Raw genomic sequence first — 55,568 nt, 5'->3', positions numbered from 1 at the left:
ATTTAAAAAATATTGCCCACGTGATAAAAAATCTACGTTACACCGTGAAACAAAATAAGCTGTTTAAAACAGCGGAAAAAGCTGGAGCTTTCAATAAAGTTCTGGCTTTTTTGTCTTTCAGGGAGGTTTGAGAAACGTGAAAGCACAAATCAGAACCGCTATAAAAGCAAAGCTTTCTGACATGACAGAAAGTGAATGGGAGAAAAAATGCCGCAGCATGCGTGAAACGCTGTTTTCTTTAAAAGAATGGAAACAGGCCCGCGTGATCGCCGTTACCATCTCGACACGCCTGGAAATTCCGACACGGCCGATTATTGAACAGGCCTGGAAAGAGAAAAAACAAGTCTGTATCCCAAAATGTTTTCCGCAGACGGGAGCGATGGAGTTCCGTACATTTTCTGCGTATGATCAGCTGGAAACCGTATATGCGGGCCTCAGTGAACCGATCGAGAGCCAGACGGAAAAAGCCGCCCCAAATGACATTGACCTTGTGATTGTGCCCGGCGTGGCTTTTGACCGGGAAGGCTTCAGAATCGGATACGGCGGAGGATATTATGATCGGTACCTCTCCGGTTATAAAGGCAGTACCGTGTCGCTTCTCTTTGACTGCCAGCTGACAGACCGTATTCCCCGCATGCCCCACGATATTCCGGTCGATATGATCGTGACTGAATCTGAAACCATCGCTTAATCGCATAAAAAACTTCTTGCACCGGAATAATTCTCGCTGTTTGACAAACGATAGGGGCAGGAGGGATAAGATGAAAAAATTGTTGATCTACTCATTATGCGCCGTATCTGTTTTAGCCGTTTACCAAAACCGCTACCGTCTGATGAACAGCGTGCTCAGCCAGCCGGGGATCAGACGGTCATTCATTCATTTCTTTTTAAAAATACCGTTTATCAGAAACAAATTCATTCAGCAGGCATTTTAAACAAATCCCGTTTTTCAGCGGGATTTTTTGCATAAGAAAACCTGCCGGTAAAAAACGGCAGGTTTTCTCGTATTGTCAGCTTTTTTTCAGGAAACCGAGCAGAATTGAGATCATAGGAGAAATGTACAGGAAAAAGGTAAACGGCAGGTAGTCGATGACAGAAACCCCTAATGCGCTTGCCATAAAAGCGCCGCTTACTCCCCAGGGAATCAGCGGGTTGATCAATGTTCCGCCGTCCTCAAGCGACCGCGCAAGGTGAATCCGCTTAATGCTGAGCTTGTCATATAATGGTTTATAAGATTGACCCGGAATTAAGATCGACAAATACTGCTCACCTGTCGCAAGGTTTACGCCTATACTTGAGAAGACGGTCGCCATGACAAGACGCCCTTTCGTACGCACGCCTTTTATCAATCCTTGAAGCAGCGCCGCGATCAGGCCCGTTTTTTCCATCAGACCGCCGAGCGCAAAGGCGATCATGATCAGAGAGACTGATCCCATCATCGATTGGAGGCCGCCTCTGTTGATAATGCTGGCCACAGCCTGGTCGCCGGTTTTAAACGCCGTCCCGCTTTGCAGGGCGGATATAAATCCTTGAATGCTGCTGTCAGGAATAAAAACAGCAGTCAGAAGCCCTGCGGAAATAATACCGGCGGTAAGCACCGGAATCACGGAAACCCGTCTCACAGCTAAAATGATCACCAGCAGAGGTGAAAGAAGCGACCAAGGCGTAACGTGCACGGCCTCTTTTATTCCGGAAATGACCGCATCAATATTTTGCGTTGAAGCGGCATTTATTGAAACCGATGAACCGAGAATATAAAAAAGAACAATCGTGATCAGCAGTGCCGGAACGGTAGTGCCCATCATATGGCGAATATGCTTAAAAATCGGAATTTCGCCGATTCCGGCGGCAAAATTCGTCGTGTCGGACATCGGTGACATTTTATCACCGAAACAAGCCCCGCAAATGACTGCTCCCGCCGTCCATTCGAGCGGAACTCCCGCCGCGCTTGCTACCCCTAACAGCGCGACGCCGATTGTACTGACAGTTGTCAGACTTGAGCCGACAAGCGTGCTGATAATCATGCAGGAAAATAATGCGGTCAAAAGCAGCTGACTCGGCTGTATAATTGACAAAGCGTAAACGGTGACGGTGGGAATGGCGCCGCTGTACATCCAGGCGCCGATCAGCACACCGATCAAAGCCAGCACAATAATCGGCTGCACACCGTTTTTCAATCCGCTGACAATTCCTTTTTCAAGACTGTCCCACGAGAAACCGAGCCACAAACCTGCCAGAGACAGAATAATGACGCAAAAGAACAGCGGCATATGCGGCTCTGTATGAAAGAAAAACAGGCAGGAAATAATGACTGCTAACATCAAGACAAATAAACTGATGGCTGAGATGAACGTCAGCCTTTTTTCTTGTTTCAAAACAACACCCCATCAAACTTTAATCCTTTTGTGCTTTTGGGCACGAAAGTATTGTAACAGAAAAACGCATAAATGAGTGTTTTTTTACAATTGTGAATATACAATTTATGAAAATAATACAAGGATATTTTCTCCAATCGTTTTTTGCTTGACGCCCGGATCAGTGATGAAATACGCTTATACTAAGAAGAATAGAAATGGTGAAGAAGATGAATTCATTTTATGACGTGCAGCAGCTGTTTAAGTCATTCGGACATATCGTTTATTTCGGTGACAGACAAGCCGAAATTGACTTTATGAAAGATGAATTAAAGGAAATGTACTTGTCAAACGTGATTGAAAGAGAATTATGGCAAAAAGCCGCCGGAGTTCTTCAGAGAGAATCGGAGCGGATCAAAGGCAGATAACACAGCAGGATTTTAATAAGAAAAGGAGATTATTATGGAAGATACATGGTTTGCGGGGATTGATCTTGGCGGAACAACCATCAAGCTGGCCTTTATCAACATGTACGGTGAAATTCAGCATAAATGGGAAGTTCCGACTGATAAATCAGGAAACACAATTACGGTCACGATCGCCAAAGCGCTTGACCAGAAGCTGGAAGAACTGAACAAGCCGAAACGGATCGTAAAATGGATCGGAATGGGAGCGCCCGGACCCGTGGAAATGACGACGGGGATGGTCTATGAGACGACAAATATGGGGTGGAAAAACTATCCGCTGAAAGACCATCTCGAGGCGGAAACAGGTATTCCGGCCGTCATTGAAAACGATGCCAATATCGCGGCGCTCGGAGAAATGTGGAAGGGTGCAGGTGACGGGGCTAAAGATGTCATTTTAGTGACGCTCGGAACCGGAGTCGGCGGAGGCATCATCGTCAACGGAGAAATCGTTCACGGTAAAAACGGGGCCGGCGGAGAAATCGGTCATATTTGCAGTATTCCTGAAGGAGGAGCTCCGTGCAACTGCGGAAAATCCGGCTGCATCGAAACGATTGCGTCCGCAACCGGCATCGTCCGCATCGCGAAAGAAAAGCTTGCGGCGGTTTCCGACTCTTCGCTCTTACAAGTGCGCGATCTGACAGCACGTGACGTGTTCGAAGCGGCTAAACAGCAGGATAAGACAGCACTTGAAGTCGTCGATTATGTCGCAAAACATTTAGGCCTCGTGCTCGGAAATCTGGCAAGCGCCATGAATCCGACGAAAATCGTGCTCGGCGGAGGCGTGTCTAAAGCGGGTGAAATCCTGCGGTCAAAAGTGGAAGAGACTTTCAAAATCACCGCATTCCCGCGTTCTGCGGAAGCGGCGGATATTTCGATTGCGGCACTTGGAAATGATGCCGGAGTCATCGGTGGGGCGTGGATTGCCAAAAATGAATGGCTCAAACATCAAAACTGCTGAAGAAAGTCTGCCTGCCCATATCGCGGGCGGCTTTCTTTTTTTATCTCCCCAGTCATATAGTTTTAAAAAAGGGGGATGAACATGGCGGGAATTCGTGTCAAACCTGAATTGAAACAGCATATGAAAGATATTGCAAAGGTGCTTTCAATTGATGAAAAACTGTTGAAAGCCGCTGATAAAACGGCGGAAAACGATGAATTATTTTGTCCCGGCTTTGCCGTGAGCGGGCAGTCAGAGGGTCCGCCGCTTGAGACGCTGAGCGGGCTTTCGCGATACATCCGGCGCTGTGAAAGGATTCTTTCCGCTGATCAATGGGTGAAGGAAGAAAAGGTCTACGGCTCCCAATCGGTTTATGAAGAAATTGAGAAAATAACGGATGTCTTTCCGTTTGTCACGTGCCGTAAAATCGGCAGTTCCGTATTGGGAAAGCCGCTTTATGAGCTGAAAATAGGTGCGGATACGGCTGAAAGAAAAGTCCATGTAAACGCCTCATTTCATGCCAATGAATGGATCACCACCTCGGTCGTGCTTAAATGGTGTAAAGAATATTGCGCGGCATTATGCGAAAATAAAGCCGTTTTCGGGCACTCTGCGCTTGATATATTCAGCCGGACATCATTGTCATTCGTTCCGCTCGTAAATCCCGACGGTGTTGATCTCGTACTTTACGGATGTGAAGATTTATCAGAAAAAAATGAATTTCTTAATCAATTAAATGAGCACCGCCCGGATTTCCGCGAATGGAAGGCGAATATAAACGGTGTGGATTTAAATAAACATTTCCCAGCCAATTGGGATATTGAACAGAGGCGCAAACCGAAAGCCCCTTCATACCGTGATTTTCCGGGGACGGCGCCGCTCACTGAACCGGAGGCGCAGGCGATGCACCGGCTGATAACGGAGCAGCCGCCTGACCGGCTGATCGCTCTTCATACGCAGGGAGAAGAGATTTATTGGGGATACGAAGAATGTGAACCGGAGCAATCATCCCGGATGATTCGGGAGTTTGAAGCGATAAGCGGAAACCGCTATCAAGGCGTTAAAACCATTGACAGCCATGCCGGTTTTAGGGATTGGTTTATACAGCAGTATGGAAAAGAGGGCTATACCATTGAGCTCGGAAAGGGAAAAAACCCTTTGCCTTTTCATCAGTTTGCTGATATTTATCAAGCGACGGAAGGTATTTTGTGGAGGTCGCTTGTTTTTTGAGACATCTGTGAAATTTCTCATTTGTTTACATAAACAAATATGGGACAATAGAAAAGAATGGAGGGAAGGCTGGTGAGATACTTGGTTTGTGTTCTGCTGTCCGCATTCGTTCTGTGTTTAGCGGCCTGTGAACCATCTCATCAGCAGCAAGACACAGGCGTTTCGGCAAAATCGGCAGAACAGAAAATCGTTCCGCTCAGTAAAAAGGAAGCGGAGAAAACGGAAGGATGGCTGGATAACAGAACGATTCTGTATACATCACATCATCAGCTGATGAAATATGATCTTTTCAGCGGAAAATCCGAACGGCTATATGAAACAAAGGGCAATATTGTCAATGTAAAGATCAGCCGGAAAAAACAGCTGATTCTCGTACAGGTGACAAGCAGCGGTCAGACTGAGCTTGTGCTTATGAACAAGCAGGGGAAAAGACTTTATCACAAAGCCTTTAACTCTTATGAGCTGGAGACGGCTTGGAATCCGTATGACCCGTATCAAATGATGATTACCGTTTTTACTGAAACATGGGACTTCACAGCCTATACGGCCGATATGAACAACGGCATTTTAAAAAAGAGTCCCGTTCAGGCCCCTTTTGTCCATTGGACCTCCACTGATGAATTCCAATATATCAAGCAAGGAAAAACGGAGGAAGAGGGTCCTTTATATTCTTATGACTTGCAGACAAAAAAAGAAAAAAGAGTGCTTCATCACGTCATCTGGGCCGATTCCCGCCCGGGCATGACGATTGCCGTCAGACAAACGGATCAATCGGACGGAGACGGCGAGTTCCTTTTCCAAAAGCCGGCATCCGTGACGCACCGCTTTCCTCTCCAAGAAAAGTATCAGAGCTTTGCGCCGATGGAATATGATTACGATCAGACACACAAGCGGTTTTACATATTCAAGCCTGAAGGCCGCTCTTACAATCTGATCAGCTTTGACTTAGGAGACGAACGGGAGCGGACGGTGCTCAAAAACACGGAAATGGAGCCGATTCAGATCTCTCCGAACGGGGAATACGCTTTATACGGCTTTACGTATGACCGTCTGATTTCACTGAAAACAGGCATGACAGAACCAATCATAACAAATGAAAAAGGAGTTTGAACCAAATGGCAATTGCAGATGTGACAATCATTCCGATCGGAACAAAAACACCGAGCGTCAGTGAGTATGTAGCGGATGTGCAAAACTTTTTGGAGGGTTACAAAGCTGCCGGCAAGATCAAATTTCAGCTCACGCCGATGAACACTTTGATTGAAGGTGAGCTGAGCGACTTATTCGCAGTCATTCAGGACATTCACGAAGCCCCGTTCCAAAAAGGGCTGCACAGAGTGGCGACAAATATCCGCATTGATGACAGACGTGATAAAGAAACGACACTGGAGAGCAAAATCAAAAGTGTCAGCAAACATTTGCAGCAATAAAAAATAAGCCTGTATCCATTGGATACAGGCTTTTAATGTGCAGTCGGATAGCCGCTGGTTACAACGGTCATTACGGTAAACCAGCCAAACACGCCCAGCGTGGCGGCGGCTAACAAAAATCCCAGGATATTTCTCTGTCTGACAGCCCGCAGGACTCCTAATACAGCTAATAATGCGACAAGGCCGAAGATTACAACAAGTAACATCATGCTCCTCCTTTGTCATTGGAACCTGAAAATCTTTCCATTTCATTTTAACCGTTTTCATTTTGTTTGTCGATAGCGTTTTCCCGCCGCATTCATTGAATCTTCCGCAGAAAACCTTCATAATAAGGGCATATACATAAAGAGGTGATGAAAGTGAAATGGAGACGAATGCCGGCCGGTCCGATTCAGGCAAACGCGTATTTTCTTGTCAGTGAGGATCAGTCCTGTGTTATTTTTGATCCGGGCGGAGAAGCGGACAAAATCAACAATTACATAAAAGAAAACAATCTGAAGCCGCTGGCCATCTTACTGACGCACGCCCATTTTGACCATATCGGCGCGCTTGACGAAGTAAGAGACAGATGGGATGTTCCCGTATATCTTCACAAAAATGAAGAAAAGTGGCTGGAGGACTCTTCCTTAAACGGATCGGGCATATTGCGGGGCATCGCCGTAACGGCACGGCCCGCCGAACGGCTCATCGAAGGCGACGGCATTTTGGACATCGGGCCTTTCCATTTGGAGACATTGTTTACGCCGGGACATTCACCGGGAAGCGTTTCTTATTATGTGAAGGACGCGGATCTGGTGATTTCAGGTGATGTGCTCTTTCAGGGAGGCATCGGCCGAACTGATTTACAGGGCGGAAGTCAGGACGTATTGCTTGATTCCATCCATCAAAAACTGCTCACGCTTCCCGGACATACACTTGTGTTAAGCGGGCACGGGCCGGAAACGGATATTCAGACAGAGCAGGAGCGAAACCCGTTTATCAATGGTTTTTCACTGTAAATGAAAAAAGACAGACCATAATCGGTCTGTCTTTTTCTGTCAGTGGGTTCCGCCGCCCGGTGTCATAATAAAAATAGAGTAATATGTAAATCCGGCGAAAAATACGGTTAAGTAAGCTCCGAAAATATAAATATACATCCGCTCAGTCAGATTCAAATAAGAAAGAAATACGAAAAAGATCGTCTGTCCAAAAAACAAAAGTGAAGCGTCTTTCATGCCCCCTAAAAAAAACATGACTGCAAATATCCCCGTCCAAAATCCTAACACCCGGAACATGCGATTCATTCCTTATCCCCTCCCGAGAGTCTATCTGAAGTTTATTATAATAGATCGGCACTCGAAATGTAAACATTTTCATGATTATATTTATTGTGGAATTTATGTCTTTCCCTGTGTTTTATATCTTATGCCGCTCTCTGAAAAAGATCCGAAAAATCTTTTTGAAATATGTTTAATGAAAAAAAGTTCAGGGTACTTATGTTAACAAAGAGACGGATTATCCGAGGGAGGAATTTTTAAAAATGAAAGAACTTATTTTTTATTCATACCCGAGCTGCACATCATGCCGAAAAACGAAACATTGGTTAAAAGCCCACAATGTTGACTTTCAAGAGCGCCATCTATTCAGGGAGACACCGACAATTGATGAATTGAAGCAGATCTTATCATTAACGACTGAAGGAATTGATGAAATATTGGCGACGAGAAGTCAAACATTTAAAAATCTCAACCTGAACATTGAAGAAATGACTGTAAATGAAGTGCTGAAGCTTTTGACTGAGAAGCCGAAACTGCTGCGGCGGCCGATTCTGATCGATCGAAATAAGCTCGTTATCGGATACAATCCAGGAGAACTGATGAAGCTGACGAAGAAAAAAACGGTACATCAATCTGTATCATAAGAGAAAAACGAAGATCCGCTGATCAAAATTTATCAGCTAATCTTCGTTTTTTGCGGTTGCGGGACTGGGCTAGCTGGATTCGAACCAACGATCACGGAGTCAAAGTCCATTGCCTTACCGCTTGGCTATAGCCCATCGGATGTAATTACAGTATGTGCGTCCGGCGCCGATTTATACATACAAAGGAATTTGAATGGAGGAGACCCGTGAAACATTTGAGTGAAACATTATCTCGAACCTTAATTGAAGAATCAGGTGAAATCACACGCCAGTGGCTGCTCATACCAAAATCGGGGCGGCCTACAGATGATCAGAAAGCGGAAATGCAGCACCGTCTGTTAATTGAAATCGTTGCCGGCATTTTATCGGAAAAAGACGGCGGGGAAGAGGAGCTGACAAAATGGGCGCTTCAGTTCGCAAGGGACCGGGCCGTCCATGAAGTACCGGTCTATGAAAGCGTCACGAGCTTTAAAGAATTCCGGAGATTGGTCTGGAACCGCATACAGACGTGCTGTGAAACAATGTCTGAGAAGCCTGGGGCGAATGCGGTATTCCATTGGGGAGAGAAGCTGAACAAAGCAATTGACCATATGATTGAAGTATTTACAGAGGAATATTATAAAGTGACGGTTACACAATTAAACGCCCAAAAAGAAATGATTAACGAACTAAGCGCGCCGATTATGCCGATTGCCGACGGTATTGGAATTTTGCCGCTCGTCGGCGAAATTGACACCTACCGGGCAAAAATGATTTTGGAATCGGTGCTTGACCAATGTTCTTCACTCCGTCTTTCTTATTTATTTTTAGATATATCAGGTGTGCCGATTGTGGATACGATGGTCGCTTATCAGATTTTTAAAGTGATTGACAGCACAAAACTTCTTGGCATAGAAACGACAATCTCAGGCATCAGGCCGGAAATCGCGCAGACCGTCGTGAAGCTCGGCATCGATTTTTCTCAGGTGAAAACGGAGCAGAGTCTGGCGAAAGCGCTGGCAAAAAACGGATTTATCGTAAAAGAATCATTAAGATGATGAAAAGCTGAATGGCCGGGAGGGATGTCTCCCTCAGCTATTCAGCTTTTTCAGCTTCAATCGTAATGATATGATGGCTGTCGATTTCTTTTACCGTAAATGTGTAGCCTTCAAAATCAATGGTGCTCCCGGGCTTCGCGTCAATATGCTGAGTAAGAAACCAGCCCCCGAGTGTATCGACTTGATCAGCCGTAATCTCTGTTCCGAGTACATCATTGACGTCACTGATCAGCAATTTGGCGTTCAGGAGATAGCGGTTCTTCCCAAGCTTTTGAACGGAAGGTGTTTCATCCGTATCAAATTCGTCGCGGATTTCGCCGACGATCTCTTCAATGATGTCTTCCGCCGTTACTAATCCCGCGGTTCCGCCGTACTCATCAATGAGAATGGCCATATGGGCGTGTTCCCGCTGCATTTTAACGAATAATTGATAAATCGGAATCGTCTCAATCACATGGATCGCCGGCTGGATGTAAGGGCTGAGTTCGTGTTTTGTAAACGCCGCTCCTTCTGACAGGAATCTGAATAAAACTTCTTTTATATTGATGATGCCGACTACATGATCTTTATCTCCTTTTACTACGGGATACCGGGTATATTTATTTGTTTTGATAATGTCCCGGAGCATATGTCCCGATCCGCTGTCTAACGGCAGACTCACCATTTCATTCCGGGGCACCATAATTTCTTTGGCAGTGCGCTTATCAAATGTAAAAATGTTATTTACGTAATGCAGCTCGCTTTTTTTAATCATGCCGCTTCGATAGCTTTCGGCAAGGAGCACCCGCAATTCCTCTTCCGTATAAGCCATTTCATGTTCGGAAGCAGGCTTCAAGCCGAACATGGCTGTAATCAGGCGGGCGGAATGATTGAGCAGCCAGATGAACGGAAACATTAACTTATAAAACAAAATCATCGGTCTGGCAGACAAAAGTGTAATCCGCTCGGCTTTTTGGATAGCAAAACTTTTCGGGGCGAGTTCGCCGATAACGACATTCACATATGTAACCAGCAGAAAGGCGATGATCAATGACAGGACTTGGGCAACCGCTTCGTGAACTCCGGTTTTTAAAAATAACGGCTGAAGCATTGCTTTGACTGTCGGTTCACCCAGCCAGCCGATTCCCAAAGCGGTGACGGTGATGCCCAATTGGCATGCCGATAAATATTCATCGAGGTGGGTAATGACATGCTTGGCTGCTTTTGCTCCTTTTACATCTTCCTCAATGAGCTGATTAATGCGGGAGCGCCTTGCTTTAACGATTGAAAACTCTATGGCGACAAAACATGCCGTTAATAAAATAAATAGTACGATGGCAGATAGTTTGATGATATACAATGTAACGCCTTCCGCGAAGGAAGGCTTGCACCTCCCTTTTTTCGGAATAATACCACTGTAGAAAGCTGCTCAAACATCGAACCTGGTTTAGCCTGCTTCATTTACGGTAATAAAACAAGAAAGCGATACTGGAGGATGACAAGAGATGAAGGTACATTCGGGAGCGGACTGGCTGTGGTACCAGCTCGGTCCGCATGAAAAAACAGAAGCGAAAAAAATGATTCATCACAATCACTGGCCGCAATGCGAAAAGTGGTTTGAACATGAAAATCATATAAACTTTCTGCGCTCAGATACAAATGATCAGAATAATGAAGCGGTTTTCGGTTCTTTAATCTATCATCAAGGATTAGATGATGAAAAAAACCATACCGTATTTCACTTTTATATTACGAGAGACTTCTTTTTTACAATTAATTTTGATTTTTCGCTGCTGCGCGGTGTAAAAGAAAAGCATGCCACACAGCAGATTCAAACCTGTGAAAATCCGATTGAAGGCTTTTTTGTTCTGCTGGGAGAGCTGATGAATTCCTATCTGATCGGACTGGATGAATTTGAAGTCAAGCAGCGGACGCTGAAATGGCAGATTCATGATGACAACAGCAAAGGAATTTTGGAAAATGTGCATAAACTGCGCCATGAGCTGTTCATTTGGAAAGGCCTTACACTGGGGGCTAAAAAAGTGGAAATGGCTTTAAAAGAAGCTTTTCTCCCCAAAAATGACAGGCAGAAAGATTACCTCAGAGCTCATCAAAAGATGGAAAGAGGAATTACATATATCAATGAGTTTGATCAGGAATTGAGCAATCTGCTGCACGCCGAGGAAGTCATTACCTCCCAAAGAGGAAATGAAATTGTGAAAGCCTTGACGATCTTTACAACTCTCTTTACACCGATGACGGCGCTTGGAGCTCTCTGGGGGATGAACTTTGATAACATGCCGGAGCTTCATTGGAAATATGCGTATATTTGTTCCATCGTGCTCATTATTGTATCAACCCTGCTGATTTATATTTATCTGCGGCAGAAAGGCTGGACAGGGGACATTTTGAGGGAGCATCAAAAAAAATATTTGCGGAAAGAAAAGAAACGCTAAGAAGAGCAGGCATACGCCTGCTTTTTTTGATGGCTGAAAATGGCCGAATGGTTCCCGATTTCATCGGTAAATCAATGTCAGGGGGCTTATTTTTTATTTTTTTACGTTTTACACACTGTAAAACGCATAATCTCTCCTTTGCCGGCTTTTGTGTATCTGATTTACAATACGTGCGGAAGGAGGGAAGTCTTGTGGAAAATATAGAAACATACAGCAGGAACATCATAAACGAGGCCTATACGGCAAGGGCTTCAGATATACACATTGTGCCGAGAGAAAAGGATGCTTTCATTCATTTTCGCATCGGCCATGCTCTTGTGAAAAAAAGAGTCTTAAAAAAAGAGGAATGCGTAAGGCTAATTTCTCATTTTAAGTTTTTATCGGCCATGGATATAGGAGAAAGACGTAAGCCGCAAAACGGGTCATTGTCTCTGCCGCTTCCGACGGAAACCGTTCATTTGAGAATGTCAACCTTGCCGACAATGAATGATGAAAGTCTTGTCATCAGGCTTTTGCCTAAGCGGCAGATTCCCCCTCTGGATAAATTGTCCTTATTTCGGGGGGCGGGCGCCGCACTATTGTCCTTTCTGAAGCATTCGCACGGTCTGCTTCTGTTTACCGGCCCCACCGGATCTGGAAAAACGACCACTCTTTACTCGCTTGTCAACTATGCAAAAAGGCATTTCAACCGGCGGATTGTCACGCTTGAAGACCCCGTAGAAACAAGAGATGAGGATGTGTTGCAAGTTCAGGTGAATGAAAAAGCCGGAGTCACATATTCCGCCGGTTTAAAAGCGATTTTAAGACATGACCCCGATATGATCATCTTAGGGGAAATCAGGGATGCCGAGACGGCTGAAATCGCAGTCCGCGCCGCCATGACGGGACACCTCGTTCTTTCAAGCCTGCATACAAGAGATGCTAAGGGCGCCATATACAGGCTGCTGGAGTTCGGCGTGAACATGACAGAAATTGAACAAACCGTCATTGCCATTGCCGCTCAGCGTCTGGTTGATTTAACATGTCCGTTCTGCAAAGAGGAAAACTGTTCCGTGTACTGCCGGATGTACAGGCAGACACGCCGTGCGGGCATTTATGAATTGCTCTACGGGAAAAACCTCACCCAATGCTTTCAGGAAGCAAAGGGAGAGCACGCGAATTTTCAATATCAGACGCTCCGCAGGCTGATCAGAAAAGGAATTGCGCTCGGCTATGTCACGACCGACAATTACGATCGGTGGGTGTATCATGAAGCGGATTAAACGAACCTGGCCGTTGAAGGATCAAGCGGCTTTTTTGAAAAGGCTCGGTGAAATGACGGAAAAAGGATACAGTCTGATTGAAGGGCTCAGACTGCTGCAACTCCAGCTTCATAAACGTCAGCTTGCAGAGCTGACGGACGGAATCCGCCGGCTGAGGGAAGGTGATGCGTTTTACCAAGTGCTTGAGGCATTGTCTTTCCACAAAGAAGCCGTCTCTATCTGCTATTTCGCGGAGAAACACGGGGAATTGCCGGGGGCGATGAAACAAAGCGGCGAATTATTACAGAGAAAGCTCATGCAGACGAATCAAATCAAAAAAATGCTCCGGTATCCGATGTTTTTAATTTCTTCCGTCTGTGTCATGTTTTATATCCTGCAAAGTTTAATTATTCCGCAGTTTTCTGGGATTTATCAATCAATGAATATGAATACTTCTGGTGCGACTGCTTTCATCTTTGCGTTTTTTCGGCATTTTCATGAAGCCTGTGCACTGGCGCTGTCCGTCGCTTTCTGCTTGTTTTTGTACGTTTGGTTCTTATGTAAGAAAAAATCCCCGCAAGATAAAATGCTGATTGTTGTGAAAATACCACTATTAGGAAAAGCGGCCGTTCTTTTTAACAGCTACTTTTTCTCTTTACAGCTCAGCAGTCTTCTGAAATCCGGCCTATCTATCTATGACAGCTTAACAGCTTTTAAAGAACAATCTTTTCTGCCTTTTTATCGTGAAGAAGCAGAGATGCTCATTACACGTCTGAAAGCCGGAGAAACCATAGAATCCGCTCTTTCCGGGCATCCGTGTTATGAAAAAGACCTTGCGGCTGCAGTCAGCCACGGACAGGCAAACGGCCGGCTTCACCGCGAACTTTATACGTACAGCCAGTTTATGATGGAGCGTCTTGAACAAAACGCGGCGAAGTATACCGGCATTCTCCAGCCTGTCATTTACGGTGTTGTGGCCGGTATGATTTTAATTGTCTACATGTCAATGCTGATGCCGATGTACCAGATGATGAACCAAATGTAAGGGAGTGCTTCGTCTGAAAAATCAAGATGGATTTACTTTAATTGAAATGCTGATCGTTTTATTTATCGTTTCCATTCTGCTTTTAATCACCATTCCTAACGTTACAAAACATAATCAAAGCATTCAGCATAAAGGCTGTGAAGGACTGCAGAATATGGTGAAAGCCCAAGTGACGGCGTACGAAATCGATCATGAAGGTAAAATGCCGGATATGAACGATTTACAATCAGAGGGGTATATCAAAAAGAATACAGCCTGCCCGAATGGTAAACAGATCTTAATTAGTGGCGGAGAAGTTACAGTTGAACAATAACAGGCGGACAGAAAATGGGTTTACCCTTCTTGAAAGCCTGATTGTGTTAAGCCTGGCGTCCGTCCTGCTGACGGTTTTGTTCACGACGGTTCCGCCGGCCTACACCCACCTTGCCGTGCGGCAAAAAACAGAGCAGCTCCAAAAAGATATTCAGCTTGCTCAGGAAACGGCTATCGCAGAACATAAAAGAACAAAAATCACTTTTCTTCCAAAAGAGCATAAATACAAACTGCAGTCAGGCGGAAAGATTCTCGAGCGTTCCTTTGATTCGCTTCACATTACACTTGTGACTTTACCGGAGAGCCTTGAATTTAACGAAAAAGGCCATCCGAATTCGGGAGGAAAGATTCAATTGAAGAGCGCCGGGTTCACCTATGAGATCACAGTTTACTTAGGGAGCGGAAATGTCCATGCTAAACGGAAATAAGGGGTTCTCTACTATTGAAACACTATCAGCAATGGCCATTTGGCTGTTCCTTATGACGTCTATCATTCCGGTCTGGACGGGCATGCTGACAGATGGTCTGAAAATAGAAGATCGCCATGAAGCGTACCAGCTTCTTCAGAAACATATCAGCACTTATATGATGACCGGAAAAAAGCCGCCGTCTCCCGGTGTGAAGTGGAAGGAGGATGGTGAGTATTACAAAGTGTGTGCGGCTGACCGCAGCGAAAAAGAAATGTGCCTCAGCATTCTCAAAACAGACTGGCTTTACGCTTCTTAATGTTTTGTTCTCCTTGGCAGTCTGTCTTTTCCTATCAGGCACCTTGGGCCCGATTTTACATCTGTTTTTATCAAACCGGGCCGATACCGGCGGCTTAGACAGCCGGGAGCATCAAATTGCCGTTCAGCAGATCATGAACGAATGTAAACAGGCTGAGACTGTGAAGCCGGCGGACGGCGGACGGGCGTTAGCATGCCGGAAAACAGGAGGCGAAGAAGTGCGTTTTGAAATTTATCTTAAGATGATAAGGAAAAGAGTAAACGGAAAAGGCCACGTGCCGATCCTGCAAAACGCGGCATCATTAACGGCTGATGTGAAAAACGGCCTGCTCTTATTAGAGATTTCAAGCGTTACAGGTCAAAAGAATCAGGCGGTCATTCCGGTTTACAGCTCTTTTAAAGGTGATTAAATGTACAAATCTGACGGTTTTATATATCCCGCGGTTCTGTTTGTTTCTGCCGCAGTTTTACTTGTCATCAGCTATACTTCATCTGATTTCATCACCCGAAAAACATTTGCAAAAGAGGCCGGGGAGTACTGGATCGGAGAGAACCTGCTCCAAAACGGCGCGCTGCTGTCAAGCCGCCATATGACACAGGGACAAAAGGTCCAAACTGGTACACAGCGTTTTCCGTATGGCACCGTTTCTTTTCACATCACGGGGAGTGATCGCCGGGAAACGGTTCAGGTTACAATTCAGGCGGAAACAACGACAGGTACGAGACGGGAGGCTCACCTTTTGTTCGATCAGAAGAAGAAACAGCTGATTCAATGGACGGAAGTATAAAAAAGAGGCGGCGGGACAACACTTCATAGTAAAGACAGCACTATGAGGTGAGAGCCGTGAAAACAAATGATTATGTAAAATATATGACTGAGCAATTCGTTAAATATTTCGATACGCCGAAACAGGAACGGAGAGAGCGAAAAGAAGTGCGGAAAGAAAAGAAAGTGCCGGCTTCTCAGCACTGGTTCGGAATATTGCCGTATAGTTTTAAGCTGTGGATGCAGCGGAAAAAATAAAGTGAATCACACGAAAGGCCCTCCTGATACAGGAGGGCCTTATTGGTATTCCTCAATGACGGCAATTTTATTTACCTTTTGGCTGTAGGGATTAAAAGAAATCGTAACAAACACGCCAAATTCTTTTGCGCCATCCCGCAATGTCAAGTGGTATTGCTTGACTGCTTCGTCCGTTCTTTTCCGATCCCACACCTTTTGAATAAATAACGTCTGGGCGAGCGGATATCTTTTTTTAGCTTCCTTTTCTGCTAACTTTTCCCATTTTGATTTATGGTGAACAGCATAATAAGGCACCGTTTCCGCCTGAGCTGTTCCTGAAACCCCGAAAACAAGAAGAGAAAGGCAAATCAGACTTTGTTTGATCATCATTCTTCGTCCTTTCGCTGTATATACTTTCCATTTTGTTCTAGGCACCTCGTTATTTTCTCACGTTTTATTAGAAAAAATTCCAAAAAGGTGTGTAATTTGAAGCAAAACGCTGTTTTTAAAAGATACCATTCTCAAAAACGAACAATTTGACCGATTTCGACATTTTTCAAGACGATAATCCTTGATTATACTTTGTTCATACAGTTCTTTAAAGAGAACGGTTGTCATATTTATTAACAGTTTTACAGGGGGTAAGGCATGTTCCGATTGTTGCGAATGGAAAAAAAGTGCAAGGTGAGATGGCGGATGATGCTATTGTTACGGCTTTCGTTCATTTTTTGCCTGTCCGTGACGATATGTGCTCAGTTCACAGGTGATACAAGTTCCTCCTTCAATGATGTGAAAAGCTTCAGTCTCCAGGTTCAAACGTGCGGAGATTTTCAATATACGGATGACGATTGCCGTTATGACGAACGCTGGGATCAAAGTGATTTACATATAACAAATCAAACTGATACGTCAGGCACCGTGTGTGCGCCGCTTCAGCTCTATGCCGAGCTGGAGAATAAGGGAAAAGAGCGGACTGTTTCTGACTGGAAATGGGAGCTCCATAAAATCGCTTCTCAGCAGCAGCCTTTACGAAACGGCAATGTTGTGGATAAAGGGCTTATTACTGATAAAAAAAGCAAAACGATTTATAAAATTGAGTCAAAGCGGTCTTTACAGCCGGGCATATACGCATTCAAGGTTTACAAACCTGAAGGGTATCCGGCGGACGAAGAAAAATTTGAGTGGTCAAGACCTATGAAACTCGTCAAATGCCGGGAACAGGCAACCGTTTCTGATCTAAAGAAAACGGAGAAAGAGCCGGCTGAGCCGGTAAAAGAAAGCGGGGAAGAACATGAAAAAAGCGCTGAAACTGATCAGTAATATTTTATATGCCGTCATCTTCAGTCTGATTATTGTGCTGACGTTAACGGTGATTTCGACCCGGGCTTCCGGGGGTGAGCCGGCCATCTTCGGCTATACGCTGAAATCCGTGCTGTCGGGTTCAATGGACCCGGAATTTAAGACGGGTTCGCTCATAGCGGTAAAGAAAATTTCTGACGTAAATGACTTAAAAAAAGGGGATGTGATCACCTTTACGCAAGATGACGGAACAGCCGTCACACACAGAATAATCGGGATCACAAAAAAGGACGGGAACCTGCTGTTTGAGACAAAAGGGGACCATAATGCCGCCCCGGATGCCGCACCCGTTCAAGCTGAAAAAGTGGCGGCCCAGTATACGGGATATCAGCTTCCGTATGCAGGATATGTCATACATTTGGCAAGCCAGCCGATCGGAACGGCGATTCTGTTAATCGTTCCCGGCGTCATGCTTTTGATTTACTCAATAACAGTCATCGTCAGCGCCCTCCGCGATATTGAGCGGAAAACGAAAGCGCTGGAAGAACATGCGAAAAAGGGAACCATCTCCACATGAATACGGTTGCAACCTGGCGACAGGATTTGATAACAAAAAATAAAAAGTAAGGGGAGTACAAACATGGGTATGAAAAAGAAATTAAGCTTGGGCGTTGCCTCTGCCGCACTCGGTTTAGCATTAGTAGGAGGAGGCACATGGGCCGCATTTAATGATGTGAAGTCGACGGACGCTACATTTGCGTCAGGAACACTTGATTTATCGGCTAAAGAACAATCAGCCAATGTCAATTTGTCAAACTTAAAACCAGGTGATAAATTGACGAAAGATTTTGAATTCAGAAACAACGGTTCACTTGCCATTAAAGAAGTGCTGATGGCTTTGAATTTTACTGACTTTAAAGGAGCAAAGAAAGGAAATGAATCTGCGGAGGATTTCCTCAGCCAGTTTGAAATTACGGTTCTGACAGTCGGTAAAGAAGGGGGCAACGGCTATCCTAAAAATATCATTTTAAAGGCGGCCAGCCTGAAAGACTTATACTTAATGTCAACAAAACAGGATAAAGCAGCTGCCGAAGCGATCAGCAAGCACATTGATCCGAAATTCCTGAGTGAGAGCGGAAAAGTCAATGTGGCAACCATTAACGGCAAAACAGCTCCTGAGTACGACGGAGTTCCGAAAACGCCTGCTGATTATGACCAGGTGAGAATGGAAATCCAATTTAAAAATGACACCGCAAAAACTGCGGACGGATTAAGTGTGCAAAACAAGTTCCAAGGCAATGCGATTTCTCTTCAATTCTCTTTTGAAGCCACGCAATGGAACGGCTTGACCATTACGAAAGATCATACGGATAAAGACGGTTACGTCAAGGAAAATGAAAAGGCTCACAGTGAGGATAAAAACTAATCCGAAAGTCGGACAGTTAAAAGAGGAGTTGTGCACATATGGCGGCACTACTCCTCTTTTTGCGCTTTTCTCCATTTTTGATAATCTAAAAATTCACGAAATTGTTTTTTTGATACCCCGGATGTCATCGCATCGCGAACTAATTTCTCCCATTCACTATCTAATTGACCATCGTATTCGGTTTCATGTTTTTCATCAAGTAAAGTATGAACCGAGACGTCCAGAACAGCGGAGACTTTTTCGAGAAATTGAATGGAGGGGTTCGTCTGTAAATTTCGTTCTATTGAGCTTAAATAAGACTTCGCTACCCCAGCTTTTTCAGCTAGTTCTGATAGTGAGTAGCCTTTTTCTTTTCGGTATTGTTTAATACGCTGGCCAATCAATGTCATCACCTTCCTTGTGATATTATAGCACATTCAGAAAGGATTTACGGTATGACTTCTGGCTGCCTGGATATGTTGAGAAGACTTTTTATGCGAAAGCAGGTATTTGCGTATTTCTTCTAGGCTGATATTTGCTTTTTGAGCTTCTAATATCAGCTCAACCCATTCCTTATCTAATTGCGAAAATTCCATTTTTGCATTTTTCATGCATTTTCTCCTCCTAAAATACTTGTTTATGTATTTCAGCCAATCCGCCCATGACCTTATCTTTACATGTCTGGAAGTGATTCATCGCATGCGAAACGCCAGAAATTTTTTCTATATACTTTTATTATAATATAGAATTTCCAGAAAAAACGGGAAAGGTGTCGAATGGATAACGCTTATCCAGAAAAATTACTTTGCAGGAAAAATAAACCGCCGTTTTCAATCTGAATGTGAATTTTCGGCTGATATAAGGCTTTCAGCGCTTGTTTTTCCAAATGGTATTCCTCAGGTTTTTCTTCTGTCTGCTCATAAAACTGATCGAGCAGCCTGAGGTCCTTTTTCCATCTGGCGATCGCGCTGTCAGCCCAGTCTGACGGCTCTTTGGCGGCAGCGTCTTTTAAGTAATGCTCCATCCTTTTAATCCCGCTTTCCGGCTTAATCATCGGCGATATGGTAAAGCAATAGTCTGATATTTGCGAGGTCAGCGGAAGCGTTGCAAGCTTCTGCTGAAACCCTTCTATAATTGTTCCAGAAACAAGATGCAGGCCTAAAGACAAAAGTCTGTCTTTTTTCATGTCGGATTGGTATGAAATCACTACATTTAATCCAAGCCAGGGCTGAAGCGGCACTCTGGCTCCGGCTGATACAATTTTCTCATATATTCTTGTAAATCTCCCATTTTGTTTAACTGCTTGAAAGATTTGAAAGAGGCGCGGGGCTCCAAAGTAAATAAACTCGCCGTCCATATCCTCCGGAGCCGTTTCTTTATCAGTGATGAACGTAATCTTCATCGGGTTCGGTTCGCCGCCCGTTTTTTCACGCCAATGCCAATAAAACGGGCGGTTCATAATTTGTTTGTCCATCTCGACCGTCAACTGAACCGTCATAAAACCCGGCCCGTGTTCTGTAATCGGGCAGTGGTTCGCTTCAAAAAAGCGCAGTAAAAATTGGTGAACCTCCTGCTGTCTCATGTCGCGCTTCCTCCTTTTTAAGAGCCTTTTTTTGTGGCGGGCTTTTCCGTACTGTACGACAGAAAAGAGGTGAGATTGTCCATTTTGATTCTCATTTCCTCCTCTGTCAGCGAATGGCATAAAATATCATGCAAATGGTCTTCAAAATTGCTCACTTTGATTTTTGTTAAAATGTCATCTAATTCTCCGACGACATTTTCAAATAAATGAATTTTGTCATACAGAAGTTTTAAGATATGCTCTTCCACCGTATGTTTTGTCGCCATATTGTAGATATGGACATCTCTTTCCTGACCGAGTCTGTGAATCCTTCCGATTCTTTGTTCAAGCCGCATCGGGTTCCACGGGAGGTCATAATTGATAATATGGTTGCAGAATTGCAGGTTGATCCCTTCGCCTCCGGCTTCTGTAGCGATCAGCACCTGCACTTTGCCGCGGAAAAGATCCTTCATCCAGTCTTTTTTTCCGCGTTTAAATCCGCCTCTGAACGGAACGGAGCTTATGCCGTTCTGCTGAAGGAACCATTGCAGGTAAATCTGTGTCGCCCTGTATTCAGTAAAAATAATGACTTTATCATTAATCTTTTGGATCAAGTCAACAACTTGAATCGCTTTTGAGTTTTGCGTGACTTGATTGATGCGGTCCATTAAATTAGCGATCGTCTGTTCATCGAATGCGGGCGCTTGTTTGTCTTTTTGGTCAAGCATTTTTTTGAGCGTCATATACACGGCTTCCCGGCTTGAACAGCACTCTCTTTGCAGCGTCATAATGGAAAATGCGCTTGCGGGCTTTTCCGTGCCGTTTTTCAGTGCGGCAATGTCATCGTAAAGCGCCTGTTCCGTCGGTGAAAAGGTGATCGGCACTGTTTCCACGTGGCGCTTCGTCCATGTAAGGCCGGTGTCGCTCCGCGTGTTGCGGATCATCACCTTATTGACGAGTTCTTTCAAATGCTCATGAGCGTCAATCCCGTCCTTCTGATTGAAGGTTTCTTGAAATCCGCTTTCGTTTCCTAAATGGCCGGGCTTTAACAGTGACACTAAATTGAAGATTTCTTCGATCCGGTTTTGAATCGGCGTCGCCGTCAGAAGCAGGCAGTATTTCTTCACAAGACTTCTCGCAAATTCATAATTTTTCGTTTTGCTGTTTTTGAGCTTGTGCGCCTCGTCAATAATGACGAGATCATACGGAATAGAAAGGACAATGTCTTTGTGAGGCGAGCGTTTGGCCGTATCAATAGAAGAAACGACGATATCGCACTGTTCCCACACATAGCTTTTCTTCTGTTCAACAGCGGGTATTAAAAACTTCTCCTGAAGCTCTTTCACCCACTGGGAAACGAGTGATGCCGGCACAAGAATCAGGATTTTTTTGGCCAGCCCGCGAATCATATATTCTTTTAAAATCAGGCCCGCTTCCACCGTTTTTCCGAGCCCCACTTCATCAGCCAAAATCGCCTTGCCGTTCATTTTTTCAACGACTTTCTGCGCGACCTCAAGCTGATGGGGAAGCGGAGTGAAATCGGGCAGGTATAAAGGAGCCCTCAACCCTTCAAATTCAGGAATGGCAAGGGTCTGCTGGACTTCAGCCGACAGTTTGTACATCTCCCAATTTGACCAGGGACCGTCCGTTTTCAGCCGCTCAGAAAACTCTCCCGGCCAGTTTGCATCAAATATGATCTCTGCTGTCATATGTAACAAAACCGCCTTTCTTTTAAAAAACTGATTTATCATAATTTTTGTTGCCGGACGTAAATGAGGGTGGTAGGATATAAGTAATGATTTCACTAAAAGATATTGCTTTAGTATGTCCATAAAATTGGTAAATATGAGCGAATGACAGCAAGGGGAGAGACTCGGACGAAAGATGGGCGTCCGGGCGCCGAAGGAGCAAACTGCGGAGTGAATCTCTCAGGCAAAAGAACTCTTGCTCGACGCAACTCTGGAGAGTGTCTGCACTTAGAAGAAGCAGGCCACCAAAGGGGACGTCTTTATGATATGTTCATAAAGTAAACTTTCAGGTGCCGGGACAGAGAAACCTTCATTTTCATGAGGTGTTTCTCTGTCCTTTTTTATATGTTTTTACAATGCGCCAATGACTGAAGGGGGAAGATGATGCTGAAACGAACACCGCTTTATGACGTGTATAAAGAATACGGCGGAAAAACGATTGATTTTGGAGGATGGGAGCTGCCGGTTCAATTTTCTTCTATTAAAGAGGAGCATGAAGCCGTCCGCACAAAAGCGGGCCTGTTTGATGTGTCCCATATGGGAGAAGTTGAAGTATCCGGTAAAGACGCCCTGTCTTTTCTGCAAAAAATGATGACAAATGACGTTGCCGATTTAAAGCCGGGAAACGCGCTTTATACCGCCATGTGTTATCCTGACGGCGGTACGGTCGATGACTTGCTGATCTATCAGAAAAGCGAGAGCTGCTATCTGCTCGTGATTAACGCGTCTAATATTGAAAAAGACATCGCCTGGCTGACGGAACATGCGGAAGGCGATGTCACGCTGACGAATCAGTCTGACGGGATTTCACTGCTTGCTGTTCAGGGGCCGAATGCTCAGTCGGTTCTTGCGAAGCTGACTGAATGTGATTTGTCCTCCTTAAAGCCGTTTACATTTATTGACGAGGCGGACGTTGCCGGACGCCAAGTCCTGCTTTCAAGAACAGGCTATACCGGTGAAGACGGGTTTGAGTTATATTGCCGTAATGAAGATGCGGTTCATCTATTTAAGGAGATACTTGCAGCGGGAGAGCATGAAGGCCTCGTTCCGTGCGGCCTCGGCGCCCGTGATACGCTGAGATTTGAAGCGAAGCTTGCTTTATACGGTCAGGAATTGACGAAAGATATTACACCGATTGAAGCCGGAATCGGATTTGCCGTGAAACACAAGAAAGATTCCGATTTTTTCGGGAAGTCTGTATTGCGCGAACAGAAAGAAAAAGGAGCCCCGCGAAAGCTGGTCGGACTTGAGATGATTGAAAAAGGGATTCCGAGACACGGGTACGCCGTGAAAAAAGACGGTGTTCCAATCGGTGAAGTCACGACAGGCACGCAATCTCCGACTTTAAAGAAAAATATCGGCCTTGCCTTAATCAAAACGGAATTCAGTGAAGTCGGAACGGAAGTAGAAGTGGAAATCCGTAAAAAAACGGTAAAAGCGAAGATTGTCCGCACACCGTTTTATAAACGTCCAAAACAGAGCTGAAAAAGGAGAGTCATATGAAGCATCGATATTTGCCCGCGACAGAACAGGATAAAAAAGAAATGCTGAAAGCCATCGGCGCAGAAACAATTGATGAACTGTTTGCCGATATTCCGGAAGATGTGAGGTTTCAAAAAGACTACCAAATTAAACAAGCAAAATCAGAAACAGAGCTGACGAGAGAGCTGACGAAGCTTGCGGCGAAAAATAAAGACGCTGTTACATATGCATCTTTTCTGGGCGCAGGAGTGTACGATCACTACCAGCCGGTTATCGTCGATCATGTGATATCCCGATCAGAGTTTTACACGGCGTATACACCTTACCAGCCTGAAATCTCACAAGGAGAGCTGCAGGCGATTTTTGAATTTCAAACGATGATCTGTGAATTAACGGGAATGGATATCGCAAACTCCTCTATGTACGACGGGGGAACGGCGCTGGCGGAAGCGGCGATGCTTGCGTCGGGCCATACGAAAAAGAAAAAAATCGTCATTTCCGCAGCCGTTCATCCGGAATCACGGGATGTTTTGAAAACATACGCAAAGGGCCAATATATTGAGGTTGTAGAGGTGCCCGCGAAAAACGGCGTCACAGATCTTGAAGCATTGGAACATGCCGTTTGTGATGAAACGGCAGCCGTGATCGTCCAGTATCCGAACTTCTTCGGACAAATCGAGCCGTTAAAGGACATTGAGCCGCTCGCACATAAAGGAAACAGCCAGCTGATTGTTTCTTCAAACCCGCTCGCGCTCGGTATTTTGACACCGCCCGGGGCATACGGAGCTGATATCGTCGTCGGGGACGCGCAGCCTTTCGGCATACCTGCGGCGTTCGGCGGCCCGCACTGCGGCTATTTTGCAGTAACGAAAAAACTGATGAGAAAGGTTCCGGGCCGGCTTGTCGGCCAAACGGAGGATGAAAACGGGCGAAGAGGTTTTGTTCTCACTCTTCAGGCGCGCGAGCAGCATATCAGAAGAGACAAAGCCACGTCTAACATTTGTTCAAATCAGGCGCTGAATGCTTTAGCGGCTTCAGTCGCGATGACGGCGCTCGGAAAAAACGGCGTCAAAGACATGGCCCGCCAAAATATATTGAAAGCTGATTACGCGAGACGCCAAGCGGAAAAAGCCGGCTTGCACGTAGCATTTGACGGCCCGATATTTAATGAATTTGCCGTCAGGCTGAATCTTCCCGTCAAGGAAGCAAACCGGCGGCTCCTGCAAGACGGCATAATCGGCGGATATGACTTAGGCCTTGCGTATCCGGAACTGAATCAGCATATGCTCATTGCCGTCACAGAGCTGAGAACAAAAGAAGAGATCGATTCGCTTATTGCGGGATTGGGGGATCAACATGAATAATCAAGATCAGGCGCTTATTTTTGAAATGTCCCGCGAAGGGCGTATCGGTTACAGCCTTCCGGAGCTTGATGTGCCGGAAACAGAGCTTGAAAGCCTTCTTCCCGGTGACTATATCCGCGATGAAGACGCAAAGCTGCCGGAAGTATCAGAGCTCGATATTATGCGGCATTATACCGCTCTTTCTAAGAGGAACCACGGAGTTGATTCAGGCTTTTATCCGCTCGGCTCCTGTACGATGAAATACAATCCGAAATTAAATGAAAAAATTGCCCGGATCGCAGGTTTTTCCGCTATTCATCCGCTTCAGGACGAGGACACGGTTCAGGGGGCGCTTGAGCTTTTATACGATTTAAGCGGACACTTGGAGGAGATTACGGGCATGGACGAGGTGACGCTGCAGCCTGCGGCGGGCGCTCACGGCGAATGGACCGGCCTGATGATGATCCGCGCTTATCACGAAGCGCGGGGAGACTTCGGACGGACGAAGGTGATTGTCCCTGATTCAGCCCACGGTACGAATCCGGCATCCGCCACGGTCGCCGGTTTTGAAACGATTACCGTTAAGTCAAATGAGCACGGGCTGGTTGACATTGAAGATTTGAAAAGAGCGGTAAACGAAGAAACAGCGGCGCTGATGCTGACGAATCCGAACACCCTCGGGTTATTTGAGGAAAACATTACGGAAATGGCTGAAATCGTCCATCAGGCCGGCGGAAAGCTTTATTATGACGGAGCGAATTTAAATGCCGTTTTAAGTAAAGCAAGACCGGGAGATATGGGATTTGACGTCGTTCACCTTAATCTGCATAAAACATTTACCGGGCCGCACGGCGGGGGAGGACCGGGCTCAGGTCCGGTCGGAGTGAAAAAAGAATTCATTTCGTATCTGCCGAAACCCGTTCTCACGAAAAAAGAGGGGCGTTTGACTTTTGACTATGACCGGCCGCAGTCGATCGGGCGTGTAAAACCTTATTACGGCAACTTCGGCATTAATGTCAGAGCCTACACGTATATCCGGTCCATGGGGCCTGACGGCTTAAAAGCTGTGACCGAAAACGCGGTTTTAAATGCAAATTATATGATGAGAAGACTCGCGCCTTATTATGATCTCCCGTATGACCGTCATTGCAAGCATGAATTTGTGTTATCGGGAAGAAGGCAGAAAAAGCTCGGCGTACGAACGCTTGATATTGCCAAACGGCTTTTGGATTTCGGCTATCATCCGCCGACTGTGTATTTTCCTCTCAATGTTGAAGAAAGCATCATGATCGAACCGACGGAAACGGAATCAAAGGAAACGCTAGATGCGTTTATAGATGCCATGATTCAAATTGCGCGGGAAGCGGAGGAATCGCCTGAAATCGTTCAGGAAGCGCCGCATACAACAGTTGTCAAAAGAATGGATGAAACCAAGGCGGCAAGAAAGCCCGTTTTAAAATACGAACGTACACTTGACGGCAGCTGCTGACACGGTGTAAAAAAAAAGAGCTGTCCGTTTTATACGGAAGCTCTTTTTTTATGATTAGTTTTTTGCTTTAATTTTTCCGCCCCATTTTTTAAATCCGCCTTTCAGGTTGTAAATATCTTTACAGCCGTGTTTGCGGAGCGTCTGTGCCGCGCGTCCGCTGCGGACATTGTTTTGGCAGTACAGATAAACGGGTTTATCAGGACGGATTTCACTTTTGCGCTGTTTCAGCTGTGACAGCGGAATGTTGCGCGCGCCGAGAATATGGCCGCCTTCAAATTCATTCGGCTCACGGACGTCAATCAGCTGCGCTTTTCTGTAGCCCGCGCGGAATTCCTCTTCCGTAAGTGTTTTCATTAAACGCTGCTGGTAAAAATACGACACGATCATATAAACGATAAACGCCGCAACAATAATTAAAGCAATCATATTAGACAATGCGATTCTACTCCTTTAACTTATAAAATCAAAACCCTGCTTCCTGAAAACAAGGCTTACCGGACGTTTTGGGACAAATACTATTATAGTAAAGCATGAAGCGATTGTCATCCTTAATGAAACGAAATATTTTTCATTTTCAAGGCAGTTTGTTAAACTGATTTTATTAAAACGATAAAGAAGGGTTCAGTGTATGGAAAAAGAAACATGGCGGTTTATTGACTCAGGGAATGAAAGCCCGGCATTTAACATGGCGCTGGATGAAGCGCTTTTATATTGGCACAGCCAAAAAAAAATTCCTCCGGTGATCCGTTTTTACGGCTGGAATCCGGCAACTTTGTCTGTCGGGTATTTTCAAAATATTAAGAAGGAAATTAACTTTGACGCAGTACATAAACACGGCCTCGGGTTTGTCAGAAGACCGACAGGCGGACGGGGTGTTCTGCATGATAAAGAATTGACTTACAGCGTAATCGTTTCAGAGGATCACCCGGAAATGCCGGCCACGGTGACAGAGGCGTACCGCGTGATTTCAGAAGGCATTCTGCAGGGATTCAGAAACCTTGGACTTGATGCCTACTTTGCGATTCCGCGAACGGAGAAAGAAAAAGAAAGCTTGAAAAATCCGCGCTCGTCCGTCTGCTTTGATGCGCCTTCGTGGTATGAACTGGTCGTCGAAGGACGGAAAGTTGCCGGAAGCGCACAGACACGCCAAAAAGGCGTCATTCTTCAGCACGGTTCCATCCTGCTTGACATTGATGAGGATAAGCTGTTTGATCTGTTTTTATATCCGAGCGACAGAGTCCGTGAGCGCATGCAGCGGAATTTTAAAAACAAGGCGGTAGCCATCAACGCCTTAGCGCCGAAACGGGTAACGATGGATGAGGCCAGAATCGCTTTTAAAGCCGGTTTTGAGGAAGGGCTGAACATTCATCTTGAGCCTTACACACTCACGTCTGAAGAGCTTGCATTTGTCAATGAGCTGGCTGAGACGAAATACGCGTCTGATGAATGGAATTATAAGCGCTGATAAGGCTTGACAGACCGGAAGCATCCTTGTTTTTTCATGACCGTTAGTGTAAACTTGTAATGGTTTATAAAGTTAAGGTGCTTTTTGGGAGGGTTACTTATGACAACACCAAGTATGGAAGATTATATTGAACAGATTTATATGCTGATAGAAGAAAAAGGATATGCACGGGTTTCTGATATCGCGGAAGCTTTGGCAGTCCACCCCTCCTCTGTAACGAAAATGGTTCAAAAACTAGATAAAGACGAGTATTTGATTTATGAAAAATATCGCGGGCTCGTATTGACGTCAAAAGGCAAAAAGATCGGCAAACGGCTCGTATACAGACACGAATTGCTTGAGCAGTTTTTAAGAATCATTGGTGTTGATGAAGAGAAGATTTACAATGATGTTGAAGGAATCGAACATCATCTGAGCTGGAACAGCATTGACCGCATCGGCGACCTCGTTCAGTATTTTGAAGATGACGCAAGCCGGAAAAAAGAATTGAAATCCGTACAGAAAAAAACCGAAAATTCCGGTGAATAAAGGGCAGCCCGAAATGGGGCGCCCTTTTTTTAATGTCTTCATTCTTTGGTCTATTTCGCCCAGCCGTTTCTTAAAATAATAATACACCTTGAGATGGAAGGGAGAGGGCGCGCTATGCAGATTGACGGCGTATTTTCGGGCGGGGGGATAAAAGGGGTGGCGCTTGCCGGCGCTTATGAAGCGCTGGAAGAAAAGGGCTTTCGCTTTGAAAGGCTCGCCGGAACAAGCGCCGGCGCAATTATTGCCGCATTTATCGCTGCGGGCTATACGAGCAGAGAGGTTCATTCCATCATAGATGAGGTGGACGGAAGGCAATTGCTTGATCAGAGATACTCATTCCTCCCGCTGAAAATCCTGCGGTGGGTGTCGATATATTGGCGCCTCGGACTATACAGAGGCGATATGCTGGAAAAATGGATTGCGGATAAATTAAAAGCGAAGGGCATCATCGCGTTCGGCGATTTGAAAAAAGGCTCGCTCCGTCTCATCGCTTCAGATCTGACGAACGGAACGATGATCGTGCTTCCTGACGATCTTCCCCGCTACGGATTAAATCCGGAGATGTTCCCGGTTGCCAGAGCCGTCAGAATGAGCTGCAGCATTCCTTATTTTTTTGAACCGATAAAACTGAAGACCGAAAAAGGCACCTCAACGGTTGTTGACGGCGGCGTGTTAAGCAATTTCCCGATTTGGCTGTATTCAAAAGAACGCAAACGGCCGGTCATCGGAATTTCGCTTTCGCCCAACGAAAAAGAGCGCCCGAAAAAATCAATCCGGAACGCTTTTGAGCTGTTCGGGGCTTTGTTTGAAACGATGAAAGACGCTCATGATGCCAGGCATATCGCGACAAAGTACGAACAGAATATTATTTTTATTCCGGTGGAACATGTGATGGCGACGGAGTTTCATCTCACACCGCAAAAAAAACTAGCTCTCATTGAGCTAGGAAAAAGCAGAACAGAGCAATTTTTGAAGCAATGGAGCTATTAAAAAAGCGCTCTGTTTTTCTTTTTATTCTTTTTGCCTTCTATGACGGTAAGCTGGGTCTGGCTTTTTTTCTTAAGAATCATCGGCTTCGGTCTGCTGCTGCTCGGCACGCTCCGCAAATGGCTGACCCGGCCTCTGTGTCCGGCGCGGTGCTTCGCTTTTTGCTCCTTCATTCGGAGCCGCGATTGTCTGGCCGCTTTTCTGAAAGCGGTTCCGTCACGGCCGGTGCGGCGGTTCAGGACCGTCCTCACGATAAAATAAATAATGATGCCTGCGATAATAATGGTGATCGCTCTTGAAATCATCTGCCCGGGGTTGGTTACCGCCGCATAAATGAAACCGAATGCGCCAAGCGCTATCAATACAGCAAAAAAAGGTTGTACACGATGATTCATAACTGCCCACCTCCAAAATAATAACGGTAACGGTTCAGATTACGTTGTGAGACGGTTTTTCGCTCTGTTCTGAAATGTCTTCCAGTCTGAGAAGCTCGTTAAAGCTTTCTATGGCAACCTCGACCTGGTCATCCGCCGGTTCCTTTGTCGTTAAAAGCTGCAGCCACAGGCCGGGATAACCGAGCACTTTCAAAACGGGGATATTCCGCACTCTGTTCGTCAGCTGGAGCACTTCAAAGGAGATGCCGAGAACGACCGGTATAAGCGCAATCCTGTCTAAAATCCGCACCCAAAGCGGATCTGTCGGAACGAGTAAATAGACGAACATGCCGACAATGATTGTAAATAAAATAAAGCTTGAACCGCAACGGTAATGAAGCCGTGACTGCTTCTGAACATTTTCTATTGTAATTGGCAAATTCTGTTCATAACAGTTTATGACCTTATGTTCGGCTCCATGATATTGAAACACTCTTTTAATTAACGGCGTCAGTGATAAAAAATAAATGTAGCCGAGAAGCAGAATAAGCTTAAACAGACTTTCGATTCCGATCTGCGCGGCGTCTGAGGAAAAGACGGGCCTTACAAGCTCCGCTAAGAAGACCGGGACGAGCGTAAAAACGAATTTGCTGAACAAAAACGACAGAACGCCGATCACCGCCAGGCTGAAAAACATCGATAAGCCCGAACCCTTCTTATCTTCCTGCTCCAGCTTGGCGTCATCTTGAGGATCAAGCCCGTAACGTTCGCTGGAAAAGTTTAAATGCTTTGTGCCGTTGGCGCTCGCCTCAATGATGGCGACGATTCCCCGCAAAAAAGGAATCTTTTTTAAAGCCGAAAGCTTGGCGTTCGGCACTCTCGGAAGCTTGAAAAAATCAATGCTTCCGTCATTCCTGCGGATGGCGGTAACATAATTTTTTCTGCCGCCGAACATGACCCCTTCAACGACAGCCTGCCCGCCGTAAGCAGGGGGCGTTTTTTGTTTGGACATTGTTTATCAACCTGCCTGTTTTTTTAGGATTTACTAACCGTTTCCTTTCACTCTATTGTACAGGAAACCGCGGTAAACCTCTAGTTAGACAGCTGGAAAATCAATGCTTTTTCTACATGCAGTATACCCCGTTTCTTTAGATTTTACTCATTGAATGAAAATATGGCGCAGTTTTTTATGACTTTTCAATTTTGGGGCAGTCTATGACTGGAGGTGCCATGATGACAAGCGAAAAACATTCAGAACAGGAAGAAAAAAAGAAGCAGGATGATGATCAGCAGCCTGTTTCATTTACCGGCAGAATTTGCGGTATAGGATTTGCCGGCGGTGTATTTTGGAGTTTGATCGGCTATCTCGGGTATGTCTTTCATTTTTCAGAGATCAGCCCCAACATGATTCTTCAGCCGTTTATGATCGGAGAATGGAAAAAACAATGGCTCGGCACGATGGTCAGCATCGTTGTCATCGGGTTGATTTCAATTGCCGGAGCGTTCATTTATTTCGTGTGCCTGAAGCGTTTTAAAACCATGTGGCCGGGGATGGTGTACGGCATCATTTTATGGTGTGCGGTTTTTTTCTTATTCAATCCGATTTTCGAAGATGTGAAATCCGTCACTGAATTGAAATCAGATACAATCGTGACGACGCTTTGCCTTTACATTCTGTACGGTTTGTTTGTCGGCTACTCAATTTCCTTCAACTACAATGAACTTACGTCAGACAAGCTTGCAAGGGCGCTCGGCAACAAGTGAATAAGTGTATAATCCCTGTCCGGTATGGTAAAATGTTCACGAGAAGTGAACATTTTTTATGCTGAAAACCGGGCGGGGATGCTCCCGCGTTGTCAGGCGGCAGTCAAGAATCGGCGAGGAGGAGAAAGGGAATGAAACTTGAGAAATTGCGAAATCTTTTCGGTCAGCTGGATATAGACGGAATGTTGGTGACAAGCTCCGCCAATCTGCAGTATATGACGGGATTTACGGGTTCGTCAGGCCTTGCGGTCATATCGAAAGAACGTGCGGCATTTATCACGGATTTCCGTTACACCGAGCAGGCGAAGACGCAAGTGAAGGGTTTTGACATTATCGAGCACGGCGGAAGCTTAATCCAAACGGCTGCGGATACGATTCTTGAGTACGGCATTAAAAAACTCGGCTTCGAGCAAAACAGCATGACGTACGGAACATATGCATCCTACCAAGCGGTGCTGCAGGAAGCGGAGATGGTTCCCGTCGCGGATTCCGTTGAAAAGTTGCGCTTGATTAAGTCAAGTGAAGAGATTAAGATATTAGAGGAAGCTGCGAAGATTGCGGATGATGCGTTTGAACATATTCTGACGTTTATCAAACCGGGCATCTCAGAGATTTCAGTTGCAAACGAGCTTGAATTTTATATGAGACGTCAAGGAGCAGACGGCTCTTCCTTTGATATGATCGTCGCCTCGGGAGTCAGATCCAGCCTTCCCCACGGAGTGGCAAGCGGCAAATTGATTGAAAAGGGAGACTTGGTCACGCTCGATTTCGGCGCTTATTATAAAGGCTATTGTTCTGACATCACACGCACCGTCGCGGTCGGAGAGCCAAGTGATAAACTGAAAGAGATTTATCAGGTCGTATACGATGCCCAAGCGCTTGGTGTCCTGCATATTAAACCCGGCATGACGGGAAAAGAAGCGGACGCCCTGACGAGGGATCACATCACCGCAAAAGGCTACGGACAGTATTTCGGCCATTCGACAGGACACGGGTTTGGAATGGAAGTCCATGAATCACCGGGGCTGTCTCTCAGGTCATCGGCCGTTCTTGAGCCGGGCATGGCGGTAACGGTTGAGCCGGGCATATACATACCGGAAGTTGGGGGCGCAAGAATCGAAGATGATATCATCATCACTGACGACGGCAACCGGACAATTACGCATTCCCCTAAAGAATTAATTATTTTGTGATCGGAATATAGGAGGACATCAAACATGATTTCAGTTAACGATTTTCGTACAGGACTAACGATTGAAGTAGACGGCGGCATTTGGCGCGTCGTTGACTTCCAGCACGTAAAGCCGGGAAAAGGAGCGGCATTTGTCCGTTCTAAATTGCGTAACCTCCGCACGGGCGCTATTCAGGAGAAAACATTCCGTGCAGGTGAAAAAGTCGCGAAAGCTCAAATCGAAACAAAAACGATGCAGTATCTTTATGCCAACGGCGATCAGCACGTGTTCATGGATACAAGCTCATATGAACAGCTTGAATTGAACGAAAACCAAATCGAAGAAGAATTGAAATATCTTCTGGAAAATATGTCTGTGCACATCATGATGTATCAGTCTGAAACGCTCGGTATTGAACTGCCGAACACAGTTGAACTGAAAGTTGTTGAAACAGAGCCGGGAATTAAAGGCGACACGGCGTCAGGCGGCACAAAACCTGCCAAAACGGAAACAGGTCTTGTCGTAAACGTACCGTTTTTCGTGAACGAAGGCGATACGCTGGTTGTAAATACATCAGACGGCTCTTACGTGTCAAGAGCGTAGTCAAAGAAATTCGGAGTCTGCTCCTTTTACGGGGCAGGCTTTTTTTGCGTTCTGCCTGAATCTTTCTTCTATATGAAAATAGTGAGACTACTTCCGTCAGCTAGAGCATATAGTGTAACAAAATGCTTGAAGTTGGGGGATTGCAATGAAATTTTTGTTTGGTTCAATCAATTCTACTGTTTTAACGATGGCCGGTTTACGAGTTTTGTCCTCGCTCATTGAATTATCGGCCGCTATTATCATGCTTTTGACAAACGACATCAGAAAGGCGGTTGTGGTGAATAGTATTTTGGCAATCGTCGGCCCGCTGATCTTTATCATCACAATGACGATCGGCATTTATCAGATTGCCGGACAGCTCTCATATGCAAAATTAATATTGATTTTTGCGGGAGTGGTGCTGATTTTGGCCGGTGTGCATAAATAGAGGGCCGGGGTGTCATAAAGTCTGTCCCGGATCATACATTTTAAAGAAGCCAATCGGTAAAAAAGGAGGAGACTCTATTGAATGAGATTACAGAGGTTCTCCCTGAATTATTGAGAGATGCCATCTCCGCCGTGCCCGAAGAAGCGAGGCGGGATACAGAAGAAATCAGAATCCGCGTCGACAGGCCGGTTGAACTGATCCAAAAAGGACAACCTTTGTATTTGTCATATGTCTGTACGGCCGGCGACGCACAGCTGATCCTCAGCCGGCTCAGCAATTACAGTATGTACACGCTGGAAGAAGAGCTGAAAAAAGGATATATCACAATCAGAGGAGGCCACCGTGTGGGGCTGGCCGGAAGAGTCATCGTCGAAAACGGAGCCGTCAAAGGACTCCGGGATATTACTTCTTTTAATATCCGAATCGCCCGGGAGAAGCTGGGAATCGCAGAACCGCTCATTCCTTTCTTATGGAAAGAAAACTGGCTGAATACGCTGATCATCGGTCCTCCGCAAACGGGGAAAACGACTTTGCTTCGTGATTTGGCCCGGCTTTCCAGCACCGGATCAAAACGCATTCCCGCAAAAAAGACAGGTATCGTAGATGAACGTTCGGAAATTGCCGGCTGCCTGCGGGGCATTCCCCAGCACAGTTTCGGCCGCAGAATCGATGTCCTTGATGCCTGTCCGAAGGCGGAAGGGCTGATGATGATGATTCGCTCTATGAGTCCTGATGTCATAATTGTGGATGAAATCGGGAGAATGGAAGACTCACAAGCGCTGCTGGAGGCGCTCCATGCGGGCGTATCCGTCATCGTATCTGCGCACGGGTGGAATATGAAAGACTTGGTAAAGAGGCCGTCGCTGAAAATGCTTTGGGAGGAAAACGTGTTTGACCGATATGTTGAACTGTCAAGGCGCCGCGGTCCGGGAACGATCAGCAGGATGTACGGAAAGGACGGGGAACCTGTTCCGCATGCTGAAAGCGTGATGACATGCTGAAGCTTTTGGGTGCCGTGTTTATTCTGACAGCGACGACTTGGACCGGATTTGAGATCGCCAAAATGTATATAGAAAGGCCGAGGCAGATCCGTCAGCTGCGCGCGGCGCTCCAATCGCTTGAAGCGGAAATCATGTTCGGGCATACACCGCTGCATACCGCCTCGGGACAAATTGCTGCACAGCTTTCCAAACCTGTATCGTTATTGTTTCAAGCTTTCAGCAGAAGGCTTGAGCAGGGAAGCGATTCCGCCAAAACGGCTTGGGAACAGAGCTTGAAACATAATTGGTCGTCCATGGCGATGAAAAAAAGTGAATATGATGTGCTGAAGCAATTCGGAGAGACGCTCGGGCTCCATGACCGTGTTTCTCAGCAGAAACATATCAAGCTTGCGCTTACACATTTGGAAGCGGCGGAAGCGGATGCCGGACGGGCGCAGGCGAAAAATGAAAAAATGGTGAAAAGCTTAGGATTTTTAGCCGGACTGTTACTCATTCTTCTATTGATGTAAACATGAGGGGAGCAAACATAAAATGGGAGTCGACGTAAATGTCATTTTTCAAATCGCCGGAGTCGGTATCGTGGTTGCGTTTCTGCACACCATACTTGACCAAATGGGAAAAAAAGAATACGCCCAATGGGTGACGCTGCTTGGCTTTATCTATATTTTATTTATGGTGGCGACGATTGTCGATGACCTGTTTAAAAAGATCAAAGCTGTGTTTCTATTCCAAGGATAGGGGGGCTTACAGATTGAGATTGTTCAAATTGTAGGTTTAGGCCTGATCGCCACATTTCTCTCCCTGATCGTAAAAGAACAGAAACCGACTTTCGCGTTTATGATTGTCGTCTTCAGCGGCTGCGTGATCTTTCTTTATCTCATCGACCAGATTTACGACATTATCAGAATGATAGAAAAAATAGCCGTCAATGCAAATGTCAATATGGTCTATGTGGAAACCATTTTAAAAATTATCGGCATCGCCTACATCGCTGAATTCGGAGCGCAGCTGACAAAGGATGCGGGCCAGGGAGCGATTGCTTCGAAAATAGAGCTGGCCGGAAAAATTTTGATACTGGTAATGGCCGTGCCGATACTCACCGTCATTATTGAAACGATTCTCGGACTTATTCCTTCTTGATCATAAATAAAATGGAAAGGGGGGCACAAAAAATGAAGCGCTTTCGGTGGGCGGGAGCTTTTTTGTTCATCCTCTTATTTTTTCAGACTGAATGTGTACAAGCTGCCGGAACAGACGGTGCGTCGCAGGAAACCGCAGTTCACCAAGAATCCGCTGATGAAGTGGCGAAAAAGCAGGCCGAAGCGCTGAAAACAGAAGGCATCGGAAAGTTTTGGGACGACATCATGACAGAATACGGCGGCCTTCTGCCTGAAAGCCAAAAGGGAAGCATCATCGACTTTATTAACGGAGAAAAAACGTTCTCGCCGGAGGCATGGCTGAAGGCTTTATTTTCATACTTGTTTCATGAAGTGCTCGCAAACGGAAAGCTTCTGGGAACTTTGATTCTTCTCACCATTTTTTGTGTCATTCTGCAGCTCCTGCAAAATGCGTTCCAGCAGAGCACCGTCAGCAAAGTGGCTTATGCAATCGTCTACATGGTGCTGATTATTCTCGCTTTAAACAGCTTTCATGTTGCCGTCAATTATGCCAGTGAAGCGATCCAGACGATGACAAGCTTCATTCTCGCGCTCATCCCGCTTTTACTCGCGCTTTTGGCGTCTTCCGGGGGAGCCGTCTCCGCAGCTTTTTTTCACCCCGTTATTTTATTTCTGATGAATACGAGCGGCCTTCTCATTCAAAACATCGTCATGCCGCTTATCTTCCTGTCAGCGATTTTAAGCATCGTCAGCACGATGACGGATCAATATAAAGTCACGCAGCTTGCCAATCTGCTCAGAAATATCGCGATCGGAGCGCTTGCCGTATTTCTCACCGTGTTTCTCGGCGTCATCTCCGTACAGGGGGCTTCGGCTGCCGTGACGGACGGGATTACGCTCAGGACTGCAAAATTTATAACAGGCAATTTTATTCCCGTGCTCGGCCGGATGTTTACGGATGCGACGGATACGGTCATCAGCGCATCGCTCCTATTAAAAAACACCGTGGGAATCCTCGGAGTCGGAATTTTGATCTGCATCTCCGCGTTTCCGGCGATCAAAGTGCTCTCGCTCGCTTTTATTTATAAGCTCGCGGCCGCTATTCTGCAGCCGCTCGGAGGCGGGCCCGTCATTACGTGCCTCGGCGTCATCAGCAGAAGCGTACTGTATATTTTCGCGGCGCTCGCCATCGTCTCTCTCATGTTTTTCCTCAGCATCACAGTCATTATTACAGCAGGCAACCTCACCATGATGATGAAATAAAGGAGGCCCATTGGATATGAGCTTTTTAACAGAATGGCTGACAAGCATTATTTTATTTATCTTATTCGCCATCGTCATCGACATGCTGCTGCCCAGCTCCAGTATGCAAAAATACGCCAAGATGGTTGTCAGCCTGCTGTTAATCATTGTCATGCTCAACCCGATATTCAAACTTTTCAAAACAGACCCGGAAATCATCTTCGATTATTTGACAAAACAAGAGCAATCTCAATCCGCTGATATAAAAAATCAAATTAAATCAGAAAAAAAAGAAATACAAGCATCAAACCGCGCATATGTTTTAGAAGAAATGGCTGTCCAACTAAAAAAGAAAGCGGAGGAGATGTTCAGTCATGACGAATACAAAATAGACGACATCCGCCTTACAGCGGAAGAACAGGTTCGTTCAGAAGAAGATGTAAAAACGATCAGCGTGTATATGGCCCCATCTTCTGAAAAAACCGTGCAAACCGTCGCACCGATCGACATCCGCACAGACCGCAAATACGAACCGGAAGACGCAGCCGACAAAAAAGAGGCCGCAGACATCAAAGAAAAACTTGCGGATATATGGGAAATCGGCAGTGAGAAAATTACGGTTTATATGGAAGGCGGGGAGAAAAACGGCCATGAATAAAAACGGACTATGGACCATACTCAAAAAACAGCTGATGATCGGACAGGCGAAAGACGGAGAAAAACCAAAACTGACAAAATATCATTACTTTCTGTTCGTGTTTGTGCTCGGGGTATCTTTTATGCTGGTCAGCCAGCTGTTCTCTTCACCGGAGAAAACCGGGAAGGACCAAGCGGTGCAGACCGTCATGTCCGGCCGAACGGAAGACAAAAGCGGGCAAAAAAGTGCACCCGTTTTTAAGGCATCGAAAGACGGCAGCGCAAAAACCACGATCGATGATTACGAAAGAGACTATGAAAACCAGCTGAAAGAAATCCTTGAAACGATTATCGGCGTGGAGGATGTCTCAATTGTCGTAAACGTAGACGCAACATCTCTGAAAGTGTTTGAGAAAAATAAAACGAAAAAAGACACCACCACTGAAGAAACCGATAAAGAAGGCGGCAAAAGAAGCGTAACCGATCAAACCTCTGAAGAACAAATTGTCATGATTCGAAACGGGGACCAGGAAACCCCGGTCGTCGTCCAGACGAAAAAGCCCGATATCCGCGGTGTACTCGTTGTCGCTCAGGGAGTGGACAACGTTCAAATAAAAAAAACCATCATTGATGCCGTCACAAGGGTGCTTGATGTTCCGAGCTACCGTGTAGCGGTTGCCCCTAAAAAAATCAAGGAGGATTCATAAATCATGCTGAAAAAACAAACGGTTTGGCTTTTAACAATGCTCAGTCTCGTCGTGGTATTAAGTGTTTATTATATTATGTCGCCGGAAAGCAAAAATGCCGTGCAGATGAAAAGCGAAAAAAGCAGCGGAGAAGTCGCCACTGAAAAAACGCCTGCTCCTGAAACGAAAGATAAGAGCGGAAGCGGCACGGAAAAAGAAGACGGCACAAAAGGAACGAAAGATTCTAAAGGCACAAAAGAGGATAAAGAAACATCAGCCGAAGCATCGGACAAAGACGGATCGGTCGCCACAGAAACAGCTGATGAAAACTTATTTACCGCATACCGCATGGAGCTTGAAGACGCGAGAAGCAAAGAAAGGGAACAGTTAAACAGCATTGTTTCAAGCGATGATGCGACCGCAAAGGAAAAAAGCGAAGCCTACGATAAAATGACGGCGCTGAGCAATGCTGAAGGGACGGAAAAACAGCTGGAAACGCTGATTAAAACACAAGGCTACAAAGATGCGCTCGTGGATGCTGAAGGAGACAAAATCAACATTACCGTCATGTCTGACAAACATTCAAACGCAAAAGCTTCCGCTATCATTGACCTGGTGGAAAAAGAAATCAAGACGATGAAAGACGTCGCCGTCACGTTTGAACCGACAAAGTAAGAGACCTGAACCGCCCGCACCCGCTGCGGGCTTTTCTGATGTCATTTTAGATCAGTGTTGAATTTACACAAGCGCTCCTGTAAGATAAACATAGTATGTACTTTTAGTAGCAACCCATAAATTTCTATTTTTTATACATAGGAGTGGAAACTGATGTTAAAAATCAACGAAATTCATGAACTGATAAAAAGAATCGATGAATCTTCCATCGACGAATTTGTTTACGAAATTGAAGGCGTAAGCCTCAAACTGAAAAAAAATGAAGCGCCGGCAGTGAATGTAACGGGACAAGCCCAAGCCGTTCCCGCCGCTTACGCACCTGCTCCGCAGGCTGCAAAACCGGAAGCGAGTGAAGCCGCTCCTGCTCAGGAAGCGCCGAAACAAGACGAAAACCTGCACAAAATTACGTCTCCGATGGTCGGAACGTTTTATGCTTCTTCATCGCCGGAAGCCGGTCCTTACGTAAACCAAGGTTCAAAAGTGAGCGAAAATACAGTTGTTTGTATCGTAGAAGCAATGAAACTCTTTAACGAGATTGAAGCCGAAGTAAAAGGAGAAATCGTTGAAGTGTTAGTTGAAAACGGCCAGCTGGTCGAATACGGACAACCTCTATTTCTTGTAAAAGCTGAGTAAGGAGACCTGCTATTATGATTAAAAAGCTATTGATCGCCAACCGAGGAGAAATCGCCGTCAGAATCATCCGGGCCTGCAAAGAGCTGGGCATTGAAACTGTAGCCGTTTATTCTGAGGCAGATAAAGACGCCCTGCATGTCCAAATGGCCGATGAGGCTTTTTGTATCGGGCCGAAAACATCAAAAGAAAGCTATTTAAATGTAACGAACATCGTCAGCGTCGCAAAGCTGACCGGCACGGATGCGATTCATCCGGGATACGGGTTTTTAGCTGAAAACGCCGACTTTGCCGAGCTGTGCGAGGAATTAAACGTAACGTTTGTCGGCCCTACGGCTGACGCCATTTCAAAAATGGGAACAAAAGATATCGCGCGCGACACGATGCAGCTGGCGGGCGTGCCGATTGTGCCCGGTTCAAAAGGAATCATAAAAAATACGGAAGAAGCGGTTTCGCTTGCAGGTGAAATTGGGTATCCTGTCATTATAAAAGCCACTGCGGGCGGAGGCGGAAAAGGCATCCGGGTCGCACGCACAGAAGAAGAACTGATCAAAGGCATTGAGATTACCCAGCAGGAAGCCGCTACGGCATTCGGAAATCCGGGTGTGTACATCGAGAAGTACATAGAAGATTTCCGCCATGTTGAAATTCAGGTGCTTGCGGATAATTACGGAAACACAATCCATCTCGGAGAGCGTGACTGTTCTATCCAAAGACGTCTGCAAAAACTTCTTGAAGAGTCACCGTCACCTGCGCTTGATTCTGAAATCAGGGAGCAGATGGGTGAAGCAGCGGTAAAAGCAGCGAAGGCCGTCGGTTACACGGGAGCCGGCACAGTAGAATTCATCTATGACTACAGAGAACAGCGCTACTACTTCATGGAAATGAACACGCGTATTCAAGTAGAGCACCCTGTCACAGAAATGGTGACGGGAACGGATCTGATCAAAGAACAGATTAAAGTGGCATCCGGACAGGAGCTCTCGCTCAGACAGGAAGACGTTGAATTTAACGGCTGGGCGATTGAATGCCGCATCAACGCTGAAAATCCTGCGAAAAACTTCATGCCTTCACCCGGTAAAATTAACATGTACCTGCCGCCGGGCGGACTCGGCGTACGCGTGGATTCAGCCGCATATCCCGGCTACTCGATCCCGCCGTACTATGACAGTATGATTGCTAAAGTCATCACATACGGAACAACGCGTGATGAGGCAGTCGCACGGATGAAACGCGCGCTGAGCGAATTCGTGATTGAAGGTATTGAAACGACGATTCCGTTCCATTTGAAACTGCTTGAACACGAAACATTTGTCAGCGGAGAGTTTAATACAAAGTTTTTAGAAACATATGATGTAATGGGCTCATAATTTTTGCGGGAGGTGAATTGAATGGAAGACAACAGTGTGCTTAAAATGGATCATGATGAGGCTCATTTAGGCAAGGTTGAAATTGCTCCTGAGGTCATTGAAGTCATTGCCGGCATCGCCGCTTCCGAAGTTGAAGGAGTTGCTGAAATGCGCGGCAATTTCGCCACGGGCGTCGTAGAACGCTTCGGCAAAATCAATCACGGCAAAGGCGTAAAGGTCGATTTAGCCGATGACGGGATTACCATCGACGTCTATTGCGTCGTTCAATTCGGGATCTCGATCCCGAAAGTGGCGGCAAGCGTTCAGGAGAATATCCGCCAAACCTTATTAAACATGACGTCTCTGACCATTAATGAAATCAATATTCATATCGTCGGCATTCAATTTGACACGAAAGCCCAAGAAGTCGAAATCGACGAAGAAATGTAATGAGCGTATAAAAACCAAGGGGATGGGCAGCCCTTTGGTTTTTTATACGTTTCCCGTCATTTCAGGCATGAAGAAAGCCGGCTTACAAACGGCAGCCGAGTTTCTTCATGCTGTGAAATCCGAATGAAATTAATACGGTTTGTGAAAATATTCGGCATTAGGGTGAAAAAACCTAAATTTCGACATGCGATTGAGAAAAAAATATGTTATGATCTCTTTAAGCTTAACGACAAGCGGATAAAGCGGATCTGAAGGAGAAAGAAAATGAAAAGAAGAACAGCTAGAGAAAAAGCTTTGCAGGCACTTTTTCAGATTGATGTCAGCGATATTGCACCGAACGATGCCATTGAGCACGCGCTTGATGGTGAAAAAACAGATGCCTTCTTTGAACAGCTGGTGTACGGAGTGATCGAACATCAGGTTCAGCTTGATGAAATGATTTCCGGCCATCTCGTCAATTGGAAGCTTGACCGGATTGCAAACGTAGACCGCGCGATCCTGCGTCTGGCGGTGTATGAAATGGTTTATTCTGACGACATTCCTGCTAACGTGTCATTAAACGAAGCAATCGAGCTGGCAAAACGGTTCGGCGACGATAAAGCTGCAAAATTCGTAAACGGGGTTCTTTCTAACATTAAAACTGATATCGAATCATAGGAGGAAAGAAAATGACTGCAACAATCATCGACGGAAAAGAAACGGCTAAAGAAAAACGCGAACAATTGGCAAAAGAAGTAGAAGAGCTGAAAGCACAAGGCGTAGTGCCTGGATTGGCGGTCATTTTAATCGGAGACGATCCCGCTTCTGTTTCATATGTGACAGGCAAGAAAAAAGCCGCTGAAACAATGGGAATGAAATTTAAGCTTGACCGCTTTGACTCAAGCTTAACCGAGGCGGAGCTTTTAACAGTGATTGATCAGTATAATCAAAATCCGGAATTCCACGGCATTCTCGTCCAGCTGCCGCTCCCGGATCATATTTCTGAAAAAGCCGTAATCGAGCGGATCTCCCCTGATAAGGATGTTGACGGTTTCCACCCTCTCAACGTCGGGAAAATGCTGCTTGGCGAAGATACATTTCTTCCATGCACGCCGCACGGAATTGTCGAGTTATTGAAAAAGACGAACGTAGATCTTTCCGGCAAAGAAGTTGTTGTAGTCGGACGAAGCAATATTGTCGGTAAACCGGTCGGCCAGCTGCTGCTGAACGAAAACGCGACCGTCACATATTGCCATTCCCGCACGAAAAATATGTCTGAGCATACGAAAAAAGCAGATATTCTTGTGGTAGCGGTCGGTAAAGCGAACTTCATCAAAGCTGATCAAATCAAAGAGGGCGCCATTGTCATTGATGTCGGCGTCAACCGTCTCGAAAGCGGAAAACTCTGCGGAGACGTTCAGTTTGATGAAGCGAAAGAAAAAGCATCTTTCATTACGCCGGTGCCGGGCGGAGTAGGTCCGATGACCATCACAATGCTTGCGCATAATACTGTTAAATCTGCCAGACGTACGTTATCATAGATAACCGGAGACAGTCACAAAAAGTGTGACAATGAGCACGATACCCGCTTCTTAAGGCTCCTTTCAGCCAGAGCGGGTTTTCTTAGTTTAGGGCAAAAAGCCTTTATGAAAGGAGTGCAGGATGTGAGTGAAGCGGCATATGTCACGGTTTCCGCGCTGACCAAATACATTAAACGAAAATTCGATGTGGACCCTCATCTTGAAGACATTTGGATTAAGGGTGAGCTCTCCAATGTTAAAATTCATACGAGAGGCCACATCTATTTTACATTAAAAGATGAGCATGCCCGCATGCAGGCCGTCATGTTTCAGAGGCAAAGTTCGAGGCTTGCGTTTAAGCCAGAAGACGGAATGAAGGTCATCGTAAGAGGCGGCATCTCCGTCTATGAACCGAGCGGAAGCTATCAGCTGTACGCGAAAGAAATGCAGCCGGACGGTGTGGGGGCGCTCTACTTAGCATATGAAGAATTAAAGAAAAAACTTGTCGGCGAAGGGTTGTTTGATGACCGGCATAAGCAGGCCATCCCCGCTTTTCCGGCCACGATCGGGGTCGTCACGTCACCGACGGGAGCAGCCGTCAGAGACGTCATTACCACACTCAAAAGAAGATACCCCCTTGTGAAAGTCATTGTGCTTCCCGCGCTCGTTCAAGGTGAAAATGCCAGCAGATCGATTGTGAAACGCATTGAAGAAGCCAATGCACAAAAAATGTGTGACGTCCTGATCGTCGGAAGGGGAGGGGGCTCGATCGAAGAATTGTGGGCATTTAACGAAGAAATCGTGGCCCGGGCGATTTTTGCTTCCGCCATTCCGATTATATCAGCCGTCGGACATGAAACAGATTTTACAATCAGTGATTTCGTCGCGGATATCCGGGCGGCAACGCCGACAGGAGCGGCAGAAATCGCCGTCCCCCACACGACGGACTTAATGGAACGGACAAAAACGGCGGAAGTCCGCCTGACAAGAGCGATGCAGCAGCATATCAGCAAGAAAAAAGAACGGGTTCAATCGCTCCAGTCATCCTACGCGTTCCGTTTTCCGAAACGATTGTATACCCAAAAAGAACAGCAGTTTGACCTTTTGTATCAGCAGTTCCAATCACAGCTCACAGGGCTTACGGACAGGAAACAAAGGCAGCTGGAGCGGAATACGTACAGATTAACGGCGCTCCACCCTGAAACCCAGCTGAAACAGGCGAAAAAACGGTACGAGGAGCGCTCAAATCAGCTCGCCCGAAGCATGAATGTCCAGTTGAAGCAGCTTCATTCGCAGTTTCAGACGGTTCTTGGTAAACTGAATGCATTAAGTCCCCTTCAGGTGATGGAGAGAGGATACAGTCTGGCCTATAAAGACAAAGAGCTGATCAAAAGCGTTGATCAAGTGGAACAAAATGATACGCTTGAAGTAAAGATGACAGACGGCGTTCTGACGTGTGAAGTATTGCAAAAGAGAGGCGAACGATAATGACAGAAACCAAAAAAAGTGAAGAGCTGACATTTGAAGAGGCGATGAAAGGCCTTGAAGGCATTGTGGCAAAGCTTGAAGAAGGAGACGTGCCGCTGGAGCAGGCGATTAATTATTTTCAGGAAGGGATGGCTCTTTCAAAAATGTGCCATGAAAAGCTTCAGCATGTCGAAAAGCAAATGGACTTTATTTTAAAAGATAACGGCGAACTTGCACCTTTCAGCGTTCAGGAGGAAGACGAAGGTGACAAATAAACTGGACGCATTTTTAGCATCGCGCAAACAACTGATTGAACAGCAGCTTTCTTTGTATACAGAACGGCTTGCGATGCCGGAAACCCTCAAAAAATCTATGCTGTATTCTTTGGAAGCGGGCGGAAAGAGGCTGCGCCCCCTCGTCGTCTTAGCCGTTCTGAATGCTTACGGAAAAGATGAAAAAGACGGGATTCCGGTCGGATGCGCTGTCGAAATGATTCATACGTATTCTTTAATCCATGATGATCTGCCTTGCATGGACGATGATGATCTGCGCCGGGGAAAGCCCACAAACCATAAAGTCTTCGGAGAAGCGGCAGCCGTATTGGCCGGAGACGGGCTTCTGACAGAAAGCTTTAAACTGATCACATCTCATGTGTCTGAGGCGGTTTCAGCAGAAAAACGGCTCCGTCTCGTCGATGAGCTGATCAGCGCGGCGGGAACGGAAGGAATGGTCGGCGGACAGGCTGCCGACATGGAAGCGGAACAAAAGCGGATAACGCTTGAGGAGCTGGAATCCATCCACGAGCGGAAAACGGCCAAGCTCCTCGGTTTTTCTGTGACGGCGGGCGCCATTTTGGCAGATGCGCCGGAGGATGAAGTCGAAAAGCTGCGTCTGTTCAGCAGCCATATCGGCATCGGATTTCAAATCAGAGACGACATCCTTGATATTGAAGGGCATGAGGAGAAGATTGGCAAACCGGTCGGCTCAGACACGTCGAATGAAAAATCAACGTATCCGTCGCTTTTAACGCTTGAAGGCGCGAAAGAAAAGCTTGCGTATCATATCAGCGAGGCGAAACAGATCATCAGCGGCCTTTCTCTTCAGAAAGAATTGCTGCATGACCTCTGTGATTTAATCGCGGCGAGAGATCATTAAAAACGGTCCTGATTTGAAGGGGCTGCCGCTCCTATGGTAAAATGTAAGCAGTTTCGATGAAAATACAAAGGGAGTCTTTTTCTTTTTTCAAAAAGACACTGTTTAATTTGCAGAAATTCATGCTGAAAGTGAGTTGATCCGCTTTGGATCTTTTATCAATACAGGACCCGTCATTTCTTAAAAAGATGTCAATTGAACAGCTGGAAGAGCTGAGTGAGGAGATCCGCAATTTCCTCATCACATCGCTGTCTGCCTCTGGCGGCCATATCGGGCCGAACCTCGGGGTTGTCGAGCTGACAATTGCGCTTCACAAAGAATTTGACAGTCCGAAAGATAAATTTTTATGGGATGTCGGACATCAGTCCTATGTTCATAAACTGTTAACCGGACGCGGCAAGGAGTTTGAAACCTTGCGCCAATATAAAGGGCTTTGCGGTTTCCCGAAACGCAGCGAAAGCGAACATGACGTATGGGAAACAGGCCACAGCTCAACCTCGCTCTCAGGCGCGATGGGAATGGCTGCCGCCCGTGATATTAAAGGATCGAAAGAATATATCATCCCGATTATTGGAGACGGCGCTTTAACCGGAGGAATGGCGCTTGAAGCGCTGAACCATATCGGTGATGAGAAGAAAGACATGATCGTCATCCTGAATGATAATGAGATGAGCATTGCGCCGAATGTCGGGGCGATTCATTCTATGCTGGGACGGCTTCGCACGGCCGGCAAATATCAATGGGTAAAAGACGAGCTTGAATATTTATTTAAGCGCATCCCGGCCGTCGGCGGAAAATTGGCCGCCACAGCTGAACGGATAAAAGACAGTTTGAAATATATGCTTGTGTCAGGCATGTTTTTTGAAGAGCTGGGCTTTACGTATTTAGGCCCGGTTGACGGTCATTCCTACCACGAACTGTTTGAAAACCTGCAATACGCCAAAAAAACGAAAGGCCCTGTCCTGTTACATGTCATCACGAAAAAGGGCAAAGGCTATAAACCGGCTGAGACCGACACAATCGGCACTTGGCACGGAACGGGTCCTTATAAAATCAATACGGGTGATTTCGTCAAGCCGAAAGCCGCGGCGCCTTCATGGAGCGGACTTGTCAGCGGCACCGTGCAGGAGCTGGCGCGCGAGGATGACAGAATTGTCGCCATTACACCGGCCATGCCGGTCGGCTCCAAACTGGAAGGGTTTGCGAAAGAATTCCCTGAACGCATGTTTGATGTCGGAATCGCAGAACAGCATGCGGCGACGATGGCGGCTGGAATGGCGCTCCAAGGCATGAAGCCGTTTCTTGCGATTTATTCGACCTTTTTGCAGCGGGCGTACGATCAGGTCGTCCATGACATCTGCCGTCAAAACGCGAATGTATTTATCGGCATTGACCGCGCCGGTTTGGTCGGCGCTGACGGGGAGACGCATCAAGGCGTCTTTGACATCGCCTTTTTGCGGCATATACCAAACCTCGTTTTAATGATGCCGAAGGATGAAAATGAAGGCCGCCATATGGTCAATACAGCCCTTAATTATGAGGAGGGCCCGATCGCGATGCGCTTCCCGCGCGGAAACGGGCTCGGCGTAAAGATGGATAAAGAGCTGAAAACCATTCCGATCGGAACATGGGAAGTGCTCCGTCCCGGAAAAGACGCGGTCATTTTAACATTCGGTACGACCATTGAAATGGCGCTGGAAGCGGCTGAAGAACTGCAAAAAGAAGGCCTGTCCGTGCGTGTCGTGAATGCGCGGTTCATAAAACCGATTGATAAACAAATGATGAAGGCCATTCTTAATGAAGGTCTGCCGATTTTAACGATAGAAGAAGCCGTGCTTGAAGGCGGATTCGGCAGCACGATTCTTGAATACGCTCATGACCTCGGCATGTATCATACACCGATTGACAGAATGGGCATCCCAGACCGGTTTATTGAACACGGCAGCGTAACCGCCCTGCTTGAAGAAATCGGTCTCACGAAGGCTGAGGTTATGAACCGGATCAAACTGCTGATGCCGCCGAAGACACATAAAGGAATTGGATCATGACAGCAAAAAAAGAACGATTAGATGTACTTCTTGTAGAAAAAGGCCTTGCGGAAACGCGGGAAAAAGCGAAACGCGCCATTATGGCGGGTATCGTATACTCAAATGAAAACCGATTGGACAAACCGGGTGAAAAAATCGCCCGGGATCTTCCGTTAACGGTAAAAGGAAACCCTCTTAAATACGTCAGCAGAGGCGGATTAAAGCTTGAAAAAGCTCTGGAAGTGTTTCCCGTCTCGGTAAAAGGCAAAACGATGATTGACATCGGCTCGTCTACAGGGGGATTCACGGATTGCGCCCTCCAAAACGGAGCCGAGCGGTCCTACGCAGTGGATGTCGGCTATAATCAGCTTGCTTGGAAGCTCAGACAGGACGAGAGGGTCGTCGTCATGGAACGGACGAATTTCCGCTATTCCGAGCCTTCCGATTTCACAGAGGGTTTGCCGGAATTTGCGACAATCGATGTTTCTTTCATCTCACTCCGCCTCATTCTGCCGGTTTTAAAAACGCTGCTTGTACCGGGGAGCGATTGTATCGCACTGGTGAAGCCGCAATTTGAAGCCGGACGGGAATCCGTCGGCAAAAAAGGCATTGTCAGAGATCCCGGCGTTCATACTGACGTTCTCCGCCGCATGAATCAATTTGCCGCTTCTGAAGGATATACAGTGAAAGGACTGTCCTTCTCACCGATTACAGGGGGAGATGGCAATATTGAGTTTCTGCTTCATTTGGAATGGGGCGGAGAAGACGGAAACGGCGCTGAACTGCCGGAAGAAGACATTCTCCGTACCGTCCGCGAAGCACATGAGACATTAAAAGCCAAAAAGACAGATGTACCGGAATAATAGGGGGCTATTATTCCTTTTTTCTGCCATCATGTACTTTTTATCAATAAGCGGTTAACATAATGACAAGAACAGCTTGAAAACAGAGGTGCTTACATGACAAAAGGCCAAAGGCATATAAAAATCAGAGAGCTTATTACAAGCCATGAGATTGAAACGCAGGATGACTTAGTTGACATGCTGAGAGAAGAAGGATATAAGGTAACTCAGGCGACTGTCTCCAGAGACATTAAAGAGCTGCATCTCGTTAAGGTGCCGACAAACAACGGCTCCTACAAATACAGCCTGCCGGCGGATCAGCGGTTCAATCCGCTGTCAAAACTGAAGCGTTCATTAATGGATGCGTTCGTAAAAATTGACTCAGCAAGCCATATGATCGTATTAAAAACGATGCCGGGGAATGCTCAGGCAATCGGCGCTCTGATGGATAATCTCGAATGGGAAGAAATCATGGGCACGATTTGCGGAGATGACACGATCTTAATCATCTGCAGGACGCCTGAAGATACGGAGGGCGTTCAAAGCCGTCTTTTGGAGCTGCTGTAGCGTAATTATCAGATAAAAGGTGGAATGCTGTTTGTTAGCTGAACTATCAATAAAAAACTTTGCCATTATAGAGGAACTGACGATTTCGTTTGAACGGGGGCTCACCGTCCTGACGGGAGAAACAGGGGCCGGCAAGTCAATTATTATAGACGCCGTTTCCCTATTAGTCGGCGGCCGCGGCTCGTCTGAATTTGTCCGTTACGGTGAAACAAAGGCCGAGCTTGAAGGACTGTTTCTTTTGGACAGCGGTCATCCCGTTTTTAAAGTATGCCGTGAGCAGGGAATAGACGCATCTGACGACATGATTGTCATGAGAAGGGACATTAATGCCGGAGGAAAAAGCGTCTGCCGTGTCAACGGAAAATTAGTGACGATTGCGGCTTTAAGGGAGATCGGCAGACTTTTATTAGATATTCACGGACAGCATGATAACCAGCTGTTAATGGAGGACGATAAACACTTAGAGCTGTTGGACAGGTTTGCGGGCGCTGAGGCCGAATCCGCGCTTCAGGCTTACCATGAAGGCTATGAGCGTTATATGAAGCTGCTCAAAAAAGTGAAGAAGCTGTCAGAAAGCGAGCAGGAAATGGCGCATCGGTTAGACCTGATTCAATTTCAGCTTGAAGAAATCGAGTCGGCGAAGCTTGAATTGAATGAAGACGAGCTTCTTCAGGAAGAGCGGAAGCAGATATCCAACTTTGAAAAAATTTATGAATCATTGCAAAACGCCTATAATGCGCTCCGCAGCGAACAGGGGGGGCTTGACTGGGTCGGAATGGCCTCTGCCCAGCTTGAAGATATTTCGGATATCAATGAACCGCTGCAAAAGCTGTCAGAAAGTGTGTCAAGTTCCTATTATCTGCTGGAGGATGCAACCTTTCAGATGCGCAATCTGTTAGATGATCTGGAATATGACCCGGAACGGCTGAATTTTATTGAAACCCGTTTAAATGAGATTAAACAGCTGAAGCGCAAATACGGAGCGACGGTAGAAGACATTTTGGAATACGGCTCTAAAATAGAAGAGGAAATCGATCAAATCGAGAACCGCGACAGCCACCTTGAAGCGCTGAAGAAGGAATTGGAGTCGGTCGGCAAAGATGTGGCCGTAGAAGCCGCCAATTTATCAAAAATCAGAAAAGCATGGGCTAAGAAACTGGCGGAAGCGATTCATCAGGAATTAAAAAGTCTGTATATGGGCAAATCAACGTTTGATACGGAATTTCTCGTGAAAACCGATCCGTCAGCCAGTGAAGCACCGGTTGTTAACGGGCAGCCCGTGCAGCTTACCCAAAAGGGGATTGACCTTGTGAAGTTTTTAATATCAACAAACACCGGTGAGCCTTTAAAACCGCTGTCAAAGGTCGCTTCCGGAGGCGAGCTTTCAAGGGTGATGCTGGCGATGAAGAGTATTTTTTCTTCCCAGCAGGATGTCACCTCCATCATCTTTGACGAAGTGGACACCGGTGTAAGCGGGCGGGTTGCCCAAGCCATCGCGGAAAAAATCCATAAAGTATCGACCGGTTCACAGGTGCTCTGCATTACACACCTGCCGCAGGTTGCCGCTATGGCGGATACGCACCTTCTGATCGCAAAAGAATTCAAAGACGGCCGGACGACAACGCATGTCACGCCGCTTTCCAAACAGGACAAGGTAGCGGAAATCGGCCGCATGATTGCGGGCGTTGAAGTGACCGATCTGACAAAACGGCATGCACAAGAGCTTTTAAAACAGGCCGGACAGGTAAAAACGACAGGATAAGCTGCTGATACAGGCAGCTTATTTTTTTGTTCCATTTCTCTAACAGTGTATCCAATGTTTTTCTTCGTATGCCGGTTATAAATCAAGCGCAGGAAGGCAAAAGTATAGATGTAGCAGAAAAAGAAAGTGGTGTGGGATAGGAGCGAGGAGAGTGAAGGAATGAATGCACGATAACATGAGGAAAGCAATAGGTGTAATTCTCCTTGTTTCTTTACTAAGTGTAGGCTTTTTTAAGCCATTTAAAGAATATTTACTGATACCATCAGAAATGAGCGTCTTTGAAAACCAGACACAGGCCGTTCCGGTCAATGCATCAATAAGCGCTGAAAAGGGCGAATTATCAGAAGCCTTTACGCTGAAAGAAGAGCACGGCCATGCAAACATAACAGGGCAAACACAAGGCCGGTCAGAAGTAGTATATGATCTTGCCGGGTTTCCCATTAAAAAAACAAAAGTACGTGTCCTTCCAGAATTGAAGGTCATTCCGGGCGGACAGTCCATCGGTGTAAAACTGCATTCAGTCGGTGTTTTGGTGGTCGGTTTTCACCAAGTGATGACAAAGGATGGGAAAAAGTCTCCGGGAGAACAAGCGGGAATTGAATCTGGCGACATCATTATTAAAATGAACGGACATAAAATTGAAAAAATGAGCGACATCGCCCCGTTTATTCAAAAAGCGGGCAAAACCGGTGAATCTTTGGATTTATTGGTGAAACGCGATAAGCAAAAAATCAAAACAAAGCTGATTCCGACAAAGGACGAAGCCGAGGGGAAATATCGAATCGGCCTTTATATCCGCGATTCGGCAGCCGGCATCGGCACCATGACATTTTTTGAACCGAAAACAAAAAAATACGGCGCATTGGGCCACGTCATCTCTGATATGGATACAAAAAAACCGATTGTTGTAGAAGACGGAGAAATCGTCCGTTCAACTGTAACATCGATTGAAAAAGGAAAAGGCGGCAATCCCGGCGAAAAACTGGCAAGGTTTTCGTCAGAACGGAAAACGATCGGCGATATTAACCGCAACAGCCCGTTCGGCATCTTCGGGACACTGCATCAGCCGATTAAAAACAACATTTCCGACAAAGCGCTTCCGATTGCTTTGTCAAATGAAGTAAAAAAAGGACCTGCGCAAATGCTGACGGTTATCGAAAACGATAAAGTAGAGAAATTTGATATTGAAATCGTCAGCACCACGCCGCAAAAATTCCCGGCGACAAAGGGAATGGTGTTGAAAGTGACAGATCCGAAACTGCTGAAAAGAACCGGCGGAATCGTTCAGGGGATGAGCGGAAGCCCGATCATCCAGAACGGAAAGGTCGTCGGAGCCGTAACCCACGTATTTGTCAATGATCCGACAAGCGGCTACGGCGTTCATATCGAATGGATGCTGTCTGAAGCGGGTGTTGATGTTTACGGGAAAGATAAAGCAAGCTGACTGCCGGATGATCCGGCAGTTTTTTTATGTGATGCGTTCTTCACTTCTTTCCTGGATTCATGTAAAATAAGACATGAAGATTTTTCGACAAATTCACGTTTCCTGATTTGTCAAACTTAATTTTTAGTCGAAAAACCTAGAAAATGCTAGAAAAACAAAGATATACCACTATTATTGGTAAATATGGATTTTTTAAAAGGGGAAGTAGTGGTTTTGTCGAATGTAACATGTAGCAGTCAAATGGGTTGCGTCCTGTTAATACATTGGGGGAGGAAGAAACGTGGAGAAAATTAAAGTTTGTGTTGCTGATGATAATCGAGAGCTTGTAAGCCTGTTGAGTGAATATATAGAGGGACAGGATGATATGGAAGTGATTGGCGTTGCTTATAACGGACAGGAATGTCTTTCTTTGTTTAAAGATAAGAATCCAGATGTGCTCGTTTTAGACATTATCATGCCGCATCTGGACGGACTTGCGGTTTTGGAGCGTCTGCGGGAATCAGAGCTCGAGAAGCAGCCGAACGTCATCATGCTGACGGCATTCGGTCAGGAAGACGTTACGAAAAAAGCCGTCGATTTAGGCGCGTCCTATTTCATCCTGAAGCCGTTTGATATGGAAAACCTTGTCGGCCATATCCGCCAGGTAAGCGGAAATGTCAGCAGTGTCACACACCGTGCGCCGTCTGCGCAAAGCAGCATTATCCGCAGCCAGCCTGAGCCGAAGCGGAAAAATCTCGATGCCAGCATTACAAGCATTATCCATGAGATCGGTGTGCCTGCCCATATCAAAGGCTATCTTTATTTGCGTGAAGCCATTTCCATGGTGTATAACGATATTGAACTCCTCGGCAGCATCACAAAAGTCCTTTATCCCGACATCGCCAAAAAATTCAACACGACCGCAAGCCGTGTAGAACGGGCCATCCGCCACGCCATTGAAGTCGCATGGAGCAGGGGAAATATTGATTCCATTTCTTCACTGTTCGGATATACGGTAAGCATGACAAAAGCAAAGCCAACCAACTCGGAATTCATCGCGATGGTTGCTGACAAGCTGAGATTGGAGCACAAAGCTTCGTAACGCAAGCTTTTGGCTAGATGTCTTTTTCGCGCCTTCTATTCCGTGCATGAACGCGGAATAGAAGGCGTTTTGAAATTTTGCTGACGAAAACACTGGAAATCACTCACGCCGGTACTTGTTCTATACATAAATGCGGGGTCTATGCCGTCTACACGTATAATACCGGAGCTGATATTTTAATGATTTTGCCGTCTCTGAAATAAAAGCGGGGGACGCGGCGGCTTAACACAGATAAGACTTCGTAGCTGATCGTACCGAGCATTTCGGCAATTTCATCAACGGAAATCTCGGCTCCTTGTTGTTTACCGTAGATGACGACTTCTTCTCCTTGTTTGCCCTCATTCTCACCTAAACTGACCATGATCATATCCATTGTCACTCTCCCCGCCACCGGCACCCGTCTGCCGCGGTGAAGAATAAACCCGCGGTTGGACAGGGCGCGGGAGTAACCGTCAGCATAGCCGATTGGAATCGTCGCGATGATTTCACCCGGTTCGGCGATATATGTGGCACCATAACTGACGGTCCGGGGCTCTGTCACCATGGCTTTCACATAAGCGATACGCGCCTTTAAACTTAGTGCGGGTGTGAGATCCACGAGGTTCAGTTCCTTTATCGAGGCGGACGGATATAAACCATATAACCCAATGCCTAAACGGATCATGTCGGCGCTGAATTCCGGGAATGCGATAGCGGCGGCTGTATTGCACATATGCACGGTAGGCAGCGTAATGTCTTGATTTTTTAAAAAGCGGAGAAAGCTGATAAACTTTTCGTGCTGCAGCATCGTCAGCTCAGTGTCCGGTTCATCCGCTGTTGAAAAATGTGTAAAGATGCCATCCCATGACAGATATGTACTCGACTTGAGCGCTTTCACCACTGCTAAAAGATCTTCTTCCGTACGCACACCCAGCCGGCCCATTCCCGTATCCACATTGATATGAATGGACAGCCGTTTCGAATCTGCTTCTTTTTCCAATATCCGATTCGCTTTTTTGATCCAGCTGACTTGAAACGCTGATAATGTTATGTTCCAAACGGCAGATTTTTTCACACAGCTGAGAGCTGTGAAGCCGAGCACAAGAATAGGTGCCGTAATTCCCGCTCTCCGTAACACAATTCCCTCTTCGACGCTGGCGACAGCGAGCTCGCTCGCCCCGCTTTCCAGTGCCTGCCGCGCTACTTCCACAGAGCCGTGGCCATAAGCGTTCGCTTTTACGACGGCCATAATTTTAGACGTATTCGGAATATGGCGGCGGATCGCCCGTACGTTCTTTTTTATCGCATCAAGGTCAACTTCAATCCAAACTTCCCGGCAAAGTTTTTTCATCATGATTCCTTCTTTCCTTAATGAGTTTCAGTACTCATGCTTTCAATCTGCATTCTATTCACCTTGAACTGAAATCATTCAAAACAAGGGAAGGTGATCGCTGATGTTTAAAAATCAAGGTTTCAGGAAATCAGTACGCCTGCTTTATTTATGCTGAAAGGGCTGCATGGCAGCCCTTAAATTGACTTTACAATATTCTGATCTGAAAATTGATGTTCAAACATTTTGGACTGGCTTACAGCATTGTTTTGAATGACAATGCCGATATTTCCCCCTCCGGCACCGAAAACAGTTTTTGATGCAGTCAGCGGACTGATGGATATGGCGCCGCCAACATTGACAACTCCGTTTCCTGATACGTTGTTTATCGTAATCGGGCAACCGCTCATTCTATTTTTTCTCCTTTCTCTCACAGTCTACTAACTATATGTACGCTGTGATATAGAAGAAGATTAAACAAAACGGCAAAAAGAATCCGGCTGCTGCCAGCCGGAAAGGGAGGGAAATACGGATGTCATAGTGTTTTCGTTACATTTTGATCAGAGTATTGAGAGCTTGAAGATTGAGATGTACTGGATTGATTCATTTGCAGGACCATCCCTGTATTTCCCCCACCTGAGCCGTAGACGGTTTTTGATACGGTTAAAGGACTTATCGAAAACGCACCGCCGACATTGACAACCCCGTTTCCGGAAAGACTGTTAATCGTAATAGGAAAATCAGCCATCATATACGGTCTCCTTTCTATTAATCTATTTACTATATGTACGCTGTGTGTTAGAAATAGGAGTAAACAAAGCGGTAAAAACTTGTAAATCAAAAAAACTGCCGGACATCCGGCAGTTTT

70 protein-coding genes, 1 tRNA gene and 1 riboswitch (1 of these 72 only partly in view) are annotated in these 55,568 nt (G+C 46.1%); of the genes, 55 read left to right on the top strand and 16 right to left on the bottom strand.

What is annotated here, in order from left to right; all coding sequences use genetic code 11:
• The 3 genes from rpmG to G9F50_RS06500 form a co-directional block, all read left to right on the top strand.
• Positions 1-58 carry the final stretch of a 50S ribosomal protein L33 gene (gene rpmG, locus G9F50_RS06510; RefSeq protein WP_003153056.1) on the top strand. Its footprint begins 92 nt before the window's first position, so only the last 58 of its 150 coding nucleotides appear in the window; the start codon falls outside the window, past its left edge; it ends in the stop codon at positions 56-58.
• A 78-nt stretch (positions 59-136) separates the two neighbouring features.
• Positions 137-691 carry a 5-formyltetrahydrofolate cyclo-ligase gene (locus G9F50_RS06505; RefSeq protein WP_060562624.1) on the top strand — a complete coding sequence of 185 codons (555 nt, stop codon included), beginning with the start codon at positions 137-139 and terminating at the stop codon, positions 689-691.
• 70 nt (positions 692-761) lie between these two features.
• Positions 762-935, top strand: a complete 174-nt coding sequence (locus G9F50_RS06500) for a hypothetical protein (RefSeq protein ID WP_007408311.1) — start codon at positions 762-764, stop codon at positions 933-935.
• A 75-nt stretch (positions 936-1,010) separates the two neighbouring features.
• Here the strand turns inward: G9F50_RS06500 and nhaC are convergent, their stop codons facing one another.
• Positions 1,011-2,375: a Na+/H+ antiporter NhaC gene (gene nhaC, locus G9F50_RS06495; RefSeq protein ID WP_098081586.1), complete on the bottom strand. Its 1,365-nt coding sequence runs from the start codon at positions 2,373-2,375 to the stop codon at positions 1,011-1,013.
• 197 nt (positions 2,376-2,572) lie between these two features.
• Here nhaC and G9F50_RS06490 point away from each other — a divergent pair, with 197 nt between their 5' ends.
• The 5 genes from G9F50_RS06490 to G9F50_RS06470 all read left to right on the top strand — a co-directional run bounded on the left by G9F50_RS06490 (position 2,573) and on the right by G9F50_RS06470 (position 6,418).
• Positions 2,573-2,782 (top strand): YqgQ family protein, encoded by a 210-nt coding sequence (locus tag G9F50_RS06490; protein ID WP_007408313.1) that lies wholly within the window; start codon positions 2,573-2,575, stop codon positions 2,780-2,782.
• A 34-nt stretch (positions 2,783-2,816) separates the two neighbouring features.
• Positions 2,817-3,779: a glucose kinase GlcK gene (glcK, locus tag G9F50_RS06485; RefSeq protein WP_003153068.1), complete on the top strand. Its 963-nt coding sequence runs from the start codon at positions 2,817-2,819 to the stop codon at positions 3,777-3,779.
• Between the two features lie 81 nt (positions 3,780-3,860).
• Entirely contained in the window at positions 3,861-4,988 is a 1,128-nt protein-coding gene (locus G9F50_RS06480; RefSeq protein WP_063094760.1) for a M14 family metallopeptidase, read from the top strand.
• A gap of 72 nt (positions 4,989-5,060) precedes the next feature.
• A complete protein-coding gene (locus G9F50_RS06475) occupies positions 5,061-6,098 on the top strand; it encodes a YqgU-like beta propeller domain-containing protein (RefSeq protein ID WP_165406523.1) in 1,038 nt (345 codons plus the stop codon).
• 5 nt (positions 6,099-6,103) lie between these two features.
• Entirely contained in the window at positions 6,104-6,418 is a 315-nt protein-coding gene (locus G9F50_RS06470; protein WP_165406522.1) for an MTH1187 family thiamine-binding protein, read from the top strand.
• A gap of 32 nt (positions 6,419-6,450) precedes the next feature.
• Here G9F50_RS06470 and G9F50_RS06465 read toward each other — a convergent pair whose 3' ends face one another.
• Positions 6,451-6,624 (bottom strand): DUF2759 domain-containing protein, encoded by a 174-nt coding sequence (locus G9F50_RS06465; RefSeq protein WP_003153076.1) that lies wholly within the window; start codon positions 6,622-6,624, stop codon positions 6,451-6,453.
• 153 nt (positions 6,625-6,777) lie between these two features.
• On the opposite strand from G9F50_RS06465, the gene G9F50_RS06460 reads away from it, so the two are divergent.
• On the top strand, positions 6,778-7,416 hold the full coding sequence (locus tag G9F50_RS06460; protein ID WP_165406521.1) for an MBL fold metallo-hydrolase: 639 nt from the start codon (positions 6,778-6,780) through the stop codon (positions 7,414-7,416).
• Between the two features lie 39 nt (positions 7,417-7,455).
• Here G9F50_RS06460 and G9F50_RS06455 read toward each other — a convergent pair whose 3' ends face one another.
• Positions 7,456-7,701, bottom strand: coding sequence for a DUF2626 domain-containing protein (locus G9F50_RS06455; protein ID WP_003153078.1), 246 nt, complete (start codon positions 7,699-7,701; stop codon positions 7,456-7,458).
• Positions 7,702-7,937: 236 nt separating this feature from the next.
• Between G9F50_RS06455 and G9F50_RS06450 the strand changes: the two genes are divergently transcribed.
• Positions 7,938-8,318 (top strand): Spx/MgsR family RNA polymerase-binding regulatory protein, encoded by a 381-nt coding sequence (locus G9F50_RS06450; protein WP_003153079.1) that lies wholly within the window; start codon positions 7,938-7,940, stop codon positions 8,316-8,318.
• 64 nt (positions 8,319-8,382) lie between these two features.
• Here G9F50_RS06450 and G9F50_RS06445 read toward each other — a convergent pair.
• Positions 8,383-8,453: transfer RNA gene (locus tag G9F50_RS06445), tRNA-Gln, on the bottom strand.
• 71 nt (positions 8,454-8,524) lie between these two features.
• Between G9F50_RS06445 and G9F50_RS06440 the strand changes: the two genes are divergently transcribed.
• Positions 8,525-9,355 carry an STAS domain-containing protein gene (locus tag G9F50_RS06440; RefSeq protein WP_015240214.1) on the top strand — a complete coding sequence of 277 codons (831 nt, stop codon included), beginning with the start codon at positions 8,525-8,527 and terminating at the stop codon, positions 9,353-9,355.
• A gap of 37 nt (positions 9,356-9,392) precedes the next feature.
• On the opposite strand, the gene G9F50_RS06435 is transcribed toward G9F50_RS06440, so the two are convergent.
• Complete coding sequence (locus tag G9F50_RS06435; RefSeq protein WP_012117986.1) at positions 9,393-10,694, bottom strand: hemolysin family protein; 1,302 nt, start codon at positions 10,692-10,694, stop codon at positions 9,393-9,395.
• Positions 10,695-10,839: 145 nt separating this feature from the next.
• Here G9F50_RS06435 and G9F50_RS06430 point away from each other — a divergent pair, with 145 nt between their 5' ends.
• From G9F50_RS06430 to G9F50_RS06390, 9 genes are all read left to right on the top strand, one after another.
• On the top strand, positions 10,840-11,790 hold the full coding sequence (locus G9F50_RS06430; RefSeq protein WP_007408319.1) for a magnesium transporter CorA family protein: 951 nt from the start codon (positions 10,840-10,842) through the stop codon (positions 11,788-11,790).
• Between the two features lie 191 nt (positions 11,791-11,981).
• Positions 11,982-13,052, top strand: a complete 1,071-nt coding sequence (gene comGA / locus G9F50_RS06425) for a competence type IV pilus ATPase ComGA (RefSeq protein WP_007408320.1) — start codon at positions 11,982-11,984, stop codon at positions 13,050-13,052.
• Positions 13,039-14,076 carry a competence type IV pilus assembly protein ComGB gene (gene comGB / locus G9F50_RS06420; protein ID WP_080130385.1) on the top strand — a complete coding sequence of 346 codons (1,038 nt, stop codon included), beginning with the start codon at positions 13,039-13,041 and terminating at the stop codon, positions 14,074-14,076. Before comGA ends, comGB begins: the two co-directional genes overlap by 14 nt.
• A gap of 4 nt (positions 14,077-14,080) precedes the next feature.
• Positions 14,081-14,389 (top strand): competence type IV pilus major pilin ComGC, encoded by a 309-nt coding sequence (gene comGC / locus G9F50_RS06415; RefSeq protein WP_003153087.1) that lies wholly within the window; start codon positions 14,081-14,083, stop codon positions 14,387-14,389.
• A complete protein-coding gene (gene comGD / locus G9F50_RS06410) occupies positions 14,379-14,816 on the top strand; it encodes a competence type IV pilus minor pilin ComGD (RefSeq protein WP_015240210.1) in 438 nt (145 codons plus the stop codon). Before comGC ends, comGD begins: the two co-directional genes overlap by 11 nt.
• The gene (comGE, locus tag G9F50_RS06405; RefSeq protein ID WP_080130386.1) at positions 14,800-15,114 is read left to right on the top strand and encodes a competence type IV pilus minor pilin ComGE; all 315 of its coding nucleotides are present in this window, start codon (positions 14,800-14,802) and stop codon (positions 15,112-15,114) included. Before comGD ends, comGE begins: the two co-directional genes overlap by 17 nt.
• Positions 15,023-15,523, top strand: a complete 501-nt coding sequence (gene comGF / locus G9F50_RS06400; RefSeq protein WP_260397973.1) for a competence type IV pilus minor pilin ComGF — start codon at positions 15,023-15,025, stop codon at positions 15,521-15,523. The genes comGE and comGF overlap by 92 nt, the downstream gene beginning before the upstream one ends.
• On the top strand, positions 15,524-15,901 hold the full coding sequence (gene comGG, locus G9F50_RS06395) for a competence type IV pilus minor pilin ComGG (RefSeq protein WP_015417814.1): 378 nt from the start codon (positions 15,524-15,526) through the stop codon (positions 15,899-15,901). It abuts the gene before it with no gap.
• Positions 15,902-15,957: 56 nt separating this feature from the next.
• A complete protein-coding gene (locus G9F50_RS06390) occupies positions 15,958-16,137 on the top strand; it encodes a YqzE family protein (RefSeq protein WP_003153093.1) in 180 nt (59 codons plus the stop codon).
• Positions 16,138-16,176: 39 nt separating this feature from the next.
• On the opposite strand, the gene G9F50_RS06385 is transcribed toward G9F50_RS06390, so the two are convergent.
• Positions 16,177-16,506, bottom strand: a complete 330-nt coding sequence (locus tag G9F50_RS06385; RefSeq protein WP_012117979.1) for a DUF3889 domain-containing protein — start codon at positions 16,504-16,506, stop codon at positions 16,177-16,179.
• Between the two features lie 258 nt (positions 16,507-16,764).
• Here G9F50_RS06385 and tapA point away from each other — a divergent pair, with 258 nt between their 5' ends.
• The 3 genes from tapA (at position 16,765) to tasA (ending at position 18,841) form a co-directional block, all read left to right on the top strand.
• Entirely contained in the window at positions 16,765-17,436 is a 672-nt protein-coding gene (gene tapA / locus G9F50_RS06380) for an amyloid fiber anchoring/assembly protein TapA (RefSeq protein ID WP_165406519.1), read from the top strand.
• Positions 17,408-17,992, top strand: coding sequence for a signal peptidase I SipW (gene sipW / locus G9F50_RS06375; RefSeq protein WP_060562614.1), 585 nt, complete (start codon positions 17,408-17,410; stop codon positions 17,990-17,992). The genes tapA and sipW overlap by 29 nt, the downstream gene beginning before the upstream one ends.
• A gap of 63 nt (positions 17,993-18,055) precedes the next feature.
• Positions 18,056-18,841: a biofilm matrix protein TasA gene (gene tasA, locus G9F50_RS06370; RefSeq protein ID WP_007408329.1), complete on the top strand. Its 786-nt coding sequence runs from the start codon at positions 18,056-18,058 to the stop codon at positions 18,839-18,841.
• A gap of 47 nt (positions 18,842-18,888) precedes the next feature.
• Here the strand turns inward: tasA and sinR are convergent, their stop codons facing one another.
• The 4 genes from sinR to G9F50_RS06350 all read right to left on the bottom strand — a co-directional run bounded on the left by sinR (position 18,889) and on the right by G9F50_RS06350 (position 22,090).
• Entirely contained in the window at positions 18,889-19,224 is a 336-nt protein-coding gene (gene sinR / locus G9F50_RS06365; RefSeq protein ID WP_003153104.1) for a transcriptional regulator SinR, read from the bottom strand.
• Positions 19,225-19,257: 33 nt separating this feature from the next.
• A complete protein-coding gene (sinI, locus tag G9F50_RS06360) occupies positions 19,258-19,431 on the bottom strand; it encodes an anti-repressor SinI (RefSeq protein ID WP_003153105.1) in 174 nt (57 codons plus the stop codon).
• A 176-nt stretch (positions 19,432-19,607) separates the two neighbouring features.
• Entirely contained in the window at positions 19,608-20,402 is a 795-nt protein-coding gene (locus G9F50_RS06355) for a YqhG family protein (RefSeq protein ID WP_060562613.1), read from the bottom strand.
• A gap of 17 nt (positions 20,403-20,419) precedes the next feature.
• Complete coding sequence (locus tag G9F50_RS06350) at positions 20,420-22,090, bottom strand: DEAD/DEAH box helicase (protein ID WP_060562612.1); 1,671 nt, start codon at positions 22,088-22,090, stop codon at positions 20,420-20,422.
• Between the two features lie 144 nt (positions 22,091-22,234).
• Positions 22,235-22,335: riboswitch (glycine riboswitch) on the top strand.
• A 178-nt stretch (positions 22,336-22,513) separates the two neighbouring features.
• Here G9F50_RS06350 and gcvT point away from each other — a divergent pair.
• Genes gcvT through gcvPB form a run of 3 tightly spaced genes read left to right on the top strand, consistent with a single transcriptional unit; the run spans position 22,514 to position 26,443 of the window.
• Entirely contained in the window at positions 22,514-23,614 is a 1,101-nt protein-coding gene (gcvT, locus tag G9F50_RS06345; RefSeq protein WP_015388009.1) for a glycine cleavage system aminomethyltransferase GcvT, read from the top strand.
• A 14-nt stretch (positions 23,615-23,628) separates the two neighbouring features.
• Positions 23,629-24,975, top strand: coding sequence for an aminomethyl-transferring glycine dehydrogenase subunit GcvPA (gcvPA, locus tag G9F50_RS06340; protein WP_060562611.1), 1,347 nt, complete (start codon positions 23,629-23,631; stop codon positions 24,973-24,975).
• The gene (gene gcvPB, locus G9F50_RS06335) at positions 24,968-26,443 is read left to right on the top strand and encodes an aminomethyl-transferring glycine dehydrogenase subunit GcvPB (RefSeq protein WP_060562610.1); all 1,476 of its coding nucleotides are present in this window, start codon (positions 24,968-24,970) and stop codon (positions 26,441-26,443) included. Before gcvPA ends, gcvPB begins: the two co-directional genes overlap by 8 nt.
• A gap of 54 nt (positions 26,444-26,497) precedes the next feature.
• Here gcvPB and G9F50_RS06330 read toward each other — a convergent pair whose 3' ends face one another.
• Positions 26,498-26,878 (bottom strand): rhodanese-like domain-containing protein, encoded by a 381-nt coding sequence (locus tag G9F50_RS06330; protein WP_007408335.1) that lies wholly within the window; start codon positions 26,876-26,878, stop codon positions 26,498-26,500.
• A 193-nt stretch (positions 26,879-27,071) separates the two neighbouring features.
• On the opposite strand from G9F50_RS06330, the gene G9F50_RS06325 reads away from it, so the two are divergent.
• The 3 genes from G9F50_RS06325 (at position 27,072) to G9F50_RS06315 (ending at position 29,426) form a co-directional block, all read left to right on the top strand.
• On the top strand, positions 27,072-27,908 hold the full coding sequence (locus G9F50_RS06325; RefSeq protein ID WP_015240200.1) for a lipoate--protein ligase family protein: 837 nt from the start codon (positions 27,072-27,074) through the stop codon (positions 27,906-27,908).
• 99 nt (positions 27,909-28,007) lie between these two features.
• On the top strand, positions 28,008-28,436 hold the full coding sequence (mntR, locus tag G9F50_RS06320; RefSeq protein ID WP_060562609.1) for a transcriptional regulator MntR: 429 nt from the start codon (positions 28,008-28,010) through the stop codon (positions 28,434-28,436).
• Positions 28,437-28,550: 114 nt separating this feature from the next.
• Positions 28,551-29,426 carry a patatin-like phospholipase family protein gene (locus G9F50_RS06315; RefSeq protein ID WP_012117971.1) on the top strand — a complete coding sequence of 292 codons (876 nt, stop codon included), beginning with the start codon at positions 28,551-28,553 and terminating at the stop codon, positions 29,424-29,426.
• On the opposite strand, the gene G9F50_RS06310 is transcribed toward G9F50_RS06315, so the two are convergent.
• Both G9F50_RS06310 and G9F50_RS06305 read right to left on the bottom strand, forming a co-directional pair.
• On the bottom strand, positions 29,423-29,818 hold the full coding sequence (locus tag G9F50_RS06310) for an SA1362 family protein (RefSeq protein WP_060562608.1): 396 nt from the start codon (positions 29,816-29,818) through the stop codon (positions 29,423-29,425). The genes G9F50_RS06315 and G9F50_RS06310 overlap by 4 nt on opposite strands.
• A 34-nt stretch (positions 29,819-29,852) precedes the next feature.
• Positions 29,853-30,809, bottom strand: coding sequence for a DUF1385 domain-containing protein (locus G9F50_RS06305; RefSeq protein WP_060562607.1), 957 nt, complete (start codon positions 30,807-30,809; stop codon positions 29,853-29,855).
• A 221-nt stretch (positions 30,810-31,030) separates the two neighbouring features.
• Here G9F50_RS06305 and G9F50_RS06300 point away from each other — a divergent pair, with 221 nt between their 5' ends.
• The 26 genes from G9F50_RS06300 to spo0A all read left to right on the top strand — a co-directional run bounded on the left by G9F50_RS06300 (position 31,031) and on the right by spo0A (position 53,391).
• Positions 31,031-31,561, top strand: a complete 531-nt coding sequence (locus tag G9F50_RS06300) for a YqhR family membrane protein (protein WP_060562606.1) — start codon at positions 31,031-31,033, stop codon at positions 31,559-31,561.
• A 131-nt stretch (positions 31,562-31,692) separates the two neighbouring features.
• Positions 31,693-32,754: a M24 family metallopeptidase gene (locus tag G9F50_RS06295; RefSeq protein WP_043020796.1), complete on the top strand. Its 1,062-nt coding sequence runs from the start codon at positions 31,693-31,695 to the stop codon at positions 32,752-32,754.
• Between the two features lie 24 nt (positions 32,755-32,778).
• The gene (efp, locus tag G9F50_RS06290; RefSeq protein ID WP_003153123.1) at positions 32,779-33,336 is read left to right on the top strand and encodes an elongation factor P; all 558 of its coding nucleotides are present in this window, start codon (positions 32,779-32,781) and stop codon (positions 33,334-33,336) included.
• Positions 33,337-33,481: 145 nt separating this feature from the next.
• The gene (locus G9F50_RS06285; RefSeq protein ID WP_003153124.1) at positions 33,482-33,763 is read left to right on the top strand and encodes a YqhV family protein; all 282 of its coding nucleotides are present in this window, start codon (positions 33,482-33,484) and stop codon (positions 33,761-33,763) included.
• Between the two features lie 77 nt (positions 33,764-33,840).
• Entirely contained in the window at positions 33,841-34,764 is a 924-nt protein-coding gene (gene spoIIIAA, locus G9F50_RS06280; RefSeq protein ID WP_007408342.1) for a stage III sporulation protein AA, read from the top strand.
• On the top strand, positions 34,758-35,273 hold the full coding sequence (spoIIIAB, locus tag G9F50_RS06275) for a stage III sporulation protein SpoIIIAB (RefSeq protein ID WP_007408343.1): 516 nt from the start codon (positions 34,758-34,760) through the stop codon (positions 35,271-35,273). The genes spoIIIAA and spoIIIAB overlap by 7 nt, the downstream gene beginning before the upstream one ends.
• A 22-nt stretch (positions 35,274-35,295) precedes the next feature.
• Positions 35,296-35,502 (top strand): stage III sporulation protein AC, encoded by a 207-nt coding sequence (gene spoIIIAC / locus G9F50_RS06270; protein WP_003153142.1) that lies wholly within the window; start codon positions 35,296-35,298, stop codon positions 35,500-35,502.
• Positions 35,503-35,514: 12 nt separating this feature from the next.
• A complete protein-coding gene (gene spoIIIAD, locus G9F50_RS06265) occupies positions 35,515-35,904 on the top strand; it encodes a stage III sporulation protein AD (protein ID WP_071392571.1) in 390 nt (129 codons plus the stop codon).
• Between the two features lie 32 nt (positions 35,905-35,936).
• Positions 35,937-37,145, top strand: coding sequence for a stage III sporulation protein AE (gene spoIIIAE / locus G9F50_RS06260; RefSeq protein WP_003153145.1), 1,209 nt, complete (start codon positions 35,937-35,939; stop codon positions 37,143-37,145).
• 16 nt (positions 37,146-37,161) lie between these two features.
• The gene (spoIIIAF, locus tag G9F50_RS06255; RefSeq protein ID WP_060562605.1) at positions 37,162-37,782 is read left to right on the top strand and encodes a stage III sporulation protein AF; all 621 of its coding nucleotides are present in this window, start codon (positions 37,162-37,164) and stop codon (positions 37,780-37,782) included.
• A complete protein-coding gene (spoIIIAG, locus tag G9F50_RS06250; RefSeq protein ID WP_033574142.1) occupies positions 37,775-38,467 on the top strand; it encodes a stage III sporulation protein AG in 693 nt (230 codons plus the stop codon). Before spoIIIAF ends, spoIIIAG begins: the two co-directional genes overlap by 8 nt.
• A 3-nt stretch (positions 38,468-38,470) precedes the next feature.
• Complete coding sequence (locus G9F50_RS06245) at positions 38,471-39,121, top strand: SpoIIIAH-like family protein (RefSeq protein WP_007408346.1); 651 nt, start codon at positions 38,471-38,473, stop codon at positions 39,119-39,121.
• 153 nt (positions 39,122-39,274) lie between these two features.
• Positions 39,275-39,754, top strand: a complete 480-nt coding sequence (gene accB, locus G9F50_RS06240; RefSeq protein WP_007408347.1) for an acetyl-CoA carboxylase biotin carboxyl carrier protein — start codon at positions 39,275-39,277, stop codon at positions 39,752-39,754.
• Between the two features lie 14 nt (positions 39,755-39,768).
• Positions 39,769-41,121 carry an acetyl-CoA carboxylase biotin carboxylase subunit gene (accC, locus tag G9F50_RS06235; protein WP_007408348.1) on the top strand — a complete coding sequence of 451 codons (1,353 nt, stop codon included), beginning with the start codon at positions 39,769-39,771 and terminating at the stop codon, positions 41,119-41,121.
• Between the two features lie 21 nt (positions 41,122-41,142).
• Positions 41,143-41,550, top strand: a complete 408-nt coding sequence (locus tag G9F50_RS06230) for an Asp23/Gls24 family envelope stress response protein (protein WP_003153156.1) — start codon at positions 41,143-41,145, stop codon at positions 41,548-41,550.
• 264 nt (positions 41,551-41,814) lie between these two features.
• Positions 41,815-42,207 carry a transcription antitermination factor NusB gene (gene nusB / locus G9F50_RS06225; RefSeq protein WP_007408349.1) on the top strand — a complete coding sequence of 131 codons (393 nt, stop codon included), beginning with the start codon at positions 41,815-41,817 and terminating at the stop codon, positions 42,205-42,207.
• Positions 42,208-42,218: 11 nt separating this feature from the next.
• A complete protein-coding gene (gene folD / locus G9F50_RS06220) occupies positions 42,219-43,070 on the top strand; it encodes a bifunctional methylenetetrahydrofolate dehydrogenase/methenyltetrahydrofolate cyclohydrolase FolD (RefSeq protein WP_007408350.1) in 852 nt (283 codons plus the stop codon).
• Between the two features lie 123 nt (positions 43,071-43,193).
• Entirely contained in the window at positions 43,194-44,537 is a 1,344-nt protein-coding gene (gene xseA, locus G9F50_RS06215; RefSeq protein ID WP_060562604.1) for an exodeoxyribonuclease VII large subunit, read from the top strand.
• A complete protein-coding gene (locus G9F50_RS06210) occupies positions 44,537-44,791 on the top strand; it encodes an exodeoxyribonuclease VII small subunit (RefSeq protein ID WP_007408352.1) in 255 nt (84 codons plus the stop codon). The genes xseA and G9F50_RS06210 overlap by 1 nt, the downstream gene beginning before the upstream one ends.
• Positions 44,781-45,671: a polyprenyl synthetase family protein gene (locus G9F50_RS06205; protein ID WP_032866416.1), complete on the top strand. Its 891-nt coding sequence runs from the start codon at positions 44,781-44,783 to the stop codon at positions 45,669-45,671. The genes G9F50_RS06210 and G9F50_RS06205 overlap by 11 nt, the downstream gene beginning before the upstream one ends.
• 143 nt (positions 45,672-45,814) lie before the next feature.
• Entirely contained in the window at positions 45,815-47,716 is a 1,902-nt protein-coding gene (gene dxs, locus G9F50_RS06200; protein WP_012117963.1) for a 1-deoxy-D-xylulose-5-phosphate synthase, read from the top strand.
• Positions 47,713-48,558: a TlyA family RNA methyltransferase gene (locus G9F50_RS06195; RefSeq protein ID WP_007612503.1), complete on the top strand. Its 846-nt coding sequence runs from the start codon at positions 47,713-47,715 to the stop codon at positions 48,556-48,558. The genes dxs and G9F50_RS06195 overlap by 4 nt, the downstream gene beginning before the upstream one ends.
• Before the next feature lie 96 nt (positions 48,559-48,654).
• Positions 48,655-49,104: a transcriptional regulator AhrC/ArgR gene (gene ahrC / locus G9F50_RS06190; RefSeq protein ID WP_003153173.1), complete on the top strand. Its 450-nt coding sequence runs from the start codon at positions 48,655-48,657 to the stop codon at positions 49,102-49,104.
• A gap of 31 nt (positions 49,105-49,135) precedes the next feature.
• The gene (gene recN / locus G9F50_RS06185) at positions 49,136-50,866 is read left to right on the top strand and encodes a DNA repair protein RecN (RefSeq protein ID WP_060562603.1); all 1,731 of its coding nucleotides are present in this window, start codon (positions 49,136-49,138) and stop codon (positions 50,864-50,866) included.
• Positions 50,867-51,029: 163 nt separating this feature from the next.
• The gene (gene spoIVB / locus G9F50_RS06180) at positions 51,030-52,310 is read left to right on the top strand and encodes a SpoIVB peptidase (protein ID WP_007408360.1); all 1,281 of its coding nucleotides are present in this window, start codon (positions 51,030-51,032) and stop codon (positions 52,308-52,310) included.
• 280 nt (positions 52,311-52,590) lie between these two features.
• Complete coding sequence (gene spo0A, locus G9F50_RS06175) at positions 52,591-53,391, top strand: sporulation transcription factor Spo0A (RefSeq protein ID WP_003153177.1); 801 nt, start codon at positions 52,591-52,593, stop codon at positions 53,389-53,391.
• 148 nt (positions 53,392-53,539) lie between these two features.
• On the opposite strand, the gene alr is transcribed toward spo0A, so the two are convergent.
• From alr to G9F50_RS06160, 3 genes are all read right to left on the bottom strand, one after another.
• On the bottom strand, positions 53,540-54,721 hold the full coding sequence (alr, locus tag G9F50_RS06170) for an alanine racemase (RefSeq protein WP_060562602.1): 1,182 nt from the start codon (positions 54,719-54,721) through the stop codon (positions 53,540-53,542).
• Positions 54,722-54,897: 176 nt separating this feature from the next.
• The gene (locus G9F50_RS06165) at positions 54,898-55,110 is read right to left on the bottom strand and encodes a spore germination protein (protein WP_003153181.1); all 213 of its coding nucleotides are present in this window, start codon (positions 55,108-55,110) and stop codon (positions 54,898-54,900) included.
• A gap of 125 nt (positions 55,111-55,235) precedes the next feature.
• The gene (locus G9F50_RS06160) at positions 55,236-55,448 is read right to left on the bottom strand and encodes a spore germination protein (protein ID WP_242517137.1); all 213 of its coding nucleotides are present in this window, start codon (positions 55,446-55,448) and stop codon (positions 55,236-55,238) included.
• Positions 55,449-55,568 lie beyond the last annotated feature (120 nt).

This window comes from Bacillus sp. EKM206B (assembly GCF_011066015.1).
Classification (GTDB): Bacteria; Bacillota; Bacilli; order Bacillales; family Bacillaceae; genus Bacillus; species Bacillus velezensis.
Note: the sequence above shows the minus strand (reverse complement) of the source record. Positions and strands in the feature narration are given on the sequence as shown.

Coding starts and splice junctions, on each gene's coding strand:
- G9F50_RS06500 (WP_007408311.1), top strand. CDS start 762: ATGAAAAAATTGTTGATCTACTCATTATGCGCCGTATCTGTTTTAGCC.
- G9F50_RS06490 (WP_007408313.1), top strand. CDS start 2,573: ATGGTGAAGAAGATGAATTCATTTTATGACGTGCAGCAGCTGTTTAAG.
- glcK (WP_003153068.1), top strand. CDS start 2,817: ATGGAAGATACATGGTTTGCGGGGATTGATCTTGGCGGAACAACCATC.
- G9F50_RS06480 (WP_063094760.1), top strand. CDS start 3,861: ATGGCGGGAATTCGTGTCAAACCTGAATTGAAACAGCATATGAAAGAT.
- G9F50_RS06470 (WP_165406522.1), top strand. CDS start 6,104: ATGGCAATTGCAGATGTGACAATCATTCCGATCGGAACAAAAACACCG.
- G9F50_RS06465 (WP_003153076.1), bottom strand. CDS start 6,624: ATGTTACTTGTTGTAATCTTCGGCCTTGTCGCATTATTAGCTGTATTA.
- G9F50_RS06455 (WP_003153078.1), bottom strand. CDS start 7,701: ATGAATCGCATGTTCCGGGTGTTAGGATTTTGGACGGGGATATTTGCA.
- G9F50_RS06450 (WP_003153079.1), top strand. CDS start 7,938: ATGAAAGAACTTATTTTTTATTCATACCCGAGCTGCACATCATGCCGA.
- G9F50_RS06430 (WP_007408319.1), top strand. CDS start 10,840: ATGAAGGTACATTCGGGAGCGGACTGGCTGTGGTACCAGCTCGGTCCG.
- comGB (WP_080130385.1), top strand. CDS start 13,039: ATGAAGCGGATTAAACGAACCTGGCCGTTGAAGGATCAAGCGGCTTTT.
- comGE (WP_080130386.1), top strand. CDS start 14,800: ATGCTAAACGGAAATAAGGGGTTCTCTACTATTGAAACACTATCAGCA.
- comGF (WP_260397973.1), top strand. CDS start 15,023: ATGGTGAGTATTACAAAGTGTGTGCGGCTGACCGCAGCGAAAAAGAAA.
- comGG (WP_015417814.1), top strand. CDS start 15,524: ATGTACAAATCTGACGGTTTTATATATCCCGCGGTTCTGTTTGTTTCT.
- G9F50_RS06385 (WP_012117979.1), bottom strand. CDS start 16,506: ATGATGATCAAACAAAGTCTGATTTGCCTTTCTCTTCTTGTTTTCGGG.
- tapA (WP_165406519.1), top strand. CDS start 16,765: ATGTTCCGATTGTTGCGAATGGAAAAAAAGTGCAAGGTGAGATGGCGG.
- sipW (WP_060562614.1), top strand. CDS start 17,408: ATGAAAAAAGCGCTGAAACTGATCAGTAATATTTTATATGCCGTCATC.
- tasA (WP_007408329.1), top strand. CDS start 18,056: ATGGGTATGAAAAAGAAATTAAGCTTGGGCGTTGCCTCTGCCGCACTC.
- sinI (WP_003153105.1), bottom strand. CDS start 19,431: ATGAAAAATGCAAAAATGGAATTTTCGCAATTAGATAAGGAATGGGTT.
- G9F50_RS06355 (WP_060562613.1), bottom strand. CDS start 20,402: ATGAGACAGCAGGAGGTTCACCAATTTTTACTGCGCTTTTTTGAAGCG.
- G9F50_RS06350 (WP_060562612.1), bottom strand. CDS start 22,090: ATGACAGCAGAGATCATATTTGATGCAAACTGGCCGGGAGAGTTTTCT.
- gcvT (WP_015388009.1), top strand. CDS start 22,514: ATGCTGAAACGAACACCGCTTTATGACGTGTATAAAGAATACGGCGGA.
- gcvPA (WP_060562611.1), top strand. CDS start 23,629: ATGAAGCATCGATATTTGCCCGCGACAGAACAGGATAAAAAAGAAATG.
- gcvPB (WP_060562610.1), top strand. CDS start 24,968: ATGAATAATCAAGATCAGGCGCTTATTTTTGAAATGTCCCGCGAAGGG.
- G9F50_RS06325 (WP_015240200.1), top strand. CDS start 27,072: ATGGAAAAAGAAACATGGCGGTTTATTGACTCAGGGAATGAAAGCCCG.
- mntR (WP_060562609.1), top strand. CDS start 28,008: ATGACAACACCAAGTATGGAAGATTATATTGAACAGATTTATATGCTG.
- G9F50_RS06315 (WP_012117971.1), top strand. CDS start 28,551: ATGCAGATTGACGGCGTATTTTCGGGCGGGGGGATAAAAGGGGTGGCG.
- G9F50_RS06310 (WP_060562608.1), bottom strand. CDS start 29,818: ATGAATCATCGTGTACAACCTTTTTTTGCTGTATTGATAGCGCTTGGC.
- G9F50_RS06305 (WP_060562607.1), bottom strand. CDS start 30,809: ATGTCCAAACAAAAAACGCCCCCTGCTTACGGCGGGCAGGCTGTCGTT.
- G9F50_RS06300 (WP_060562606.1), top strand. CDS start 31,031: ATGACAAGCGAAAAACATTCAGAACAGGAAGAAAAAAAGAAGCAGGAT.
- G9F50_RS06295 (WP_043020796.1), top strand. CDS start 31,693: ATGAAACTTGAGAAATTGCGAAATCTTTTCGGTCAGCTGGATATAGAC.
- efp (WP_003153123.1), top strand. CDS start 32,779: ATGATTTCAGTTAACGATTTTCGTACAGGACTAACGATTGAAGTAGAC.
- G9F50_RS06285 (WP_003153124.1), top strand. CDS start 33,482: ATGAAATTTTTGTTTGGTTCAATCAATTCTACTGTTTTAACGATGGCC.
- spoIIIAB (WP_007408343.1), top strand. CDS start 34,758: ATGCTGAAGCTTTTGGGTGCCGTGTTTATTCTGACAGCGACGACTTGG.
- spoIIIAC (WP_003153142.1), top strand. CDS start 35,296: ATGGGAGTCGACGTAAATGTCATTTTTCAAATCGCCGGAGTCGGTATC.
- spoIIIAE (WP_003153145.1), top strand. CDS start 35,937: ATGAAGCGCTTTCGGTGGGCGGGAGCTTTTTTGTTCATCCTCTTATTT.
- spoIIIAF (WP_060562605.1), top strand. CDS start 37,162: ATGAGCTTTTTAACAGAATGGCTGACAAGCATTATTTTATTTATCTTA.
- spoIIIAG (WP_033574142.1), top strand. CDS start 37,775: ATGAATAAAAACGGACTATGGACCATACTCAAAAAACAGCTGATGATC.
- G9F50_RS06245 (WP_007408346.1), top strand. CDS start 38,471: ATGCTGAAAAAACAAACGGTTTGGCTTTTAACAATGCTCAGTCTCGTC.
- accB (WP_007408347.1), top strand. CDS start 39,275: ATGTTAAAAATCAACGAAATTCATGAACTGATAAAAAGAATCGATGAA.
- accC (WP_007408348.1), top strand. CDS start 39,769: ATGATTAAAAAGCTATTGATCGCCAACCGAGGAGAAATCGCCGTCAGA.
- G9F50_RS06230 (WP_003153156.1), top strand. CDS start 41,143: ATGGAAGACAACAGTGTGCTTAAAATGGATCATGATGAGGCTCATTTA.
- nusB (WP_007408349.1), top strand. CDS start 41,815: ATGAAAAGAAGAACAGCTAGAGAAAAAGCTTTGCAGGCACTTTTTCAG.
- folD (WP_007408350.1), top strand. CDS start 42,219: ATGACTGCAACAATCATCGACGGAAAAGAAACGGCTAAAGAAAAACGC.
- G9F50_RS06210 (WP_007408352.1), top strand. CDS start 44,537: ATGACAGAAACCAAAAAAAGTGAAGAGCTGACATTTGAAGAGGCGATG.
- G9F50_RS06195 (WP_007612503.1), top strand. CDS start 47,713: ATGACAGCAAAAAAAGAACGATTAGATGTACTTCTTGTAGAAAAAGGC.
- ahrC (WP_003153173.1), top strand. CDS start 48,655: ATGACAAAAGGCCAAAGGCATATAAAAATCAGAGAGCTTATTACAAGC.
- spoIVB (WP_007408360.1), top strand. CDS start 51,030: ATGCACGATAACATGAGGAAAGCAATAGGTGTAATTCTCCTTGTTTCT.
- alr (WP_060562602.1), bottom strand. CDS start 54,721: ATGAAAAAACTTTGCCGGGAAGTTTGGATTGAAGTTGACCTTGATGCG.
- G9F50_RS06165 (WP_003153181.1), bottom strand. CDS start 55,110: ATGAGCGGTTGCCCGATTACGATAAACAACGTATCAGGAAACGGAGTT.
- G9F50_RS06160 (WP_242517137.1), bottom strand. CDS start 55,448: ATGGCTGATTTTCCTATTACGATTAACAGTCTTTCCGGAAACGGGGTT.